Origin of the sequence: Pleomorphomonas sp. PLEO, from assembly GCF_041320595.1 — a bacterium.
Taxonomy (GTDB): Bacteria; Pseudomonadota; Alphaproteobacteria; order Rhizobiales; family Pleomorphomonadaceae; genus Pleomorphomonas.
In genome coordinates this window covers 1,526,147-1,582,203 of sequence record NZ_CP166625.1, presented here as the reverse complement: position 1 = coordinate 1,582,203, position 56,057 = coordinate 1,526,147, and the positions used below count along the sequence as shown (strand labels likewise).

The window sequence follows — 56,057 nt, the reverse complement described above, 5'->3', positions numbered from 1 at the left end:
CGCAGGCGAGCAATTTCAAGACACATCGTTTGGCATTGCACTTGCGACACTGGCGAAGGTGAAGGCTAGATGGAATGAACTCGGCCGTTCCTTGAAAATGTCGGCCTACCTTGTAGAGAAAGATCCCACCGCATACGCGAAGTTACAAGGAGTCAGCGCTCTCTTTCCTGACGTCCAAATCAAGACATATCAAGGATCGTTTATCGAACTAGCGCAGACTATTCTCAGGGATATACCCCGTCGCGCATTTTCTTTTTTGCTAATCGATCCAAAGGGCTGGCGAATTGAGATGGATCGCATTGCGCCGCTGGTAAAGCGGCCAAACAGCGAAGTCGTCTTCAATTTCATGTTCGATTTCATCAATCGCTTCGTTAACGTTTCAAGTCCTGGAGTCGCTGCCAGCCTTGACGCACTATTCTTGGAACCAGGCTGGCGCCAATGCCTCAGAGAACCCACCCCGCAAGGGAGAGCCGAGTCCGAACATCGGAAAATAGTTCTTATAGAAGCCTTTTCGGGCACATTAGCGCGAATTGGCAACTATCCATTTGTTGCGGAGACCACTGTCCTGAGACCCACCGTAGACCGACCGCTCTATAGTCTGATCTATGGAACCCGCAGCCCGGCTGGGCTAGAAGTATTTCGGGAATGTCAGATCAAGGCACTGCGCAAGCAGGACAAAGCACGTGGAGTCGCCAAGTTACAAGCATCCGTAGCAGCTAGCGAGCAGGCAGAGTTATTCGAATCTTTTGCTCAAATGGCGCCCGACCCAGCCGAAGCCTATCTGGCGCAAGAACTGATCAACGCTAAAGCATCGCTGCTGGATCTGGTACCAGCGGGACCATCGATTGCGATCTGGGGTGACATTTGGCCCAGAGTACTCGGGCGCCATATCGTAAGCCGTTCACAACTCAACGCCGTCGCTAGCGATCTACGGAAATCGGGCCACCTGAACTTCCTGGACTGGGCTCCCCGCAAACGATCACCGGACGATCACTATCGGGTCCAGCGCGCCGAACAAACATGAAGCTTCCAAACTTCGCGGAACATTCCGCGCGACACAGAACAGCGGCGACAATCCATCTATGTAAATCTTTGCCCGCCAATCTCATTCCTCGGGCGGCTTTGCCTCCATGCCGTCATCTGGTACACGACGACGATGAGCGCCACGAACGCGGTGCCGCTGATCACCAAGCGGTGAACAGTGATGTGGAGAGCCAGAGGCGATAGTTCGCCGACCGCCGCCCCCGACCAAACGCCTGCGCCACTCCCTGTCGACACCGAGCAACGCGTAGTAAAGATCGGTCGGCCATCGGCGTCGCATCCCAAAACGATGGCCAAGCATGAAGCCCCCTGTCAGCCGTGTTCGTCGGGCGCCTGCTTTGGCTGTACCGACCAGGTCGCTGGTTTGTCGGCTTTGTCGGACTCCGCTGCCGCTGCCGTCGCCTGCACCTTGTCGGGTTTGTGGTGGGCGGGGGCGTAGATCGCGTAGACCTGCATGGGCTTCGTGCCCATATTGGTGATGTTGTGCCAGGTGCCGGCGGGAACGAGGACGCACCAACCGTCCGACACATGCTTTTCAAACGTCAGCTTGTTCTTGGCCTCTCCCATCTGCACGCGACCGCTGCCGGAGTCGAGACGCAGGAATTGATCGGTCTCCGGATGCACTTCAAGGCCGATGTCGCCGCCAACGGGGATCGACATCAGCGTCACTTGCAGGTAGCGGCCGCTCCAGGCAACTGAGCGGTAATTGGTGTTTTCCTTCGTCGCGCGCTGAATGTCGAAAGTTTGCGGCTGCGGACCAATGTCCTTGATCCTGCTACCAATGTTGTCCATGGCTGACCTCCCTGAAATGGTGCGATACTTCCCCGCCTCTTATTGCCCTCGGCAATTGAGTATTCATCGCGATGATAGAATCGCGACATCCATCGACCGAGGGTAGGCCCGGAAAATACTCAGAGCCCGCACGAAAAGGACTTAAGTCCGATAGTCGTATGTCAGTCTGTAGGTAGCGCCGACGAGGTTGAGGCGTCGGGATGGCACCGAGCGATCTGCCCGGTTCTCGTCGAGATCGATCGGCCCGTGCCGTTTGACGGCGGCGCTGGCGATACCCTTGAGGATGGCGCCCCTGAGATCGCCCTTCCGACAGGCGAGGCCTTCGGCCCTGAAGGAAGGATAGCCCGGCCCCTCTGGCAACGATGAAAACGCGCCAAACCTTAGTAATCAAACGTATTTGTGAGTAATATCCGAGCCTTCACCGCAAATTCGGCGAGGAATACTGTCTTCATCTAGCCATGGGGTAACCTCAATTTTCAGCGGTTACTTAAAATGGCTACAGGAGAATTTACCCCCAAACCGCTCAGCACTGGCTGCCTCACTGGCCATCGGACTTGCCGCGCTCGGAGTGTCATCGGTTTTGCCCTGACATTGAAGGTGGGGTCCACGGTCGCGATACCGGCCAAAGGTTGGCGCCGATCAACGGCGTTCCCTCGCGGCGGTTGCACACTCCAAGGAGTCCCGACATGTTATGGAATGCCTCCAAGATTAAGGGCTACGCCATCGCCGCCAGCGACGGCGATGTTGGCACCGTCAGCGACCTGCTGTTCGACGATGAAAGCTGGCTCATCCGCTGGCTCGTCGTCGAAACCGGCGACTGGCTCACCCACCGCAGGGTGCTTCTCCCGACGTCAACGCTGGGACACGCCAATGAGCGAAGCCGGGAGTTCTCGGTCAAGCTGACGATGCGGCAGGTCGAAAATAGTCCGGATATCGACACCGAGCGGCCGGTGTCGCGGCAAATGGAAAACAACATCTACGGCTACTATGGCTGGAGCCCCTATTGGGGAAGCGGCCTCTATATGGGTGGCGGTGGCTACGGCAGCGTGATGGGCGCACCCATCCTGGCACCAGAGCCGGATACACTGCGTTTCGAGAACGAGGTGCTCGAGGCGCATCGGCGGCATGATGATCCGCACCTGCGCAGCGTCAAGGCGGTGGACGGCTATCATATCCATGCCACCGATGGCGATATCGGCCATGTCGAGGACATGCTGGTCGAGGAAGCGGACTGGAGCATCCACTACCTCGTGGTCGACACCAAGAACTGGTGGCCGGGGCAGAAGGTGTTGATCTCGCCGCGCCTGGCCAAAGACATCAGTTGGGCGGACAAGACCGTTGCCCTGAGCGTCGACCGGCAGGTGGTCAAGAACAGCCCGGTCTACGATGCCTCAACGATCGTCGATCGCGATTACGAGAACCAGTTCGGCACCTATTACAGCGGGTCCGACGCGGGCCCCTTCCACAGGCGGCCTCCGCTGAATGGTCTGCATCCTTGATTGCCAAGCGCTCGGCGCTCTCGGCGGGTTTGATGCCGCCGGGAGCGGCCACTTTGCCAGACGGATCCTCGGACGCGGCAAGCTGAGGATGGTCGCGCGCTCGCGGGCACGTCTTTCTCGACGCCTCGCCTTTGGGAGTCCATGGGAGTCCACCCGCGCCTATGTGGACTCATGCCTCCTCATGCTCCCTCGCCCACCAGCCCAACCCGCAGGCTCTTGTTGCAAGCCCTCATCTCGTACACCGCGACGATCAACGCCACGAACACCGCGCCGCTGATTGCCGTGCCGAGGTCGATGCTGTGGAGGTCGTGGGCCAGAAGATTGGCGGCGGCGGTGCCGGCGGCGACGATGAACACCACCGCCAGCCAGTAGAAGCCGAGGTCGGTGTAGAGGCCGTTGCGCCCGATGGTGAGCAGGAAGCCCAGGGGAATGGCGAACACCACCATCGCCCCGAAGTTGCCGAAGCCGAGCGGATAGGCGGCCGCGTCGCCCCCCACGCCGCCGAGCACGCCGGCCATGAGCAGGGTGGCCCAGTAAAAGCCGGCCACCGGGATGAAGTCGCGCTCGTCGGCCGACGGTTCGCGGAGGCGCCAGACAATCACCGTGATGGCGAGCAGCAGGCACAGCACCGGCACCGACGCCAGCCTGACGTGGAGATCATGGAGCGCGTTGGCCACGTTGGAGGCGGCGGCGACGCTGAGGATGACCGCCGCCCAGAAGTAGAGCGTGCTGGTGTATTTCAGGAAACGCTCGGCCAGCAAGACGAGCGCCAAGTCGCCGAGCAGATAAGGCAGCCCCTTGAGATGGCCGAGACCGAGCCCATCGGCGAGAAAATCGCCGAGGCTGGCGCCGAACACGCTCGCCACGGCAAGCGACAGCCAGTAGATACCATTGATCTTCGGAAGGCATCTCATGATGTCACCCCTTGGTTTCAGAGTCGGACCGAAACTCTCAGTGGCGCGAGGGAACACCACGAATTGGCAAATTCAATGGTGAGGCTGTGGCGATTTGTCGTAACCCGTCATAATTGAGCGCCCAGCAACACACCGATACATTTACGGCAACCGGCCGTCGCAACGGGTAAGCTAGCTCAGCCTGAGCGACCACCGGTCGCCATGGCGCGTCAGCTCGCAGGCCGACCAGGGCATGGGATCGAGGCGCCAGATCATCGACAGCGGCGCCTCGAGCGCCGCCGTGAGGGCGATCCTGACGATCGTCGCCGGGCACAGCGCTACGATGGCCCCCGATCGTTCCTCCAGCCCGGCCAGCCAACCGCCGACCCGGTCCCGCGCGCTGGAGATGGCTTCGCCGCCATGCGGGGCCGCCGCCATATCCATTCGCCAGACCTCGAAGCCAGCGGGATCAGCGCCGGCGATCTCAGTCATCGTCCGGTTCGCCCAGTTGCCATAATCGAGATTGGAAAGCGCCTCGGCCACCTCGGCCGGCACCCGGACGGTGGCGTTGGGGCCAATGGCGATTTCGGGTGCGTGGATAAGGTGATCGGCTTCGCTAAGGCAGCGGCGCACCGTCTCCGGCAAGCTCTCGAAGGTCAGGTCCAGCCGATCGCGGCCCGGAAAGCGCGGGGCGCGGCGGTCGTTGTCGGTCGGCACTGTGATCAGCGTCAGGCGAGCGGCCATCCCCATTCCTCATCGATCATTTGCGATTGACAGGCATCGGCACTTAGCGGAGGGTGAGCGACGATGTTGAGCGGAAGCCGGTGAAACTCCGGAGCGGTCGCGCCACTGTAATCGGGCTGAAACCCGAGAGCCAGACCTGTTCGCCATCCTTCTGTCATCGGGACGCGCAATCCCAGGAGGCTTTCCATGTCCAGCATTTCACGCACCGCTCCCCTGTCGCCGCCGGCCGCCATTCCGCTGGGCGAGGTTCTGCCATGGGCCGTGTTCGCCGGTCTGCTACTGATGCTGGCGGTGTATTTCGTCGGCGCCGAGGAAGGCGCGACCTCGCTGTTCAACAGCATGTACGTGCATGAATTCGTGCACGACGGCCGCCACCTCCTGGGTTTCCCCTGCCACTGAGGCGTCTTTCATGACTGGAAAGCTTTTGCTGCGCGGCATGATTGCCGGCGTGGTCGGTGGCCTCATGGCCTTCCTGTTCGCCCGCCTCTATGGCGAGCCGCTGGTCGATTTCGCCATCGCCTTCGAGGAGCAGGCCAGCCACGCGGCCGGAGAAGCCGCCGAGCCCGAGCTGGTCAGCCGGGCAACGCAGGCCGGCCTCGGCCTGCTCACCGGCGTCATCGTCTACAGCGCCGCCCTCGGCGGCATCCTGTCGCTGGTGTTCGCGCTGGTGCTCGGCCGCTTCAGCGCCCTCGGCGCCCGCCCGCTCGCCGCGCTGCTGGCACTCGCCGGTTTTGTCGCGGTGATCCTGGTGCCGGCGATCAAATACCCGGCCAACCCGCCAGCCGTCGGCAGCCCGGAGACTATCGTCATCCGCACCCAGCTCTACTTCATCATGCTGATGGTATCGGTCGCGGTGATGATCGTCGCCTTCGCGCTGGCGCGGCAGACTTGGGCGCGCCTCGGCGCCTGGAATGCCGTCCTCCTCGGCGGCCTTGCCTATATCGCCGTCATGGCGGCGGTGATGACGCTGCTGCCCGAGATCAACGAAGTGCCGGAAACCTTCTCCGCCGTCATGCTTTGGCGCTTCCGTCTGGCCTCGCTCGGCCTGCAAGCGATCATCTGGGGCGCGCAAGGCCTGTTGTTCGGCTTCCTCGCCGAGCGGCTGCTGTCCGGCGCGGCTCCCCAGGGCGCGCGCCGCCTCGGCCGCGCGTAAACCGCATGCTCGACATCCATCCGGCTAGGGTCGCCGACCAGGGAAAAATCGTCCAGCTCTGGCACCGGGGATGGCACGAAGCGCATGCCGCCCTCGTGCCGCCCGAGGGGTTGTCCTTTCGCACCGAAGGCCACTTCGCCATCTGGCTGAAAGAGGCGAAAGACGCCTTCTACGTGGCGAGGGACGGCACCGAACTCATCGGGTTTGTCTCCGTCAAAGCAGCGGAAGTCGTCAAACTCTATGTCGGCACATCCGCCCGTGGAACCGGAACGGCGCATGCGTTGTTATCGTTCGCGGAACAGCTTTTGTTCGCCGATGGGGTGTCGGAGGCCGAACTGCTTTGCACGGCCGGCAATAGCCGCGCCGAAAGGTTCTATCAGCGGGAGGGCTGGCACCTCACAGACACCTTTGACGATGCGCTTTGGATGCCGAAGGGCGTCAGCCGGCAATTCATCGTAGCGACCCATCGCTTTCAAAAAACCCTGATACCGGCGACCTGAAGGCTCTCTGTGCCAACGGCGGCGGCGTCAACAATAAACGGGGAGCCTTGTGCCTATGTCAGCTTCGGCCAGCGTGTTTGCGCAATCCTTCTTCCACGGAACCAGGGCCAACCTGCGGCCGGGCGACCATATCGTCGTCGGTCATTCTTCGAACTTTGGCACCCCTCAACCGCTTTCATGGGTCTATTTCTCGGGCACGCTGGACGCGGCGATCTGGGGCGCCGAGCTTGCCGCCGGCCTTGAGCCCGAGCGCATCTATGTCGTGGAACCCACCGGGCCGATCTTCGACGATCCCAATCTGACGGACAAGAAATTTCCCGGAAACCCGACGTTATCCTATCGCTCCCGCGATCCCCTCAGGATCATCGCGGAAGTGACCAAGTGGCAGAGCCATTCGCCCGAACAGGTGCGGCAAATGAAGGAAGGCCTGGCGCGCCTGGCGCGTGAAGGCGGCCAGCCCATCATTGACTGACGGGCAAGCGACCGCCCCTCTGACCAACCCCACGCTTGGACACCGCCTGCCGCCGCGATAAGGGATATCGATGACCCTTCAAACGCCTCCCTCTCGCCACGAGACCGATCGCCTGGTGCTGCGCCCATTCGCCGACGGCGATTGGGGCCAGTACGCCGATTATCACGCCCGCCCCGAGGTCTACGCCTATCTCTATGCGCCGCCGCCAACCGGGGACGCCCTGCGTGAGAAATTCGACCGCGTGCTGGCCGCCCGCTTCGAGGGCGACGGCGATGTTTACCGGCTGGCCGTCACCGTGAAGGCGGGCGGCGCGGTGGTCGGCGAGGTTCTGCTCAAGCTGGCCAGCCGAGACGCACTTCAAGGCGAGGTGGGTTACATCTTCAACCCCGTTCACGCCGGCAAGGGCTACGCCACGGAAGCCGTTGCCGCCCTGCTGCGGATCGGCTTCGAGGCCATCGGCTTCCATCGCATCTTCGCCCGCCTCGATAGTGCGAATGCAAGATCGGTGGCGGTCGTCGAGCGGCTGGGCCTGAGGCGCGAAGCGCACCTCATCCAGAACGACCGGTTCAACGGCAAGTGGGGCGACGAATATATCTACGCCCTGCTCAAATCCGAGTGGATGCAACGTTCCAACCAAGGGGCGGCCTTACGCGGCAGTTAGATCGAAGCCCGCGCGACAAGCTCATCGAATAGGTCGTCGATCGCCCGCTCGTCGGCGGCATCGACGATTCTGAGCCCGCCCTTAAGGGCCGCATCCTTGAACGCGGCATTTTCCCGCAAGGACCGATCGATGAAAGCGTCAATCAGGCCACGTTCGGCGCCGTCGCGCTGCTCATAATCGGCCGCCGACCGCATGCGCCCGCGCAGAAACGCGTCATCGGCATGCAACAGCACGCCAAAGATCTCATCGGAAACAATGGGGGCAATGTACTCGGGCCTGAGCGCCGCGCCCTCCAGCACGAACGGCCGCCCGGCGTCCCGCTCCACCTCGATCCTTTGGCGGATCGCCGGCCACATGTTCTCGTGGTGCACCTTCAAGAACCAGTGGATCGTCTCGGGCGACAGCCGCGCATAGAACTCGGCGACGGGCGCCGGGATCCCCAGCCACGGCCGGCCAGGATGCCGCCCGAGCTTGTCGGTGGACATCCCCGCCCACTTGAGCCGCCCGGCGAGCTTCTCCGCCAGCGTCGACTTGCCGACATGGGAAGTGCCGGAGATGAGGATGGCTTGGAGGGGAGAGGACATGGGAGGAGCTCGCTTTCGAATAGGTCGCGCAACATAGGACGGGTGCAACGCCGCTTTCCTCACAGCCCGCGACCAGCATGATCCATAAACGGATCACGAAGCCTGCTTATGGACTATTCATGGATCAATACGGCACCGACAAGACGGCGGCGTTTTGATCTGCCGTCAGTCGGCAAGGCCGATCATCACCAGCAGCATGTTGTTCAGCACCAGCATGTCGGCGGATGAAAGCCGGCCGATCACCGGGCCGCATTTGGCGCGCGGATAGGCCAGCACCTTGTCCACCATCACCTGCGAGATGGTCTTGAGGCCGTTGCCGGCAGTAGGTTCAAGCGTGAGCCGGTAGAGCGGCGCATCGGCGGTCGTGCTGGTCAACAAGGCGACGAGCACGCTATCGGCCGCGTCGAGCGCATCGGACTGGATGACGACCGACGGGCGCGGCTTGCCAGTGTCGCCCTGGGTCGAGACCTTTACGAGATCGCCCCGTTTCATTCCTGAGGCCACTCAAAAGCGGCGGCAATAAAGCCCGACGCCTCAGCCTCTTCGGCCCGGCCACGCAGAGAAAGTCCCTGCCGCTTGGCCTCGGTGACAAATTCCGGCCGGTTGGGATCGGGCACCCAAATCCGCAATTGCTTCATGCCCTGACGCTGCTGTTGCTGCCGGTAACGCTGAAACTTGGTCAGCCCGTCAACGGTTTGCTTGGGGCGTGGCATGGGTGCCCCCATAAGGTTGCGCATTACCTAATGGGCCGCCCCTTCCAACAGCTTTGCCACCATAGCCAGATTGGAGCCCCCAAGCCCTTTGGCAATTTTGATCCCTAGTGGGCGGATTTCTTTGAGGCATAGTCTACCATCACCGCGACAATTCGGTCGAGCAGAGGATCGAACCTTGAGAAATCGATCTGGCTGGCATTGGGCTTAATCACGGAATTGGCGAGCACTTCCTTGCCATATTGTTTTGTGATGTCGGGCTTGGGATTAAACCTCTTTCCGTTCAGCTCTTTCTCCAGCCACTCCTTGGGTAGCAGGTCCTCGATACAGCTCTTGCCAACAGTCTCCGGGGTCTTAACGACATATAGGTTGTCCGTAATATGGTAGAATGACGCGGTCGAAGTCACGCTGAAGCTTACGCCAAAATTCTCTTTCATGGTGCTCGCGACAGGGCCGAGGCCAGTATCATTGTCCAAGACCAAAATGACAGGATACGCCATTGATTTATGTGCCATCGCGCGGTGTTCGTCTTTTTTCGGAAGAAAGTTGCGTCGATAGTCCAATGGAATAGATTTCAAATTACCAACACCACCTCCCCCAAGGTCAAGCACCTCGTGTGAAAGTCCTCCATAGTTGAAATAGTGAACCGCGTGGATAAACGATCCACCTTTTGCCTCTCCCAAGATTGGATGAAACCGGGTACGGCTTTGAACGGCAGCCCGCAGATAAACTGGATCTGTTTTGCCTTCTGTGACGATCAGCGGAACATCAAGTGCCACGAAATATTTGTAGAACAGGAAACGTCGATAGAGTTTTCTAATGGCTCTTGGCTTTATCCGCTGCTCTCCAACATCCCTTCGGTCTTCTGTTTGCGTGACCGCGTAGATATGCCCCAGTATGCCTTCTAGTGGATTGAGGCTATTGGTCAAATTAGGCTTCGAATCGCCTCCTTCTTTATCCGGTTTTTCCATCGACCGAAAATAAGAACCTGTTGAAAAAAGTGAGTCACACATGGCTCGTGCGCGGCGATAATACTCACTACTAACGTTCACCTTCTTGTTGACCGTCAGGCCAGTTACAGATTGGCGACTACCACGGAACTGCATGCGAGTTTTTTCTGGATTCACCTCAAATCCGCAGCCAGTAATCTTGGTAAGGAGCTCGTCGCTCAATATCCAAAGCGCGGTATCTTGGACATCTCGAAAGGCAACACCCGCAGGAAAATCTTTCTGGCTGGTAGAAAAGGTGATGTCGTCCGCGTAGCGTGTGTATGTCACGCGATATTTCTTCGCGAGCCAAACCAAGCGCATATCCAGGATGCGGGCGATTAACTCCGACACCACAGGGGAACACGGGCTTCCCTGAGGTAACGCAACACCGTCACAGGCGATCTGCGCGATCGTGGTAGCGACTTGGGGCTGGAGTTTGAAAAACTTGTCCTTGAGGAAAAACCCACGGACGCGGCCGAAATTGAAGGATGGGAAAAAATCCTTCAGGTCGAGATTGAGCACCCAACGCCGTCCTTTGTGACAGGCCGCATTGTCAGCGATCCAAAGGTCCCTTCGGAAGCCAAACGACAAAGGCTTCTCGCCGCGCTCTCTTTCGATCTCATCGAGACATTGGTACAACAGATGCGACAGGTGCGTTTGTAGTTTCTTGAGTTTCGGAGTAGGGGCTTTGATTATTCTCTTTCCGCCGGACTTCTTGTCTATTTCAAAGATCGTATAACGATTTTCGAGCGGAGTTTGATAAATAATAGACGTTAGCGCACTGGGCTTGAACCCTAATAGGGCAGCAAGCTCATTTCGATCGCTCGTCTCTTTAAGCTTTTTCAGTTGTGACACGGCCACCCAAAAACAAACGGGCTTACAGGCACTCTTACGCGTTCAGGTAGCATAATACATACGAATAGCAGGCATCATGCAATAAGGGTATCGGGTAGCACAAAAGCCCATCCGACATTGGTACATATGTCTCGAAACCGGACAACAATTCTGCCTGTAAGCCTATGTTGACGCTACCATATCCCCGTTCGCCGTCAAGGGATCAATTACGGACAATTATCACGTAAATCCAATCGCAAATCGGATGAGCAGACATATTGGACTTGAAGCCCTGTACGGCGTAGACAGCACGCTGAAGGAACCGGGCGACTACTTCGTTACCCCCCTACCCCCTCAAAAAATACAGCGTCTTCCTCGGTCCTCCGCCCTCCGTCGCCACGCTCTCCCGCGTAATCGCGCCCGTATCCTCCAGCGTTTCGATCACCTCCCTCAACTCCCGCGCCCGCAGCCGGTTCTTCATCCGCGCCCTGAGCGTCTCCTGAGAAATCTCGCCGCCTTCCTTGTCGATGATGCGCAGCACGCGGTTGGCTTCGGCCTGGAAGTCGGTTTCGGAGATGTAGAGGCGGCCCATGCGGTAGAGGGTGCGGGCCGACCAGAGCGCCACCGCCCGGCCCCATTCGATGTCGTCCACGGTGATCCGTGGTGCCACCGGATCGCGGCCGCCGGCCCGGATGGTGGCCATGCGCACCGCCATTTCGGCGGCGCGGCCGATGAAGTTTTCGGCGTCGGCGTCGCGGTCCTGCCAGGCGAGGATTTCGCGCTGGAACCCCGTGTAGACCGCTTCGGCGCCGGGGCCCCAGGGGATGACGAACGGGTCGATCTCGATGTCGGTCTCGTGCAGTTTCGAGGCGACGACCAGCGGATTGCCGCCGCCGAACAGCCGCCTGAGGCTTTCCGATAGCTTCTCCGGCACGGTGAGCGGCGGCAGCGCCGGCTCGCGGTCCTCGGTGCGGCTGGCTACGGTGAGCAGGGTGAAGCGGTTGAGGAAGCCGTTGGACACGTCGCCGCCGTCCAGCGCCTCGAAGAAATCCTCCGGCGTCGAGGCGCCGTAGATGGACAGCGCCGGCGCCCGGATGGTGCGGGCCGGCGTCGCCGCCCATTCCGGCGTGGTCATCAGGCCGAAGTTGGTGCCCCACACCGAACGCATGATCTTGGAAATGCCGCGCTCGAAGCCGGAGGCACGCTTGGCGTTGATGCGCTTTAAAAAGGCGCCGAACTCGTCCATCGGGCAAAGCGACAGCGGCTCGCGTTCGATGAAATGGATGACGGCCGGCATGGAGATGAACTCGTCCGGCCCGATGGTGCGCGTCATCTTGGCGGCCGCGAGCAGCCGCTTGATCTGCTGCAGCGCGTGGTCCTTGCCGACGCCGGACGGCGCCAGCGCCAGCATGTAGAGCACGGTGGAGCTCAGCGTCGGCCCGGCCCAGAAGCGGCCCATGGCGGTGCCGACCAGCGTCAGCGCCGCGCCGAGCGCCAGCACCCGGTTGGGCCGGCGGGCCGTGTCGCAGATCCAGTTGGTGATGTCGCCGACAAGGCCCGGCACGTGGGTCAACGCATCGGGGAATTCCACGGCGGCGCGGGCGCGCTTGGCCTCATGGACTACCTCGCCGGTGTCGCCATCAACTACCGCGCCGGAGCGCTCCTTGATCAGGCGACGCGGCCCTTTGGGCGGGCGCGGCGGCTCGGGCCGGGCATCGCGCGGCGCCTCGCGTGGCTGCGTTCTGCCCTTCCTGAGGCCGCTGCGGATGGTGGCAAGACAGGCCGGCAAGCCATCGTCGGCGGCAAGGCCGCAGTCTTGCGCCGCCGAGGTCAGCAGCGATGTCGCCGTCGCCTCCGAGAGCCAGCCGGCGCCGACCATCTGCCCCAGCGAAAATGCGCCTCGGTTGAGCTGGTTGTTGCGGCCGCCCTTGCCGGCGGCGCGCAGCGCGTCGATCTCCGCCGCGATAGCCTTGTCGGCGTAGCGGGCAAGGCGGGCATCGGCGATGGGCGAAGGAGCGCCCGGCTCCTGCCTCGGTTCGAACCTCGGCTCGGGTTCCGGGGGGGCGGATCGATCAGCGCGTAAAGCCAGTCCGGTACCAGGGGCGCCGCCCTCAGCGCGCCCGCCGGCAGCGGCTGATAGGCGCCCTCGCCGTCGGCTCTCAACGCGCCGGGTGCCACCACATAGCCGCCCAGCCCACGAATGTTGATGCCGCGCCCCTTCAGCAGCCCCTCGCGGTTGCCATGGGCGCGGCCTTCCGGCTGGCGAAAATAGATGTGGCGGCCGCCCGAGGGCGTATCGACGGCCGGCGCCATCACGCCCCGATTGACGTCGTCCCAAGCCTTGATTCCATCCTCGCCGCCGTCGTGCCGGTCGAGGTCGACAACCAGAAGCCCGGAGCGCCCCAGGTGAATGGCCGGCATGGCATCCGGCCAGCGCCGCCACCAGCCGTCGATCGCCGCGGCGTCACAGGTGGCGTCATCGCCCCAGCGCACCGTGGGGCACGGCTTCTTGGCATCCGGCCCGGCACCGCGCACCGGGAACACGGCAAGACCGGCCCGCGCCAGATCGAGCGCCAGCGCCCGGTTGGGCGCCGGCGGCAGATCGGCGACGGCAAAGGGCGTGGTCAGCCTGGCCATGTCAGGAAACCGCCTTGCCCTCCACCAGCCGGCGGATCTCCTCGACGAAATGCGTCTGGAAGGCCGTCAGGAAGCCCTCGTATTCCTCCCGCGTCAGCACGGCGAGATCGGTCTTGCCGATGGTATCGAGGAACGCGCCGGCCCGTCGCGACGCCCAGGTGAAGGCCCGTCGTTCAACGACGTCAAAATCGCGCATGCGCGCCGCCTGTCTGGCCCGGCCCAAGCCGCAGTCGTTGCACACCCAGACCGCCGGCATGCGTCCATCCGGCGCAAAGCCGATGCCGTCGGCCCGCCGCTGGCAGATGCCGCAGGTAGCGAAGTGATGCGAGGCGGGGTATTTCATCACCCCTGCCCCGCAAAAGCCGAGCAAAAACAACTACCCAAAATTGTGATTTCCTTTTGGGAACAGATAAGACATTGTTAACCAATCAACGGAAAGCCGACGTTTTGCCGGCTTTCCAGCTGCCGTCCCCGCCATTCGCCCAACAGTTACCGCAGTAGGGAGGACGACCACTGATTGCACCGGCCACCCAGAGAGCCAAGGCGCGCCTCGAACTCGAGGGGCGATGCCCCATTCCGCTCGCTTTCCGGACCAACGCCTGGTTCCGAAGCGACGGCAGCCTGATCGTCGAAGGCGAGGCTAGCGCCGAAGAGGATCTGGCGCTGATGATCGGCGCCCACGGGCGCATCGATCTGGCCCATCGGGGCATCAGGCTTGGCGTTCGCGTCGCGGCAACCGACCACGAGCGCGGCATCGTCCGCTTTCTCGTCCAACCACGGATGTTCTTGTGATGGACACCCTTCAGGCAATCACACCGAGGCAGGTGATCGAGCATGTTCAGGAACTGGCGACGGCCGATTACGGCCCGATCGGCATCGTGAACTTCGAGTTCATTCCGCTGGCCAATGGCCCGGGCGTCAAGGCCAACTGGGACTTGGCCTTTCGCGTTGCCCCCGCCGACACCGACACCCTGAACTACAGCCGGATACAGACGATCCAGCGCGCCATCGCCGAGGCGCAGGCCGCTTTTCCAAGGGTTCGCTGGCCTTGAGCCCATGCGTCGCTGGCGGCTGGGGCTGATCACGGCGCGCCGCCGATCCGCGCCATCAGCTGGCGCTTGCTCTCCTCGGGCATGGCATAGCCCTGCCCCCAGATGGTCTCGATCCGCACCTGGAATTTGCTGAGCTTACTCCTGATCTTGCAGACGAACACGTCGATGATCTTCGGCTCCGCCTCCGGCGCCACCACGGCGTGAAGGTGCGGCTTGGTGCAGGCGCGCGCCTGCATCAGGCATTGCAACAGCCGCCCCTCGGCCGGGGTGAGGCCGAACGCCACCTTGCAGCTCATCAGAAAATCCGGCCGCGCTTCCAGGCGGATCGGCTTAGTGGTCGGCTGGCGCAGCCGCGAACCGGCCGGCCAGTCGGCCGCCGGCATATCGACGATCACGCCATCCTCCAGCGCCTGCCGCACGATGCCGTGGGCGCTGTCATAAGGGATCTTGAAGGTGCGGCTCAGCGCGCCGATCGGCACGCCCTCATCGGCCAGCCGAACGATGGAATTGCCGACGAAGGTGCCGCGCAACGGGTGGTTCATCGCCGCGCCTCCTTCTCGGCAAGCGCCGCCTCGGCGAGATCGAGCGCCTCGTCGATGGTGAAGGCGCCGAGGCGGTGGCCGTCGTGCGACACGCTGTATTTGGTCGAAAGTTCCAGAAGGCAATAAGGCCGGATGGCTTCGAGCACGCCGGCCGCGGCCTTCAGCGCGGTCATGATGTTGTCGTCGGGCATAGAAGGAGCGGTCATCGTCACGCCTCCGCGCGATGTGGGGTGGGTCTTAACGGTGAAGGTTTGCGTTAGCTGGCCTGGGTCACTGGTCCCACGGCCGGCGGGCGCTGGTCATCTGTCGCGGCGGGGACTTCGGAGCGGCGAGCGCGCGATAGTCCTTGATGATGTTCTGCTCGCCATAGTCGCCGCTGCCTGGCCGGATATCGACGCGGATCGTCACGGGAATGCCGTGCAATTCCTCGCTGTCGGCGATGCCGGACAGGCCGGCGGCGGCGCATAGGCGCGCCAGCATCTCCTGGGCGATGCGCTGCGCCGCGGCATGGGCGTTGACGATGTTGAGCCGCTCGACGACGCGCCGCCGCCGGAAGTCGCCGGCCAGCACCTCGAAGGTGAGCTTCAACATCTCGCCGCTGCCCGAGGCGGTGGACACGACGGCGCTGTCCACCACCTGGGCCTGATAATCCCCCTTGGGCAACAGGCCGAGGGCGACACTCGGTTGCCGGGTGAGCGTTGCCATCGCGATCTCCTTTTCGGCTGACGAACGCGGGAATATGGGGGAGGCATCGCCGGAAAGGTCAGCCTCCCCCGCCCCACGACGAGCCCGTCGGCCGTCGAATTCATGTGTGTTGTGTCGGTCCGCTCAGCCGGGCCAAACTTTCCCCGGCGGGCCGGGAGGAAGCCCGCCGGGGTCGGGCGCGAGGGCCACCTCGAGGCGTTCAAGGGTCTTGAGCGTCATCGAGCCGCCGGCCCTCAGCCGCGCCACGAACTTGCCGTCGTTGACGACGTATCTGCCAAAGGTGCTCTCGGTGATGCCCCGCGCCGCGCAGCGCAGCTCAATGCGGGAGAGTAAATCGGTCATCGGGTTCATGCAGGGATTGTAATGGTCAAAATCCCATCATGTCAATGGGCAGATACCCGTTGACGGGACGGTAAACAATGGGCATAATCCCACTTATGGAACAGACCTGGAAATCACGCCTCGAACTTCTGATGCGCCAGAAGGGCTTCAACATGAAGTCGCTGTCGCTCAAGGCCGAGCTCGGCGAAACCTATGTGCGGGATATCCTGAAGCGCAGCCGCGATCCGGGCGTCGAGAAGATGCGCGCGCTGGCCGACGTTCTGGGCGTCCGGCTCAATGAGATCATGAACGAGCCCTACGCCATCCCGCGCGACGGTGAGGATACGCCCGAACACATCCCGCTCGACGAGGACAACGACAACGGCTGGCAGGAAGGTTGGCAGGCCCGCCTTCCCGGCGGCTCGGCCGAGGTCGACGCGCGGGCCGGCGCCGGCGACGGCTCCTCCGGCCAGGTGCTGACGCTGAGGTCGGGCGGCATCCAGTCGGGCCATCTGGTCACCGGCGAATGGGTGGTGCCGCGCGCCCATCTGGGCGCCAATCCGGCCCGCGTCATCTTCATTCCGGTGATCGGCACGTCCATGCAGCCGATCCTCAACCCGTCCGACGTGGTGGCGGTCGACACCGCCGTCAGCGACGTCAAGGACGCCGAGATCTATGTCATCGACGAGGGCGACGGCCCCTCGGTGAAGCGCCTGCGCCTCAACCACGACGACAACCCGCGCACCGTCGACATCATCTCCGAAAACGCCGCCGTGCCGCCCAAGCGCCGCCCGGCCGAACTGGTGCGCGTCATCGGGCTGGTCATCGGCAAGTGGTCGCGGATGTAGGAGGCGTTTCGGGGGCGCGAGGTCGAGCGACGCACGGCTTTGATACCCTATATGCGCCGCCCGCCCCATCCTGCCGGAGATCCTCTGCCTCACGCAGAGGAAGACAACCTATAAATTTGTTTTTATTATTTAATTTGTCATTCTCCGCGCAGGCAGAGAACCTCAGGCCGAAGGAGGCGGGGCGCTTTTATCACGCGCCCCATTATTGCCCGTGTCAGGCCTTCTTGCCCAGCATCATCGAGCGCAGCGTCGAGTCCTTGTCGATGAAGTGATGCTTCAGCGCGAACAGCATATGCCCGACGACCGTCACCCCCAGCGCCCAGGACAGGAACCAGTGCGTCCACACGAGATAGGGCGTCAATTCCGGGGTCTTCGACACCAGACCAGGGATCGTGAACAGCCCGGCAACCGGGATGGGATAGCCGGCCGAAGAGCTGTTGGCCCAGCCGGACAGGGGAACGGCGACCATCAGGAAATACAGCGCCCCATGCCCGAGATGCGTCAGATGCTCCATGATCTTGGGCATGTCGGCGAGCGCCGGCGGGCGATGGCTGGCCCGCCACAGGAGGCGGGCGACGATCAGGAACAGCGTCGTCGTGGCAATCGACTTGTGCAGGGTGATCGCCCAGATCTTCTGCGCGGTTTCGCCGTCGCTCACCCCATAATGCAGCATGGCACCGCCATAATAGCCGACACCCCAGGCAACAATGATGACAAGCGCCATCAGCCAGTGAAGCAGCTTGGAAAGCGGATTGTAATCTCGGTTGGTGAGCGGGGCTTGCATGGTGTTCCTGTCTGTATGCGGCGGGTTCACTTGGCGCCCGACCAGGGCGCGAAGGTCCCGACGACCTTTTCTGGAGTCTTGCGGACAACGATATGGGTCAGTCCCGTGCTCGCATTGATCCTTGTCAATTATGGCTAGGCCGAAAGTCGGATTCCAGACTAAGGTTGGCAGAGAAATTCGATCCGGCATGCCTGGAACAACCGACCACGGGCGTCGATCAGCTGGCGCTTCGATTGCCCATCAGCCCATCGCGGCGCTAGGGGATGGGCTTTCCACCGCCGAAGCCCACTTAAGATAATGGTCTTTATCCCACTGTATTTGCGCTAGCCCGCGCTCCCGAGTCATTCGGTAGCAACGGGCGGGATGGAGGCACCATTGCTCGACACCGACGCCATCTGGTCCAACCGCCTCGCCGCCTATCCCGATCGCCTGGAAGGGCCGAACCTCCAGAGCGAGAGCGTGGATGTGACAACCCACGTCGAGCTGATCGGCCGGGCCGGCGTGCTGCTGGGCGGCATCGACTGCGTCGTCACCCTTGAGCATGACGGCGACGACTGGGAGATCGCCGCCGTCGCCTACCGCTCGGAATTCGGCGGCCCCGGCCATGATTTCGATGTGCCGCGCCTGCGGTCACGCGCGCCGGACGGCACGCTGGCCGATCTCGCCGAGCGGGAAATCCTCCGCCTCGTCGATGGCCAGTACAACACCCTCGCCGATGCCGCGAGCGCCGAGGCACACAGGCCCTGAGAAGCCAAACAGGCGCAGGCAGGCCGAATGGGCTGCGTCATCTGCGGATCGCCACCGATGCGGCGGGCTCTAAGGGAAGCGGCCGCGTCCGTTCACCTGTCATCGCCGAGGACGCCCTCACTGAGATGCCGGCACAGAAGCCGGAGCGCCGGCGACAGCAGACGTCCCTTGGGAAAATAGACATACCAACCCGGATATGGCTGCGACCAATCCTCCAGCACCATCACCAACTGTCCGGACCGCAGATAAGCCTCAACGGTGCCCTCCGTCACGCAGGCGATGCCACACCCTTCAAGAGCGGCGGCGATCAGCAGATCGGCATCATTGGTGGAAAGCACCCCGGTCTTGCTGAGCACCGTGCTTGCATTGCCGCGCCGAAAATCCCAGGGAAGCACCCTTCCCGACCCCAAGCGAAAATTGAGCCATTGATGGCCATGCAGATCCGCCGGCTCCCGTGGCCGCTCGTGGCGAGAAAGATAACCGGGCGAGGCGACGAGCAGACCGCGAAGAGGCGGAGAGATAGGCAGGCTCTCCATGTCACTACGCAAAGCCTCTCCCAGTCGGATTCCCGCATCGAAACCTTCTGCCACGCTGTCGATGAGCTGATCGTTGATGTCCACTTCGACGCAGATTTCCGGATAGCGCCGCAGAAACGACGGCAGGTGAGGCGCCAGGATCATCTGCGACGCCACGCGCGGAACCGTCAGTCGCACCGTGCCCGACAATGTGCCTGCCTCTTTTGCCACCTCCGCCATCGAAAAGGCGATGGTTGCGAATGCGGGAGCGATCCGGTCGCGCAACTTGGCCCCATCATCCGTCATCGACAGACTTCGCGTCGTGCGGTGAAACAGGCGGGTGCCAAGCCGTTCCTCGAGCGCCCGGATGGTATGGCTGATGGCCGAAGGAGATATGGTCAACTCCTCGGCTGCCCGTCGAAAGCTTCCTAGCCGAGCAACGGCAAGGAATGCCTCAAGTTCTGCATATTCGACACCTCGCATTGATGCACCCTGTTCATCAGACAGCTGAGATATCGGCGCATTGTATATGCCGCGCGATCAATGATCTACCTGTTGGCAGCAGAAAGGATGGGACCATGACGCAAGGTCACGGACGGCTAAGTGGAAAAGTCGCGCTGATAACCGGTGCTGGCAGCGGCATCGGTAAAGCAACGGCCCTCAAGTTCGCCAGCGAGGGAGCCGCGCTGGCACTGATAGGCCGCACCGCCGCCAAACTGGACGGTGTGGCGGAAGAGATCCGGCGGGCCGGCGGCAAAGCGATATCAATTGCGGTGGATGTCTCCGATGAGAGCGCGGTCGAAGCGGCGGTTGATGAGGCCATCGCCACCTTGGGCAGGCTCGATATCGCCTTCAACAATGCCGGTATGCTGGGATCCATGGCGCCGCTGGCGGAGATGCAGTCTTCAGAGTTCGACGCGGTGATCGGCACCAATCTGCGCGGCGTATGGTTGATGGCGCGCGCGGAAGTCAGGGCGATGTTGGCCTCTTCCACTCGTGGTTCCATCATCAATACATCGTCCTTCGTAGCTCGCGCCTCCAGCGCCGGAACGACCGCTTATGCGGCCAGCAAGGCGGGGGTCGATGCCATGATGCGTGCGCTGGCGCTGGAAGTGGGCGGCAATGGCATCCGCGTCAACAACATTGCGCCGGGCGTCATCGAAACCGAGATGTTCAACGGATCGGGCGTGCCGGAGGCGTTCCGGCAGGCGCTCGCCAACCATGCCGCCCTGAAGCGGCTGGGGCGGCCGGACGACATTGCCGAAGCCGCGCTGTGGCTCGCTTCCGATCAAGCCGCTTTCGTCACCGGACAGAGCATTCTGGTCGACGGCGGATTTGCGATACCAGGGCTGCGATGACAACAAAATCGAAAAGCAGCTCCCCGCTGCACATCGAGCGGGGCCACCCCATCGCCCAGCCGGAAATCCTCCGTCTGATCGACGGCCGATAAGCAGGCTTGCCGACGCCGCGGCGCCGCACGCCCCGACCGGTCTCAGACTTTCGGCTGCCGGTACGCCCCACGAAACCGCCCCAATGTCGGGCGATGGTCGGCGCCGAAATCTCTCGGGGCTTCGCCCCGGAAGAAACCGCCCTCGGGGCTTGGCCCCGAAAGACACCGACGGAGACCGACGATGATCGCCATTGCCCGCCCGCTTCTTGTTGCCGCCGGCTTGATACTGCTGCCCGCCGCCGCCTTCGCCGCCGAGCCCGCCCCCTCCACGCTGACACTGTCGGCCGATGGCATCGTTAGCGCCGCCCCCGATACGGCCATCGTCTCGCTCGGCGCGGTTCAGGAAGCCGACACCGCCGACGCGGCGCTCACCGCCAACAACGCGGCGATGAACAAGATGCTGGCCGCCCTGAAGGAAGCCGGCGTCGCCGACAAGGATATCGCCACCTCCGGCTTCACCATCGATCCGGTGATCGTCTATCCGCCGCAGAAGTCCGATGGCACCCAGGAATCGCCGAAGATCACCGGCTACCGCGTGTCCAACGCCGTCACCGTCAAGCTGCGCGACATCGCCAAGGCGGGAGGCCTGCTCGACAAGGTGATCCGCGTCGGCGCCAACGACGTGCGCGGCGTCGGCTTCACCGTCGACAACCAGGATACCCTGATGGACGAAGCGCGCGTCGCTGCCCTGAAGGCGGTGGAAACCCGCGCCGCGCTTTATGCCCAGACCGCCGGCTTCACGCTGAAGCGCATCCTCTCCGTCTCCGAGGGCACCCAGGATCGTCCGCCGATGCCGATGATGATGGCCAAGGCGGCGCCGCAGAGCGACAGCGTCCCGCTGGCCGCCGGTGAGCAGGAGATCCGCGCCACGGTCAACGTCACCTGGGAAATCGAGCCGACCGCGAAGTAAATTCCGCTCCACTGGTGGAGAAAATTTGGCATTTGAGTCCCGGCGGACATAACGCGTCAGCTCAAATGTAATACTCAAAAGCTCATGCCGCTGACGAGAGGCTATTATCCTCTCTCAGCGGTTCTTTTTTGCGTCATCGGCACAGATATTTATAACACAAGGATGATGCAGCCTAAACAAGACCTCAAGATCGCTCCACTCCGGCTCTCGACTCCATCGCCATCTGCTTAGCCACCGGCGAGTTTCAGGCCAGGCTCAGTGAGCCGATCTCATTCAATCAGATCACGCCGCGCTCTAGCGACCCAAGCTACGCCGTCTCGGGACCACTCACGCGATCCTAAAAGCGCCTCACCACTCAGAGTGGGCAAACGGCTCAAATATCAAATCATCCGCTGACGAATGACAAAATCATGATATTGTCATTCGTCAGCGGATGACTATGTTAGGGTGGTTCAGTCCATCAGGAGTTGGCAATGGCTATTGAAACACGTTCGCTCGGAAAGGACGGCCCCGCCGTCTCGGCGCTGGGGCTCGGCTGCATGGGTATGTCCGAGTTCTACGGGCACGCCGATCGCAAGGCATCGCTCGCCACGATCGCCGCGGCGCTCGAATCGGGCATCACCTTGTTTGATACCGGCGACTTCTACGGCATGGGCCACAACGAGATGCTGCTGGCCGAAGGGCTGCGCGGCCAGCGCGATAAGGCGTTCGTTCAGGTCAAATTCGGCCCGCAACGCGGTCCGGATGGCGCGTTCATCGGCATGGACGCTCGACCCGTAGCGGTGAAAACCTCTTTAGCCTACTCCCTCAAGCGCCTGGGAACCGACTACGTCGATCTCTATCAGACTGGCTTGGACCCTGCTGTGCCGATCGAAGACACGATCGGGGCGATCGGAGAGCTGGTCCAGCAAGGTTATGTCCGACACGTGGGCATCACCAACGCCGATGTCGACACCATCCGCCGCGCGCATGACACGCATCCGATCACCGCGCTGCAATTCGAATACAGCGTTATGTCCCGCGATATGGAACAAGAGGTCCTGCCGCTTTGCCGCGCGCTTGGTATCGGGATTACCGCCTACGGTGTCCTAGGCCGAGGTTTGCTGACGGGCAGCAAGGGAAGCGGCGAAGGCGATCTCCGCAAGACCTATTATCCGCGCTTCAAGGACGAGAACCTGTCGCACAACCAGAGGCTTGCCAATGCGCTTGCAACAGTGGCCGAGGGCGAAGGGATCACGGCGGCCCAGGCAGCGATCGGATGGGTCGCAAGTCAGGGACCGGATATCATCCCGCTGGTCGGCGCACGCACGGTCGAACGGCTGATGGAAGCCGTGCGAGCGCCTTTGCGCCTTTCACCGGCGGCCTTGGCGGCGATTGAGAAAGCTGTTCCTGAAGACGCGGTTCAGGGCGATCGCTTCATGGCGCACTGATGACAGCACTCGACACCATGCGGTCGTCTGCGTCATAGCAGAGTGATGGAACAGACCAGCTTGAATGCTGTCGAGATGCGCGCCCGCATCCTCGACACCGCCGAGGCGTTACTACGACGGCACGGGCTTGAAAAGCTCACCGTCGTGGACGTCGCGCGTGTTCTGAATATGAGCCACGGCAACGTCTATCGGCATGTTCCGAGCAAGTCGGCGCTGCGGAGCGAGGTCATTCAGCGCTGGCTTCATCGCGTCGCTGATCAGACCGACGCAATCGCGACAAAGAACGGTCCGGCGGACGCCCGTTTCAGAGAATGGTTGACCGAGCTTGCCGTCATCAAACAGCGCAAGGTCGCCGAAGACGTTGAGATGCTGGCCGCCGCGGTCAAGGTCGTGGAGGAATCGCCTGATGTCCTGGACGACCATTCAGCGCAGTTGACAGCGCAACTCGCGAAGATCCTTGCCGATGGACTGGCGGACCAGACATTGCCCGGTGTTGGCGAACCAACCGCGACAGCCACAGCCGTCCTCAATGCGACGTTTCGCTTTCACCACCCCAATCTGGTCGCGACTGGAGGCGAAGCTCATGAGCAGCTGGCCGCTTTAGGCGAAGTTATCGATCTTATACTTCCAGCGCTAAAGGGACCGAAGCGAATTTAGAGTGCAGTGACAACGACGCATTCATTCACGACGGACAATCCGAGCGTGAATCCAATGATGGCGTCAGGGCATGGCGGAACAAATATAAGCCGCCCTATTCAACCTTCACCGGATCGACCGGTCGGGGGCGACCGCTTTCGTCGATCGCCACATAGGTGAATTCGCCCTCGGTCACCTTCTCGTGCTGGCCTGTGACGAAGCGGCGCACCCAGGCCTCGATGCGGATGTGCATGGAGGTGCGGCCGACGCGGACGATATCGGTGTAGGCGCAGAGGATGTCGCCCACCTTCACCGGCCGGTGGAACACCATGGCGTTGACGGCCACCGTCACCACCCGGCCGCCGCAGCGCTGCACCGCCGCCATGCCGCCGGCCGAATCCATCTGGCTCATCAGCCAGCCACCGAAAATATCGCCGTTGGCGTTGGTGTCGGCCGGCATGGCGATGGTGCGGATGGTGAGTTCGCCGTGCGGCTCTTCCGACATGATGCGGTGGATCCCGACCTGTGACAGTTGGCAAGTGCCAAGGTCTTAAGCCAAAGCGCCTGTGCTATGCAACCAGCGCTCACGCCGGCTCATTGCGCCTCGCCGCTCTCCGATAGAAGCCGCGCCGCGCCCCACAGCGCCGTCCGGAAGGCATCGTCGAAGCTGACGCCGCGCACCGACCAGCGGTGCACCGCCCCGCCCTGTTCCAGCGCCCAGTTCGCGATCCAGCCGTGATCGGCATCGCTCCAGATGAGCCGGCCGACCAGCGGCAGATCGCCGCCCGCCGCCTCGGCCGCCACCTTCAGCTCAGGCGAGGCCGGATCGAGATCGGTCGCGCCGAGGTTGAGCGCCGCCGTCTCCGGCGGGAACACCGCGTCGAGGGCGATCAGGTTGGACGCGTTGCCGAACGATTGGCGCATGGCGAGATCGCGCTGGTTGTTGGCCGCCACCGTGTAGCGGGCAGCCGGCTTCTCGACATCCAGGAACACGGCGATCACCGGCCGGCGCATCAGCCAGGGATGGCCGCCGAGGTCGCCGATCAGCTTGTCGAGCGGCGCCGTCTTGAAGCGGCAGGTGAGATTGTGCGGCCGGTCGTAGGTGCCCTGTTCGTCGTGAACGGGCCGCCCTTCCAGCCGGTCGCGGTAGGAATAGGCGGCCACATAATCCGCCGCCCTGGCCATCGCCGCCTTGGCGTCCGGCTTGCCGGCAAGCTCGACATCGCCGGTGACGCGCGTCAGTACCCGTTCGAGGCAGATGCCGAAACCGGTCAGGCGGTTGGCGTCGCCCTGGCCGCTCACCACCACCTGGGAGGTATAGATATCGCTCGGCTCGAAGGCGGCGGCGGGGCTGGCAACCACACCCCAAAGCGCCAGAGCCATTGGCGGGAAATGAATGCGTCGCATGGTTCCCCTCGTTATGGTCGGCCTATGCAGTGCAAAAACACGGCTGGGGTATTAAGTAACCCCATAAGAGGTTACACAATGCAGCAACGACGATCAATGGACGAGGTACCGGCCTATTTCTCCGAGCTGGGGCGACTCAGGATGCTGGGGGACGACGCCGCGCTGGATTTTGCCAACACCCGCCACTGGCGCGACGGCCGCGAGATCGACTTCCTCACCGGATATCCGGCGCTGCTCGGGTGGGCCGTTGTCGCCCGGCTGCTGTCTCAAGACGAGCACGACCGCCTGAAGGCAGCGGAAGGCGACATGCCGCTGCGGGCGGCCGACGTGTTCTCGGCCGCCATCCGTCTCCGGGACATCTGGAAGATCTATCTCGCCGAGGCAACGCGCACGGAACTGCCGAGCGCGCCGCTCGATCAGCCGCTCGAAGCCTTGCGCCGGATGGTGACCAAGGCGCTCGGCAGCCCGGGGCTGGCGATCGCCGGCTTGCCGACGGATGCGCTGAGCGGCGCCGAAATGGCCCTGCCGCTCGCGCGGGCCGCGCTGGCCATCGGCGCCTTCCTGGCCCTGCCGCACGCTGGCACGCTACGCATGTGCGAAGCCGATCCCTGCGGCGGTGTCTTCCTCGACACTAGCCGGTCGCAGAAACGGCGCTGGTGCGCCATGGATTCCTGCGGCAACCGCGTCAAGGCGCAGCGCCATCGCCTCCGCATGAAGGCGGAAGCGGTCGAGCCTCCGAAGAGCAAAGGCTAGGGACTGCTCGGAATTCGTATCCAGGAGCGGCTGGCACGGCTTTCGAGAACCGGAGCAGAGCGGACACTAAAGTCCGTGAGCACCGGAAGCGCAGAAAGTCGAGCCCGTAGCATTCGCCGGCCAGTTTCTGGCCGTCGAATGCTCCAGAGTTTTTAGCTGGGGCAGCCGCTTATCGATCAGGCTGAATCAACCTGATCGGCGGATGCCCGACGGCCACCGGAGTAGAATTCCCAGGCAGTCTCTCAGTCGAAGATGGACTTGCCCAACTGATCGACGATCAGCCGGCCTTTTTCGAAGGCCACGTCCTTGGCCTGGTCGGCGTCGGAGAACTTGTCGGCACGAATGAAGCGATGCTCGCGCGTGACGCCGTTCTCTTCCAGGCTTACCACACCGCACAGCTGCCACTGTCCATCAGCCTTGAACGGCGTCGCGGCGATCTTGAAGCCCTTGTAGTCCTGTGTCTCGGCCGGCTTTTCCGCCGCCGGCGCGCTATCACCGAGGCCGAACAGCTTTTTCAGGAACGACATGGACTTACCTCCTTGTTGACATGCCCCAGCATTAAAGCCGGCAAGGAGCGAGGGCAAGGCAAACGGCGCCACTCACCTTTCAGAGCCTGACTCGAAATTCGCTGGGCTGAGGCAGATGGCGATGGTTTCGAGAACCGAAGCGGAGCGGGCTTAAGGCCCGTGAGCATCGGAAGCGCAGAAATCGAAGCTCAGGCATCCGCCCGAAAAGTTGCAGACTTTTCGGGCCAAGCGGATGCCCAGGATGCCCGGCCCAGTAGAGTTTCGGGTCAGGCTCTCAGCGGTTAAGGTATTCGCACGCCGGACATATTCGGCAGTTGCCGAGGCCGGGCAGCGCGCGGACAGTCCAGACGCCCCACCTACACCTAAAAGGTGCATTCCACCGGAGCCTTCTCGCCCTGTGATCTGGAGTTCCGAACGCCGGAAGGCCGCCCCCTCTCATTCGATGGATCGGTCCCGATCCGCAGGAAAGCCGGCCCTGCCAGGCGCAGCGGTCGGACATTCGCGCCGGGCTGGCTGGCTAAGGCCAGATATTGTCTAAAGTTTTCGGCAAGTTTGATCGATGATCAGACCTGTGAATTTACACCAGCAATTGCACACATCCGATTGAGAAGGGATTCTTAAATAATTCTCTTTAAACAACAAAGTACAGTGAGGAACACGCGCCATGAATACACTGTATGTCACCAGGGGGTCGGGAAACTGCCAAAAGCCGTTTCTTGCCTTCAGCCAGATGAAGACACCGGTCCGCCTCATCGAAGTCGATGTTCTGAGTGGCGCGACGAAAAGCGAAGCCTTTCGGGCTCTCAATCCGCTTGGCGTCGTCCCTTATCTGGTCTCCGACGATGGCGGCGGTGTCCGAGAATCCAACGCCATGCTCTGGCTGATCTGCGACGGATCGGCGCTGATGCCAGAGACGGCGCTGGAGCGTGCCCTCAGCCTGCAATGGATGTTCTTCGAGCAAGCGCGGCTCGAGCCCTTCATCTCGCCCGCCCGTTTTCTGACCTTCATCGCCCCGGATCGTGGCGTTGGGCGTGAAGCCGATATCGAGGGCTGGCGCCGCAAAGCGCGCGAAGGCCTCGCCATCCTGAACGGGCATCTGGCGGACCGCGACTTCATGCTGGGTCCGCGCTACGGCATCACCGACATCGCCCTGTTCGGCTACGTCCATATCGCCCACGAGGCGGGCATCGACATGGCGGCGTTTCCCGCCATCTCGGCCTGGATCGAGCGGGTCGGGACGACGCCGAACTTCGCGCCGCTTTCCGCCTTGCACCTCAAGGCCGCGCCGTTTTCGGCTGGCTTGCCCCTCTCGACCCCAGGAGAGTGAGCTGGACTCCGACGCCCTAGATCCCAACGTATGGACGCTCGCTGTCTCCGGTATCGTCGACCGGCTGCAGGCGGCCGTGTGGATTTTCGATTTTGATTCCTGCCGGGTTGTCTGGGCCAACCCGCCGGCCCTGCAGGTCTGGTCGGCGGAGACGGTCGAGGAACTGCGCGCCCGCGATCTCAAGACCGACATGTCACCGGCCGTTGCCCGGCGGCTTCGCCAATACCGGACCGACTTTGTCGAGCGCGATGTGGTGTTCACCGAGATGTGGACGCTCTATCCCAAGGGCGTGCCGCGCCCCATGCACGTGCGGTTTCGCCGGGTAACCCTTGGCGATGGCCGCATCGGCATGTTGTGCGAGGGCAATGAGGAAACGGCTCGGCAGCCGGAAGCCGTTCGCAGTGCCGATGCGCTCCTGCATACGCAGCTGATGATTTCGCTGCATGCCAGCAACGGGCAGACGCTCTACAGCAATCCGGCCGCCCGCACGGCGTTCGAAACCAATCACCGCAACCTTCGAGCGCGCTTTGTCGACGCCGACGATTTCAATCGGCTGGTGGCGGCGGTGGAGCGCGATGGCGAGACCAGCCTGATCACCGAAGTCCATACGACCCGGGGTATCCGCTGGCACGAGCTGACGGCCCGGTCCTGTCACGACCCGGCATCCGGCCTGCCGTCCCTGCTGGTCAGCGAGACGGATGTCAGCGGCCTCAAGGAAGCGGAAGCGCTGGCCCGCATGCGCGCCGATCACGACTCGCTGACCTTGCTGCCAAACCGCATGGCGCTGCCGGGGCGGTTCGAGCGCTTGGTCCGCAAGGCGCGGCGGCTGGGGGCAAGGATCGGCGTGCTGTTCATCGATCTCGACCAGTTCAAGGAGGTCAACGACACGCTGGGGCATGAGCAGGGCGACGCCATTCTGACGGAAGTGGCGCGGCGGCTGTCCTCGCTTTGCGATCCCGACGATTGCGCTTTCCGCCTGGGGGGCGACGAGTTCCTCGTGATCGCGCTCGCCAAGGATGACGAGCCGGATCGCATAGCGCGGCTTGCCGATGATATCCTCCGGCAACTGTCGGTCCCGGCCCATCTTGAGCGGAGAAGACTGACCGTTACGCCGAGCATCGGCATCGCCTATTTCCCCGAGCATGGCCAGGACGCGCAAACGCTGATGCAGCGAGCAGACCTCGCCATGTATGCCGCCAAGGCGGCCGGCCGGAACCAATATTGCCTGTTCGACGAAAGCATCCAGACGACGCGCGACGAAGAACTGAACCTTCTCGGCGATATCCGTGGCGGTCTGGAACGAGACGAATTCGAAGCCTTCTTCCAGCCGCGCGTCTGCGCGCAAAGCCACAAGATCGTCTGCGTGGAGGCCCTGGCCCGCTGGAGGCATCCCGAGCGTGGCCTCCTGATGCCCGCGCAGTTCATTCCGCTCGCCGAGACAGCCGGCTTGATCGGAGCGCTGGGCCTGTCGATCCTCAAGCAATCCCTGTCGTGCCAGCGCGCGTGGGCCAAGGCCGGCCTTCCTATCAACGTATCGGTCAACGTGTCGCTGCGTCAGCTGGGCGAAGCGGAGTTCGGCACGATTCTGGCGCAGCTCGTTGAAGACTATGGCTGTTCCCAAGGGCAGCTCGAACTTGAGATTACCGAGACACTGCTGCTCGAACATAACCCCCAGGTCGCCGCCAATCTCGCCATCGCCCGATCGCTCGGCGTGCGCATTGCGATCGACGATTTTGGCACCGGCTATTCCAACCTCGCCCGGCTCGCCGAAATCCGGGTCGATTGCATCAAGATCGACCGCAGTCTGATTTCAGGCCTGCCGAAAAACGAGCCGCTGGTCAAAATGGTCATCGCCATGTGCCGCCTGATGCAGGTGACCATTGTCGCCGAAGGTCTGGAGACCGAAGAGGCCGCCGACTGGGCCTCCCGCAACGGCTGCCATGAATTGCAGGGCTACCTGTTCGGCAAGCCTATGCCCACCGATCAGATCGAGGCGGCCCTGCGCGCGGTGACGGACGCCAGGCCCGTCCTAAGCCTTCGCGCATAACCGCTCTCCTCCCTATCTTGCGACCGTTTCAAGGGCGGCACACGGTGCCCATCGCCAACGCGGGCAGTGCGCGCCGCCGGCCTAGCTGGACCGACAAGCGAAGTCTTCGCCTGCCATATCGCGCCATCGGCACGGATGGATCGCATAGTCGAAAGCTTTTATGGCCAACCGGCCAGCAAAATGAGTAAGCAGCCCAGCGATCTATACGCATTTTCCCAGAGATCACTCGACGACATACGACGGTAATCCGACCAACATTCGATTTATTCTAATGTAAAACTTTGTATCTACAAGAACGATTGAATTAAAACGCTTCTAAAATGCAGTTTTATCGTTGACTGGATCCCCCATTCCGGCAAAAGTTGACTCTTGGTATCCGGATTAACCCGGATGTCCGAAAATCACAATGTCTGGATTTTAATGGGGGGCTCCGTGCCTAGAGCCATGAGAAACAACAAGCCACGATCAGTTGGGCCTGACCGTGGCCTCGCCATCCTGCTTTCCGGAGCGAGTCTCGTCGTGATCGCCACGTTGGCCGCGACGCCGGCGATCGCCCAGTCTTCCGGTAATCAGTCTTCGACCGACCTGGAACCGATCGTTGTGCAAACGGGAACGGGAGACAATCCGGCAACGTCAATCGTCTCCAACTCGTCCCAGAGCACGACCAAGAGCGACACGCCTATCCTGAAGAGCTCCAACTCGGTGTCCGTCGTCACGCAAAAGGAGATCGAGACGCGCAAGGCGCAGTCGGTGCAGGCGATCGTCTCCTATACGTCGGGCGTGTCGGTCGACGAATTCGGCTCCGACGATCGCTACGACTACTACCGCATTCGCGGCTTCGACCAGACCTCGCTCGGCACCTACCGCGACGGTCTGGCGGCGCGCGTTCCCGCCTGGTTCACCGCCGCGCGGCTCGAACCTTACGGGCTTGAGAAGGTCGAAGTGCTGAAAGGCTCGACCTCGACGCTGTTTGGCTTGAACGGCCCCGGCGGCCTGATCAACGCCGTCACCAAGAAGCCGACCAAGACGCCGTTCGGCGAGGTCTACACCACCATCGGAACCGACGGCCACTATGAAACCGGCGTCGATTTCGGCGGAGCGCTTTCGCCCGACAGTCCCTGGGCCTACCGCATCACCGCCAAGGGCCAGAAGGCCGACGGCAGCTACGATTACTCCAAGGACGATCGCCTCTATATCGCGCCGGCCCTGACCTACAGCCCGGATGCCACCACTAGCCTCACCCTCCTCACCAATTATTCCAAGCGCGACGGCTCACCGGCACGCGGCATTCCCCATGGCGCCAACATCGACATCGACACTTTCCTGGGCGAGCCTGATTACAACAAGTTCGACACCACCCAGGCCGATGTCGGCTACGAGTTCATGCACCGCTTCGACAATGGCCTGACCTTCCGCCAGAACGCCCGCTATTCGCACATCGGTCTGGACTACAAGGAGGTCTACGGCGCATCCGCCACCGACCCCACCGCCGACCGCACGTCCTTCGGCGTCGACGGCAATTCCAACCGCTTCGCCATCGACAACCAGCTACAATACGACCACACCATCGGCAGCGCCCAGAACAAGCTGCTCGTCGGCACCGATTTCACTTATGACAACACCAGGGAAAACGTCGTCTACGGCACGGCCGGCCCGATCGATATCTACAACCCGACCTATTGCGGCCTCTCCTGCGTCAACCCGGCCCCTTACGTGAACTGGCACGTCAAGCAGAGCGCGGCCGGCGTTTATCTCCAGGACGAGCTGACGCTGTTCGACAAGCTGACGCTGACCGGCGGCCTGCGCTACGACTATGTCGACAGCACTGCCGACTATCTCGACAAGGGCACCAGCGACCACAGCACCGAAAATGCCCTGACCAAGCGGCTCGGCGCCAGCTACCTGCTCACGCCTGAACTGTCGGCCTACGCCAACTATTCGGAATCTTTCCAGCCGCTCGTCGCCCCAAGCGCCAACGGCTACGCAGTGGGCGGATCGCTGAAGGCCCAGGAAGGCACCCAGTACGAGGTTGGCCTGAAGTTCAAGCCGGAGGATTTCAAGGGCCTGTTCACGCTGGCCTACTTCGACCTCACCCAGACCAATGTGCCCTCATGGAACGGCGACCGCACGGTGCAGAAGCAGATCGGCGAGGTCCGCGTGCGCGGTGTCGAGCTGGAAGGCAAGTTCGAGCTTCTCGATCGGCTCAACGCCACGTTGGCCTATTCCTATTGGGATGGCGAGATCACCGGCGACGGCGACGGCAGCCTGATCGGCAACACGCCCGAGCGCGTGCCGCATCACATCGCCTCGGCCTGGCTCGACTATACGATCCCCGGCAACGGCACCTTCGGCGATCTGACGCTCGGCGCCGGCGCTCGCTATGTCGGATCGACCTATGGCGACGCCGCCAACACGGTGAAGGTGGCCTCGCATATCGTCTTCGATGCCATGGCCGCCTACAAGGTGACCGACAACGTCACGCTCCAGGTCAACGCCACCAACATCTTCGACGAGCAGTACGTGTCCACCAGCTACTACGGTACCGACTATTACGGCGATGGACGCGCCGTTTTCGGCACCCTGAAATACACCTGGTGAGATGACGGCCGCGTTGAATGGAAACTCATCCGGCGCGGATCCCTCGGATCCGCGCCGGATGGATGACCTGTTGGCCCGCGCCGAACCGGCGCTGGCCGGCTACCTCACGGGCAAGCTGCGCCTTGACGCCCCACCGGGCGACGAGGTGATGGACTGCCGGGACCTCTTCACCACCAGCGGCTTTGACAGCACCATCGCCCGTCTGGCCGCCCGATATCCCGACACCGATCGCCGTGCCGTGGTGTCGCTATGGTCGCTCTATTATTTCTCTACCCTCACCATCGCCCCCGTAGTCCTGTGGCGGCGGCTCGGTCTTGTCCTGCCGCTGGCGCTTGAGGAGACGTCGCTGGTCGCCACCCCGGAGTCGGGGATGGCCAAGGCCTTTGTCCTTGCCGGCACCGGCAACATCGTCCCGGGGCTTCCGATCACCGCGGCGCTCGCCCCGATGATCGAGGGTCACCTCCGACCGGCCATCGACTTCCTGAGCGGACACTGCCGCCTGTCGCCGCGCCTCCTATGGTGCAACGCCGCCGGCTACCTCAATTGGATCGTCCGCGAACTCGACCCCGGCAACGACGAGGCCGAGGGCCTGGCGCTGTTTGCCAAAACGCTTCCCGACGGTTCGGACAATCCCTTGCACGGGCTGATCAAGCCCCTGCCGAACGCCGACGGCAACGCCGTGCTGACGCAGCGCAAGGTCTGCTGCCTGCGTTACATGGTGCCGGGCGTCGGCGGCTGTGGCGAGGCCTGCCCGCTACCGCTGGGCCGGCAATAGCTCAAAGGCGATTTTGAGGTCGCCAGAACACTGGCCCCATCAGCGCCGTGAGGACTACGGCGCCAAAGGCAACTCGAAACTGCGCTTCAGCGTTTCCATGGGAACATCCGTCTTGACGTTCAGCACGCTCGGAATCCGCGTCAGGTGGTCGGCCTGAAAGCGCCAATAGCTATGAAGATCGGCGGTGACGATGCGCAGCACGGCATCACACTCTCCTGTCGTCAGGTAGCACTCCATGACTTCCGGGAACCGCCTGATGGCTTCGGCGAATTGCAGAGTAACCTCGGCATCCTGCGTCTTGAACCAGACGCGGGCAAATACCGTCAGCCCCGCGCCCACCTTTGTCGGATCGAGAACGGCAACGTAGCGGTCAATGATACCCGCCTCTTCCAGCAGCCGGACACGGCGTAGGCACGGTGAAGCAGAGAGCCCCACTTCTTTCGCCAAATCGATATTGGAAATGCGCCCTTCCCGCTGAAGGACCCTCAGGATATGTCGATCAATCCCATCCAAAATCACAGACACAATATAGCTCCATAATGCCGTAGCTTGGCATAATATTCCAATTTAACTCACATTATTGAATTCTTTGCAAGCTCATTGCGCATAGGTTGGCCTATCGTTTCAGGCATTCAATCCGGAGACGAAGGTCGATGCCCCAAAAGATAGAGAAAATCGTGCTGTCCTATTCGGGAGGTCTGGACACCTCCATCATCCTCAAATGGTTGCAGCAAACCTATCAATGCGAGGTCGTGACCTTCACGGCCGATCTCGGACAGAGCGATGAGTTGGAACAAGCGCGTCAAAAGGCCGAGACGCTTGGCGTTAAAGACATTCGCATCGTCGATGTCCGTGAAGAGTTCGTCCGGGACTTTGTCTTCCCGATGTTCCGGGCGAACGCGCTCTATGAGGGGCAATATCTGCTTGGCTCGTCCATCGCTCGCCCGCTGATCGCCAAACATCTCGTCGGCATAGCCAGAGAGGTTGGCGCCGATGCCATCGCCCATGGCGCCACCGGCAAGGGCAACGACCAGGTTCGCTTTGAATTGGCGACCAATGCGCTCGATCCGTCGCTCAGGATCATTGCCCCCTGGCGCGAGTGGAGCATCCAGTCGCGCACGGAACTCATCGAATACGCCCGGATGCATCAGATTCCGGTGCCCAAGGATAAGCGGGGAGAGGCTCCGTTCTCCATCGACGCCAATCTCCTGCATACGTCGACGGAGGGCAAGGTTCTGGAAAATCCGGCCGAGATCGCGCCCGCCTATATCTATCAGCGCACGGTCGATCCCGTGGATGCGCCCAATGAGCCGGAAATCGTGGTCGTCGGCTTTGAGAAGGGAGATGCGATCTCCCTGAACGGCGAGGCGATGACACCCGCCGCCCTCCTCACAGCGCTCAATAAGTTGGGCGGCAAGCACGGCATTGGACGGGTCGACCTCGTTGAAAACCGCTTTGTCGGCATCAAGTCGCGCGGGGTCTACGAGACGCCGGGCGGCACGATCCTGCTGGCCGCTCATCGCGGCATCGAATCCATAACCCTGGATCGGGCCGCCGCTCACTTGAAGGACGAGATCATGCCGCGTTACGCCGCGTTGATCTACAACGGCTTCTGGTACTCCCCCGAGCGGGAAATGCTGCAGGCCCTGATCGATCACAGCCAGACTTACGTCAGCGGCGAGGTCACGGTGAAGCTCTACAAGGGATCGGCCAATGTGATCGCCCGCGTCTCAGCCCATTCGCTCTATTCGCTGGACCTTGTCACGTTCGAAGAGGGTTCGGGCACATACGACCATCACGACGCCGAAGGCTTCATCAAACTCAACGGGCTGCGCCTCAAAAACTGGGCGGCCCGCAATGGCAAAAGCCAGAGCCTGCTTGGATCGGAGCTTATGTCGACGTTCTGATCCGATAGCTTTTCACCCTCGCCCCCGGATCAGCGCCAGCAGCAGCGGCGTGCCGATCAGCGCCGCCACCAGACCGGCCGGCATTTCATAGGGAAAAGCGAGGGTACGCCCGGCCCAGTCGGCGAGCACCAGGATGCCGGCGCCGGCCAGCGCTCCGCCGACGATCTGCCCGCCGGCCCGCTTGAAGCCGAGTTCCCTGGCGATATGCGGCCCCATCAATCCGGCAAAGCTGAGCGGACCGGCGGCTAGCGTCGCCGCGCCGCTCAGGATGCCGGCCACCAGGAACAGCAGGAAGCGGGCGCGGCCGAGATCGATGCCGACACCCGAGGCCGTCTCGGCTCCGAGCGGCAGGATATCGAGCCAGCGCCGCATGGCCAGAGCGGCGACGGTGAGAAGAGCGCCGACCGCCAGCACGGTGATGGAAAGCTCTAGGCTGGCCGAATAGGTCGAGCCGCTCATCCAGCGCAACAGCACCATGGCCCGTGGATCGCCATTGACGGCGATGACGCCGCACACCGCGTCGACCAGCGCGCTCAGCGCCACGCCGGCCATCAGCAGGCGCTCCGGCTCGAAACGCGTGCCGAGGCCGAGCGCGAAGATGGCGGCGAGAACGGCGAGCGAGCCGACCGAGGCAAAGACGAGTTGCAAGGGCAGCGTCGGCACGGCGGCGACGAACAGCAACAGGGTGACGCCGACGGTCGCGCCGGCGCTGATGCCCAGGACTTCCGGGCTGGCGAGCTCGTTACCCGTCAGCCGCTGCAGAATGACGCCGGCCACCGCCAGCATGGCGCCGGCCGCCAGGGCGGCGAGGACGCGTGGCAGGCGCAGCGCGACAATATCGCTGAGGACGGTTGCCGGCGGCAAGCTCCATCCGCCGGTGAGAGGCGCGCGGCCGATGAAAATCGCCAGCGCCAGCAGCAGGACAAAGCCCAGGGCAAGGACGACCCAGCGCCCGCTGCCACGCCGTTCGATGCTCCGCGCCGCCTGATGGCCGCCGGCCGCCGGCAGCGGCCGGTGACGCGCCTTCAGCCCGCCGAGCAGCGCCAGCAACAGCGGCGCGCCGATGACGGCGGTCACCGCGCCGGTCGGCACGAAGTCCTTCATCGCCCCGGTCATCCATTGCACTAGACCGTCGGTGGCGGACAAAAGGCCCGCTCCGAACACGCTCGACCAGAGGAGGACGGCGGCCGGCCGGCGCGCACCGGTCAGCCGGGCAAGGGCCGGCGCCACCAGACCGACGAAGCTGATCACCCCGACCGTGCTGGTCACGAAGGCGGCGAGCGCCACGGCAATGGCAATGGCCAGGAAGCGCAAGCGTGGCACGCGGGCGCCCAGCGCCGCCGCCGTCACGTCGCCGGCTTCGAGCAGCGACAACGGCCGGATCATCAAGCCGGCCAGAACGGCGGCGATCAGCAGCTTCGGGGCGAGCGACAGCGCCGGTTGCCAGCTCTGCTGCGACAGCGATCCGGCGCCCCATATGAACAGGCCGGCGAGATAGCGGTCGTTCATCAGGATCAGGATAGCGGCCAGCGCGCCGCACCACAGCGACACGATGAGGCCGGCGAGGATCAGCACGAAGGGCGAGAAATCCCGCCGGGCGCCGAGGCGCAGCACGACGCCGGCCGCCACGCCGCTGCCGACCAGCGCGACCACATCGCGGCCAAAGCCCATCAGGGCGGGCGCGAACAGCATGCTCACCACCAGCGCCAGATTGGCGCCGGCCGAAACGCCGAGCGTGGCCGGCGAGGCCAGCGGATTTTTCAGGACGAACTGGAACAGGGCGCCGGACAGCCCCAGCGCGATGCCGCAGAGAAGCGCGACCGCCAGCCGGGGCAAGGTCGAGTTCATCAGCATCAGGCCCGATATGGGCGATTGGCCGTCCTGCCAGACGGTGAGAAGCGGACCGATCTCCAGCCAGGAGAACCATCCCGCCAGCGCCAGAAGAGCCACCGCGAACGGCGCGGGATGCCGGAACCAACGCGATGGCGACATCGGAACTGAATCCCTCATCACACCCGCCCCACATAATCGGCCATCTGGCCGGCAAAGCGCATCGCCTCGTTGACCATGCCGAACATCAGCGTCTCCGGCAGCACGGCGAAGCGGCCGTCGCGCACGAAGGACAGGCTGGTCCAGATCGGGCTTTGCCGCAAAGTCGGCAGCACCTCGCGCGGCAACGGCTCGAACGCGATCAGATGCGCGTCCGGCGCGTCGATCTCGGCAAGCGCCTCGATACTGATCGTCTCAAAGCCCCAGTATTGACCGGGGCGAGGCCAGGCATTGCGCATGCCGATGCGGGCGAGCGTGTCGTCGAACAAGCCGGGCGCCGTGTAGACGCGGGCGTGCCGCGCATCGAGAAAGCTGATCAGCGCCACCGACGGCGCACCAGCCGCCCGCACCGTATCGCGGCATCGCTGGAAATGCCTGTCGGCGCCAAGAAGAAAGGCATCGGCCTCGGCGCGCCGCCCGAGGTGATCGCCCAGCACGCGGGTGGCTTCCTCGGCCTTGGGTAGAACGGCGCCGCCGCTGGCGTCATAGACGGACAGCCGCAAGACCGGCGCGATTTTCTCCAGCACCGGCGTGAGGCCGTCGAGATAGGGCGTCGACAGGATGAGCGTCGGCGACAGCGCCGTCAGCGCTTCCAGATTGACCATCACCGCGTCGCCGACATCGGCGACCTCGGGCGGCAGCGGTGGCTCGACCACCCACTTGCCCCAATCGGCGACGCCAGCGATACCGACCGGCGTCAGCCCCAGCGACAACAGCGTGGACGCCAGGCCGTAATCGAGACTGACGACGCGCGGCTGCCGTTCGGCGCCGGCGCGGGCCGGCAGCGACCATAGGCCGATGCCGGCCGCCGCCAGAAAGGCCCGTCTGGAAAGAAGCGATATATGTTCCACCATGATCGGACCACTCAACTGACGTAGGCGAGCGGCAGGCCGAGCTCGGGATGGCGGGTGATGCCCATGTTCAAACCGTAGATCTCGCCCAGCAGCCGGCTGTCCATGATGGCCTCCGACGGTGCGTCGATCAGCAGCCGACCGCCCTTCAGCGCCAGGATCCGGTCGCAGAAGCGAGCGGCCATGTTGACGTCGTGCAGCACGATGACCACGCCGAGGCCATTGTCGTGGGCGAGCCCTCGGATCAGCGAGAGCACCTCGACCTGATGGGCGATGTCGAGCGCCGAGGTCGGCTCGTCGAGCAGCAGGAAGCCGCTGTTCTGCGCCACCAGCATGGCCAGCCAGGCGCGCTGGCGCTCGCCGCCCGACATGGTCGCCACCACCCGGTCGGCGAGCCTGTCGATGTGGGTTCGGACCATGGCTTCCTCCACCTTGCCGGCGTCCTCCTCGCCGAAGCGGCCGAGAGCGCCATGCCAGGGATAGCGGCCGCAAGCCACCAGCTCGCGCACCGTCATCTGGCCGGTGTCGCCGTTGTGCTGCGGTAGATAGGCGATCTGCCGCGCGAAGGCGCGCGGCTCGATGGCGGCGATCGGCTTGCCGTCGTAGGTCACCGATCCCACGTATCGCTCGATCTGGCGGGCGAGCACCTTGAGCAGCGTCGACTTGCCCGACCCGTTGTGACCGATCAGCCCGACCATCTCGCCCGGCGTGAACGCGGCGGAAATGGATTTGAGAAGCGGGGTTTCCCCAATGGAGACGCCGAGATTGGAGATGGAGAACACGCTGGGCTTACCCCTCGATGAACAGGTCGTGGCGCTATCCATGATCAAGGCCGAAGGGGCCCCATCAATGCCGGAACTCGATCGCCCCGACGCGGCGGGCCGATCCTTCGCAAATCTCAAAGTTGAGATTATAAGTCAAGTTTAAAAGCCTGTGAGGGTCGCCACGGCCTTCACCCGCGCTTGGCACGGCACATAGATCTTGGACCGGCGCTGACGCCCCCCCGTGCGAGGAACGACACCAAGCAATCGGATGGATGTTTGCTGGGCTCGCCGTGACCGCTGGCGCATCATCCGACCGGAGTGAAACGAGGATCGACAAGATGATGCTTTCAAAACAAGAACCTAGAGAGCCGATCTGATTCAATCAGATCGAATAGCGCTCTAGGTCCTGTAGGGCAGCATAGTCATTTTTGCAAATGCATCGCATTCGCATAGGTATTCGTTCGGATCATCGGTGGTGGGCGGCGCGCCGGAATGGCGAAGACAAATAGAGACCGATTCTCGTCAAACCTCGAATTCGACGTCGATACCCCCCCCCCGGAGACGGATGGTCGGCAGCCGATATCGGGCATACACAAAGGCCGAAGCCATCATCCGCACTTAAGACAATGATATTTTTTGCAATTCGCAACATGGCGGCCCGGGGCGTGCTACCGAGCACATCTGCCGTTTAGCATTGCGAGTGCGCAAGTAAATGGCAGATCCTCCTTTTTGCGCATCGGCTTGAAGGCACTCCCGCCAACAAAAAGGAAGTAAAGATATCTGATTAGATGTGGCCATTTCGATAGATAACGCGTTAATATTAATTTTTAGCGGCAATAAATCGCAAATTAACAATGTTGCCTCGCCAAAAGCGGAGGCTATATATATTGTAAATTTTAGAAACGCATATTTTATTACATATCTATAATTTTGCAATGTCAACGAAAGACATAGGTACTATCTGGATAAGTTTATTTTTCACTTGAAATGCAATTTTCAGCGTAATAATAAGACTTATCGCCGAGATATATCATATATCTAGACGGTTGGTGGGTAGTTTTTGCCTACTAGACTCGCAAAATGGGAATTGGACTTTCCGCATCGAGAATATCGATTCGGAAGCGTCATAGAATGCTATAGGTGTATTAAATCTGATGTTGCAAGATTTTTTCAGCGCCGAAACGCCCCCATTTTGCCTTGACGTCGGCGCCCCCTGGTGTGGCGGCTCGGCTTTGGCCGCGTCGCCGCACCCTCTCACCAACATGCCTCGTTGATACGCAACAGGGACAGCCAATCCAACAGGCGACACAGTTAGACCTGAGAGGAATACTTTCTTTAGGTACTGTACTCAGAAATATTAGCGTATATTACACAGAATATATATCTGAGATATATTCTGAAATTTTCATAATACTACCAATTCAATTAATAATAAACATATTTTGACGTAAGAAATAAAATAGATGGAGACGTCAGATTGCATCCAAAAATTCAGGAACGTCGAGTATCAATCATACTTGAGCAATGCACAAAAATCGACAAAGAAATACGAATTGTTTCGTCATTAATATTGAAAAATATAGTAATATACAGCTCTCTCATTATGAGTGAAGCCGAATCGAAAGACATTGAAAGTAAAATAGAATTTGAAATAGAAAAAGTCATGTCAGTTCCGGCAGCCTCCACTCCCGGAATCGTCATGAGGAAATATTTGCTTCAGAGATTAAATAGAATAAATATGTATGCGGAATATATACCAACCACAGAGACAACAAATGAAAATTACGAAAGGAGCACAAATAGACATCGAAGATCATCTCATACTTATTCATAAGACAAATATTCGATACGTTTTATGAAAAAACTCATTCCACCTGCTTCCTGAAAATTTCTTAATGGTTAGATGATATGGCCACATGCCCCTATTGCCTCTCTGCGGTTGAGAAAAACTCCAATATCTGCCTCAATTGTGGAGCAGAAAAAGGATATATATCTATATTTTCTAGAGTCCGGGGAGCGTTATATCTCGTTGCTTGGGGCATTTTGGCGCCGATTATTTTGGAGGTAATTTTCATTTTTCTGGTCAACAGCATAGTTACATTTTTATTTGTGTCGTTTGCCTTATTCGCAATCATCCTTTTTTCTGTTTACAAACTGACGTCTGGCACCGCCTGGTATCGCTAGGGATAGCAAAATGCCTTCAATGCGCGTCGAGCTGGTCGAGGCCGACACCCACCATCTCAGCGATGTTTTGCATTAGGCAGTGACCAGAGCCGGAAAGACTAGGGCTTTACTTGCGTGGGCCGCCCCAGGTGTCGAACACGGCCAATTGGGCAGCGAAGACCCGCCGTTCAGGCCGACGAACCGCCGCCCCAGCACCGTGAATTCCACGGTCAGTTCAACGCCGCCCTTGTCACCGGGGAAGTCACCAGGCGCGGCCGACATGACTGTCGGGAAAGGTTGCGGCGTAAAACTCCGCCGCTTTCCTGGCTTCGCATGGTCCAACCAAAGGCATGTCACGAGATCCGGCACGTCACCTCCTCGCAATAACACACACCAACCCGTCGGTGCGCAATCAAGCCGGTTTCTTCACCGGGCTTCCATCGCCTGAATATGGCCCATAGCCTATGCAGCCACTAGCCCACGTGATTTATTGGCGATGAGCTTGGTCCTGTCCGACCAGAGATAGGAGACCCGCCCATGGTCGCATCTCAGATTGACTCACTGCTTCTTCCGAATGAGAAAACTCTGTGGTCGGCCAGACCAGATCCCGGACTTCGCGTCAGTTCGCAGGACTGGTTTCTCATCCCCTTCGGATCGTGTCCCTTGGCGTGGTGTAGCTGGCGCTGCTGGTCACCGTTAAGTTCGGCTCGGGCCTGCTTGATCAGTTTGTCACTGCCGGCAAGCTGACGAAGGGATCATTGCCCATCTGCGCGATGGTTTCCAGCGTCATGTATCTAGCGCGTAGGACGGCCCATTCGTCGTTTTGTTCCAGCAGCAAGGCCCCGACGAGACGAACGATCGCTTCGTCATTTGGGAAGATGCCAACCACTTCGGTGCGTCGCTTGATCTCGCCGTTTAGCCGCTCGATCGGGTTGGTGCTATGCAGCTTCGCCCGGTGTTCTTTCGGAAAGGTCATGTAGGCCAGCACATCCTCTTCGGCGTCATCCATGATCGTGGCCAGTTTCGGGACTTTGGGACGGATCTGGTCGGCAACGGCACGCCATTGGGTACTGGCGGCCTCGGCGGTCTCCTGAGCAAAGGCCGTGGCGATGAAGGCAGAGACGACGCGGCGACCGCTCCTGCCGGCATGGGCCAGCACGTTGCGCATGAAGTGGACTCGGCAGCGTTGCCAGGTGGCGCTGAGCACCTTGGAGACGGCCGCCTTGATGCCTTCGTGGGCGTCGGAGATGACCAGCTTGACGCCCCGCAATCCACGTCGGGTCAGCTTGCGCAGGAACTCGGTCCAGATCGGTTCTGCCTCGGAAGTGCCGATCTCCAGCCCCAGAACCTCGCGCCGGCCATCGGTGTTAACGCCGATGGCGATGATGACGGCCACCGAGACGATACGCCCACCTCGGCGAACCTTGAGGTAGGTGGCGTCGATCCACAGGTAAGGCCAGTCGCCTTCAATCGGTCGATCGAGGAAGGCCTTCACCTTGTCGTCGATCTCTTCGCACAATCTCGACACCTGGCTCTTGGAGATGCCGGACATGCCCATGGCCTTGACCAGATCATCGACCGAGCGTGTAGAGATCCCCTGAATGTAGGCTTCCTGGATGACGGCCGTCAGCGCCTTCTCAGCCATGCGGCGAGGTTCGAGAAAGCCTGGGAAATAGCTGCCTTTGCGCAGCTTGGGGATACGGAGCTCGACCGTGCCAGCCCTCGTCTCCCAATCACGCTCGCGGTAGCCGTTGCGCTGGACGCGGCGTGACGGATCCTTCTCTCCATAGCCGGCGCCCGTCACGGTGCCGACCTCCAACTCCATCAGCCGTTCGGCGGCAAAGCCTATCATCTCGCGCAGAATGTCGGCGTCAGGGGCTTGTTCCACGAGGTCGCGGAAGTTCATCATGTCCTTGGTCATCGGTGGTCTCTTCGGTCTGGAGTTGGAGTTAGCAACCAGACCCTACCGAACATTGCCGGTGACCACCTCACTCAGGACCTACACAACGACTATGGACGGCATCTCCCCTTCGGGCTTGTCTGGGGTGGCTTTGCCATTTTCTGGGAAGTGTCCGTCCTGACGACGTCCTCGCCGGTCCTCTTGAAACTGTGGGGAATACCGTTCGTCGTCATCGGCCTCTATCTCATCGCCGGCCGCTTTTTTGCCGATGCTTGGGCGCGCAGGAATACCGTCTATGCGATCACCAATAAACGCGTACTCGTTGCAAGAACGCGCCCGTTCCCAAAGGTCACGGCGGTGCCGCTCAACGAGCTCGGCGTGGTCAACCTCATTGAGGGAGCCAATGGGAGCGGAACCATCCGCTTTGAAGGGGCGCGGTCCACCTTCGGTCGTAGAGGTTTTTCGACATCTTGGTCGCCAGCCTTCGATCCGATACCTCAATTGATCGGTATCGATCAGGTGCGAACCGTGTTCGCTCTGCTTCAGCAAGCTCAGCAGCCGGCAGCCCTGTGAGCGTCCTCAAAGCGCGCCACCTCCGTATCTGGGCCCTGCTTACGCATCGGATCACATCGGCCATCGCCGACAAAAGTGCATCAATCTGTATCAGCGGCTTGGATTTCCAGGATTTGCCACAGTTGTTCTCACATTCGCAACATGAAGCCGCTTAGGCTGGCATCACCTCCCAAGATGCCTCGGCGGCGGGCAGGACGGATACGCAAACGCTTTTGGCCTCCCAACGAGGGCGCGCGCGGACCGTTCAGAGAACGAAACGGACTATCGGCGATGAAGAAGACGCTCGGAATCATTCTGGTCGCCGCGATTGCGGCCGGCCTTTACTGGCGCGATGACATTGTGTCCGTCACCGCGCCCTATGTTTCCCAGGCGTTCGCCGCCGTATCGCCGAGCGCGGCACCGACCGCGCCACCCGATATCAAAGATCCGAGCACCACCGGCGGCGGTCACCGCCAGCATGCCGCTGGAGATGGCGCCGGACAGACCGCGGGCAAGGCATCGGGCCAGGGCGGCGGCGGTCGCCGCGGCTCCGGCGGCCCGACGCGCGTTTCCACCGTGGCGGCCAGCGCCGAGGACATGCCGATCGAGCGCCGCACCATCGGCACCATCACCTCGCCGGCCAATCTGACGGTGACCACCGAGACCTCCGGCCTCGTCACGGAAATCCTGGTGGCCGACGGTGCCGACGTGCACGAGGGCGACGTGCTGATCCGCCTCGACAGCCGCATCGCCGAGGCCACCGTCGAGAAGGACCAGGCAGCGCTCGCCCGTGATCAGGCGACGTTCGACCACGCCAAGGAGACGGCCGCCCGCCAGCAGAGGCTCCTCAGCAACGAAGCGGTATCGCAACAGTCGCTGGAAGACGCCAACGCCACCGTCAAGACCGCCGAGGCGACGGTCGCCGTCGACCAGGCGACGCTGAAATCGGACCTCGTGACGCTCGATCAGAAGACCATCCGCGCCCCCTTCGACGGTCGCCTCGGCGCCGTCGAAGTGGTGATCGGCAGCTTTGTGCAGCCGGCGACGGCCATCGTCCGCCTGACCCGCACCGACCCGCTCTATGCCAGCTTTGCCCTGTCCGAAAGCGACACCTCGCTGGTGCGGGCGGCGCGCGCCGCCGGCAAGCCGATCAAGGTCGACGTCTCGCCGCTCGGCACCACCGACACCTTTACCGGTACCGTCGATTTCATCGATGCCGCCGTCGACACCACCTCGGGCACCTTCACCGCCCGGGCAACCTTGCATGGTGTCGCCGACAAACTGGTACCCGGTCAGTCGATCGCCGTTATGGCCGCCATTGGGTCGACGCCGGTGGTGGCGGTGCCCACCGTCGCCTTGCAGGCAACGCAGCAGGGCAATGTCGTCTATGTCGTCGGCGACGACAACACGGTGACCGTCCGCCCGGTGACCGTCGCGCTGTCGGCCGGCGACCGGTCCGGCCTCACCGCCGGCATCACGGCCGGCGAGCGGGTGGTGGTCGAAGGACAGGTGCGCCTTGCCGAGGGCATGAAGGTGATCGACGCTTCGGCTCAGGCGGCTAGCAATCCCGACGCAGGCAATCCCGACGCGACCAAGCCGGACGCGACCAACCCAGGCACTGGCCAGCCGGCTACCGGCAAACACAAGACGCATGGCGACAAGGCCGGCAAGCCGACGAGCACGGCGGAGGCGCAGCCATGAACCTTCCCGCCCTGTTCATCCGGCGGCCGGTCGCCGCCATTCTCCTGGCGATCGGCCTGTCGCTCGCCGGCTTCTTCGCCTATCGCCTGTTGCCGGTGGCTGCCCTGCCGCGCGTCGACTTCCCCACCATCACCGTGTCGGCCCAACTGTCCGGCGCCTCGCCCGAGACCATGGCCACGGCGGTGGCGACGCCGCTGATCAAGCAATTCCAGACCATCGGCGGCATCGACACCATCTCGGCCCGCTCCTCGCTCGGCTCCACATCCATCACTTTGCAATTCGAGCTCTCCCGCAGCATCGACAGCGCCGCCGCCGACGTACAGTCGGCCATCGACGTCGCCCGCCGCAAGCTGCCCGACAACATGACCTCCGACCCGAGCTACCGGAAGGTCAACGCGGCCGATACGCCGATCCTGCTGCTCTCGGTCACCTCGCCGACGGTGCCACTCACCGAGCTCGACTCGCTGGCTCAGAACGTACTGTCGCCGGCCATCTCCACCATCAACGGCGTCGCCCAGGCGCAGATCTTCGGCTCGCAGAAATACGCCGTCCGCGTCGAGGCCGACCCCGACCGCCTCGCCGCCCGCGGCATCGGCCTCGACCAGCTCTCCACCGCCATCGCCAATGCCAACAACCAGTCGCCGGTCGGCAGCATGGACAATGCGGCCCAGACCATCACACTCGACGCGCCAACCCAATTCACTTCGGCCGCCGGCTTCCGTCCGCTGATCGTCTCCACCACCAAGGCCGGTCCTGTCCGCCTGGGCGACGTCGCCAACGTGATCGACAGCGTCGAGAACCGCGATCAGGCAAGCTGGTATGACGGCACGCGCGCCATCACACTGGCCGTTCAACGCCAGCCGGACGCCAACACCGTCGAGGTGGTGGACGCCATCAAGGCGGCGCTGCCAGCCATCACCAGCCAGTTGCCGGCCGGGGTGAACGTGTCGCTGATGAACGACAACTCGGTGGCGATCCGCGCCGCCGTCGCCGACGTCAAATTCACGCTGTTTCTCACCATCGGCCTCGTCATCCTCGTCATCTACCTGTTCCTCGGCAAACTCTACACCACCGCCATTCCGGCCATCGCCGTGCCCTTGTCGATCCTGATCGCCTTCGGGGCGATGTATGTGCTCGGCTATTCCATCGACAACATGTCGCTCCTGGCGCTGACGCTATCGGTCGGCCTCGTCGTCGACGACGCCATCGTCATGCTGGAGAACATCGTCCACCACATCGAACAGGGCGAGAGCCCGATGGAGGCCGCCTTCAAGGGCTCGGGCGAGGTCACCTCCACCATCATCTCGATGTCGCTGTCGCTGATCGCCGTTTTCATGCCCATCCTGTTGATGGGCGGCGTGGTCGGCCGGCTGTTCACCGAGTTCGGCATGGTGGTGTCGCTGGCCATCACCGCCTCGGCGCTGGTGTCGCTCACCGTGACGCCGATGTTGGCCGCCCGCCTGCCCGCCAACATCGGCACGCCGCCGTCCCGTTACAGCCCCGCCGGCCTGTTCGATATCGGCTTCTCCAAGGTGCTCAAGGGCTATTCGAAAAGCGTCGGTTGGACGCTGCGCCATCCGCTGCCCATGGTGCTGGTGTTCCTGGGTACCTTCGCCGGCTCCGCTTGGCTGTTCGCCGACCTGCCCAAGAGCTTCCTGCCGCAGGAGGACATCGGCCAGCTCTCCATCTCCACCCAGGCGCGCCAGGACATTTCCTACGACGCCATGGCGCTCCTCCAGAAGCAGGCCGCCGACGTGGTCGGCCGCGATCCGGCCGTCGACCACGTCAATGCTCGGGTCGATAGCTCGCAGATTAATTCGGCCAGTATGAACGTGCAGCTGAAACCAGCGGCTCAGCGTGAGTCGCTCGACGTGGTGGTCGGCCGGCTGCGCCAGTCGCTCGGCCACATCGTCGGCCTACAGAGCTTCGTCACCCCGGTTCAGAGCCTGCGCCTCGGCGGTCGCTCCAGCCAGAGCCAGTATCAGCTCGTCGTGCAATCGCTCGACGCCAGCCAGCTCACCGACTGGGCCGAACGGCTGCGCCTGGCCATGGCCCAGGACACCGCCACCTTCACCGACGTCGCCACCGACCTTCAGAACAACGCTTTGCAGGCCCGCATCATCATCGACCGCGACCGGGCCGAAAGCTTCGGCATCAACGCCGCCACCCTGCGCAAGACGCTGGGCGACGGCTTCGGCGAGCAATCGGTCGCCGACATCCAATCGACCGGCGACAGTTATTCGGTGATCCTCGAATACGCCTCGACGCTCGACTGGAGCAACGACCGGCTGTCCGAGCTGCGCGTCCGCTCCAGCACCACCGGAACGCTGGTGCCGCTGACCGCGTTTGCCACCGTCGAGCGGCAGTCCGGCCCGGTCACCGTCAACCAGACGGGACAGCTCACCTCGATCACCGTCTCCTTCAACCTGCCGCAAGGCGTGTCGCTCGGTGCCGCCACCAGCCGCATCGACGCCATCAAGCAGGACATCGGCCTGCCGACCACCGTGTTCACCGCCTTCGCCGGTACGGCGCAGGTGTTCGCCCAGTCGACGTCCAACACGCCGCTTTTGATCATCGCCGCCATCCTCACCATCTACGTGGTGCTCGGCGTGCTCTACGAGAGCTTCATCCATCCGCTGACCATCCTGTCGGGCCTGCCCTCGGCGGCGCTTGGCGCGCTGCTCGCCCTGAAGCTCACCGGCATGGACCTGTCCATCATCGCCCTGATCGGCATCCTGATGCTGATCGGCATCGTCAAGAAGAACGCCATCATGATGGTCGACGTCGCCCTGCAGCTGATGCGTGAGGACGGCGCCAAACCGATGGAGGCCATCCACGAGGCGGCGACGCGCCGCTTCCGGCCGATCATGATGACCACCTTCTGCGCCCTGCTCGGCACTCTGCCGATCGCCATGGGCCACGGTGCCAGCGCCGAGCTGCGCCAGCCGCTCGGCGTGGCGGTGGTCGGCGGCCTCCTGGTCAGCCAGTTGCTGACGCTCTACATCACGCCGGTGATCTTCGTCGGCTGCGAGAAGCTCCGTTCGTTGTTCGCCAAAAAGCAAGCCCCGGCGGCGGAAGCGTCACCGGCGGAGTGATTGCAAGGATGCCCCGACCCGAAGTGCGCGCTTTCGGAGCATGGTTCGAGGCGACTCTCGCGTTCATGTCCTGAACGATTTCGACCGCCCGTGACCGGCCCCTATGTTGGTGCATACGGCCACGGGCGGTCGACTTGCTTCATGCCTCGTTCTGGTTAGACGAGGTTGCTGGCTCAACGTTGTGGGCGTCTAGCGCTTTGCGGGAAACTGCAAAGCGACGGTGATGACGCCGAGCAAGATGCCGAAGGCGGCCATCGCGGTCGCCCAGATGGCGGCGGTGATCGGCATCAGGGCCGCCGGCCCCAATTGCGGGTAGGAACTGGTGAAATAGACGGCCAGCCCCATCGAGATGCCGTTGAAGAACGGCAGGCTGCCATCGATGAAGTGATGCGACCATTTCATCGAATAGACCATGAAGGCCACGACGACGAACAGCGAAGCCGCCGTGGGAATATCGCCCGGCGTCACCATGTTCGGCAGGAAGCCGAACACCGGGATGATGGCCAGCGAAAGACCGGTCAGCACCGCCGCGTAGCCGAAGCTGATGAGGATCGTCGGGATGGCCCTCGGCTTGGCGCCGAGCGCGAAATACTCCGCCCAGGCGATGAACGCGCACCAGAGCGTGAAGTTGTATTTTCCAAACCACAGGCCGAATGGCAGCGATATGACGACCGTGAGGGCCACGGCCAGCCAGAGCGGAACCCGGTTGATCACCACCGGCCCAGGTGTCTCGACGGCTGCTGCGTTGTTGCTCATGATGTTTCCTCCCGTTTTTAACGTGTGCTGAAGACCTCCTGTCGCGGGCACGCCGCCTGCTTCCACCGGCCATGCGACCGGCTCCTCCCGTCCGGCCTAAACGGCCAGACGGAAGCAGGTAGATCCCGCGGCGGACGATCCGGCGTCAGCTGCGACGGATCGTCTTGAAGCGCTTGGTCTGTTCGGTAAGCGCCCGTTCGGTCGGCAGGCGCTCCATGCTGGAAGCGCCATAGAAGCCGTGGCAGTTCGGGCAGTTCTTCAGGATGTAGTTGGCGTCATCCGGCTCGGAAATCGGCCCGCCATGGCAGAGGACGATCACGTCCTTACGGACCTTGAGCGCCGCTTCCGCCCACTCGTTGATCAGCTTGGGGCAGTCCTCGAGCTTGCGCGACGTCTGGGAGCCGATGGCGCCACCGGTCGTCAGGCCCATATGGCAGACGATGATGTCGGCACCGGCCTTGGCCATCGCCTGAGCCTGATCGGGATCGAACACATACGGCGTGGTCAGCATGTCGAGTTCGTGCGCCTTGGCGATCATGTCGACCTCAAGGCCGTATCCCATGCCGGTCTCTTCGAGATTGGCCCGGAAGATGCCGTCGATCAGGCCGACCGTCGGGAAGTTCTGCACGCCCGAGAAGCCGAGGGCGTCGAGCTTGCGCAGGAAGGGCTCCAGCAGCATGAAGGGATCAGTGCCGTTGACACCGGCCAGCACCGGCGTGTGCTTGACCACCGGCAACACTTCGGACGCCATCTCGACGACGATGTCGTTGGCGTTGCCATAGGCCATCAAGCCGGCCAGCGATCCCCGCCCGGCCATGCGATAGCGGCCGGAATTGTAGATGACGATCAGATCGATGCCGCCGGCCTCCTCGCATTTGGCCGACAACCCCGTTCCCGCGCCACCGCCGACGATCGGATCGCGAGCGGCGATCATCTTGCGGTACTTTTCGAGCAGGGCCGCACGGGTGAATTTAGGCATGATAAACGCTCCTTGATCAGACTATTTCGAGGAAGTTGGCGACCAGCGCCTGAATGAAACCGGCATCGTTGATGTGCTCGGGCCGGCGGATGAGGCGGCGCTTCGCCGTCTGGACGACGGTCCGCTCCAGCGCATCGAACAGCGCCTTGTCCGCCTCGGGGTCGTAGAAGGGCTGTCCGGGCTGGTCGATCATCGAGACTCCACCCTCCGGGATCAGCAGACGCACCGGACCTTCCATCCGGTTCAGCCGCTCGCCGATCCAGACACCCATGCGGGCGTTTTCCTCGGCCGTCGTGCGCATCAGCGTCACTTGCGGGTTGTGCGGGTAGAAGCGGCGGCTTTTGTAGTAGGCGGGGATCGTTTCCGGCGCGCCGAAGTTCACCATGTCCAAGGCGCCGCACGACACCACGTAGGGCAGCTTGGTGCGAATGATCGAGCCGAAGCGATCCTCGGTGCAGGCGAGAACGCCGCCCATCAACAGGTCGCAGACCTCAGTGGTCGAAATGTCGATCACGCCGGCGAACATCCTGGAGTCGGCCAGCTTTTCCATCGATTGACCGCCGGTGCCGGTGGCGTGGAACACCAGACAATCGTAGCGGTCGGCCAAGGCGGCGGTAACGCCCTGGACACAGGGCGTGGTGACGCCGAACATCGTCAGGCCGATGGCCGGCTTGCCGGCGGCGCTCGGCCGACGATGGTGAACGATCATGCCGGCAAGCGCGTTGGCGGCGTTGGAAAGAACCTGCTCGGAGATGCGGTTGATGCCGGAAACGTCGGTCACCGAATACATCATGCAGATGTCGGACGGGCCGACATACGGACGGACATCGCCCGACGCCATGGTGGATACCATCACCTTGGGAACGCCGACGGCGAGATCGCGCATGGCCGGCGTCACCAGCGCCGTGCCACCGGACCCGCCGGCCGAGATCAGACCGCCGAGGTCGGTGCGCGAGGTGACGAAGCGACGAAACGCCAGCGTCATCGCCGCGATGGCCGATCCACGATCGCCGGTGAAGACGGCTCCGGCCCCCTCGGGATGATGTCCGGCAACGGTCGCCGCCGAAATGTCCGCCGAAGACGCGGTATCCGTGGTGCCGAGATCCACGGTGACGGCGCGAACGCCGGCCGCCCGCAAGCAATCGGCGATGAAAGTGAGCTCCGGCCCCTTGGTGTCAAAGGTCCCCGCGACGTAAGCTACGCCCGGGCCAGCATCGGATGACGATGGCATCTAGATTTCCTCCCGAAAAGAGGCGGACTTTCCTCACCGCCCTGATTAAAAAGAACGCAAGTGCCGTGCCATGAGGCAAACCAGCAAAAATCAGGCGTTTCAGCCACGGCCGATGGGTAAAGAGGAGAAAGCTACTCAAATGTACCCGTTTTTACCCATTCGTTAATGCGCGCGCCACGAGCCGACCGAGCGCTGGCAAACCGGAAACCATGAGGGAGAGGCATGTTGAAAAGCGGGGAAATCGTCGATCGGGTCACCCGGCGTTCCAGCGGATTTCAGATCGTCTGCCCTCACTTCGCCGGCCTCAGCGCCGAAGAGGCCGACCTGGTCGGCTGCCTGCCGATCGGCGATGCCAATGGCGCCATGCTGGCGGCGGCCGGCTCGCTCGGCGATGACGACGAGGTCTATGCCGGCATCCTTGCCGCCGACCCATTTCGACCGGCCCCGATGCTCATCGGCCTGCTTCGGGAGGCGGGCGTCCGCGCGGTGATCAACCTTCCGACGGTGGCCGGGATCACCCACGGCATCGCCCAGGCCCTGAGCCATGCCGGCGCCGGCTATGCGGCGGAGTTGGCAACCCTGGCGCAGGCGGCCGAGCAGGGCCTGAACGTCATGGCCGTGGTGGTGACGGCCGAGCAGGCTCGCCTGGCGGCGGCGACGGGCATCCGTCAGATGCTCGTCTATCCGGCCGTGATCGACGGTGCTTCGTCGAACAGGAGCGACGCCGCCGCTATGGCAGAGGACGTGGTCCGGACCATCCGCCAAACCGCGCCGGGCGCCACCGTTCTGGCGTTCCGCCATCCGGACTATGGCCCCATCCTGGCCCCACTGATCGCCGCCAGCGACGGCGCCGTCGAGTGGGCGGTCAGCGGGCGCGAGGCGAAGAAGCCCACCGGCTGAAATCGCTCACTCGATCCCGTATTGGCGGATCTTGTTGTAAAGGGTCTTGCGCGACAGGCCGAGATCTTGCGCCGCGGCGCCACGCCGGAAGCGATTGCGGCGGAGCGCTTCCAGGATCCAGTCCCGCTCGTTTTCGGCAGTGACGGGGGAGGATTTGTCCTTTCCCAGCCCCTCGTTGGCGAACGCCGGGGCATGAAGCCGGGCCACCACGAGACCATCGGCCTTTTTGCCGAGCAAAGGCACCAGGTCGGAGGCGCCGATTACTTCGCCGTCCGTAAGGATCGCCGCCTGTTGCACCACATTGCGCAGCTCGCGGACATTGCCGGGCCAGGAATGACCGATCAGCAACTGATAGGCGATGTTGTCGATGACCTTGGGATTTGCGTCATGGCGAGAGGCGAAGTCCGACAGGAATTTCTGGGCCAACAGCGGAATGTCATCGATCCGCTCGGCGAGGGCGGGAACGCGGACGTCCAGCTGGCTCAGGCGAAAGAACAGATCCTCGCGGAAGCGACCGTCGGCGCTCATGGCCCTGAGGTCGCGATGCGTGGCGCACAGCACCCGGACGTTCAGGCGATGCGGCTGGTTGCTGCCGAGCCGTTCGATGACGCCGCTTTCGAGAACGCGCAACAGCTTGCCCTGCAGCGACAGATCGAGATCGCCGATCTCATCGAGGAACAACGTTCCGTCATTGGCTTCCTCGAAGCGTCCGATGCGCGACCGGTTGGCGCCGGTAAAGGCGCCGCGCTCGAACCCGAACAACTCGCTTTCCATGAGATCGCGGGGGATGGCGGCGCAGTTGACGGCGACGAACGGGCAGTCGCGCCGACGACTGCCCCGGTGAAGCGCCTGCGCCACCAGTTCCTTGCCGGTGCCGCTGGCCCCTTGGATCATCACCGTCAGATCGCTGTCGGCGAGGCGTTCGATCATGCGCACCAGTTGGGTCATCGCCGCCGATCGCCCGAACAGGCCGAACCGGCGGCCATCGCCCAGCATCTCGTTTTTCAGCGCCTCGACCTTGCGCGTCAGGCCGGCGACCGCCTTGAATGCCACGGCGGCATCGAAGACCGCCGTTTCCAGCGGAATGCGATCGAGCGTGGAGCTGGCGATATAGCCGTCGGCGTTGCTGGCCTGGCAAACCTCCGCCGCCGCCTGTGGCGTGACGATCGGCCCCCCTTCAACAAAACACAGCGTCTTGGGATTGAGCTTTCGGACCTGCCGGAACACCGCCTTCGCCTCGGCGGCCGCGCCGGCCGTGTCCTGCTTCGCCGGCTCTCCGGCAAAACCGCCGGCCGTCCAGCCGAAATTGACGCAAACGAGCCGACTGCCGGCGGCCGCCATCTCGGTCGCCTGCTGGGCCGTGCGAACGTAGGCGGCGGCGATGAGACCGGCGTCCTTCGCCGCTGAGATCAACTCGATCTCGCGCTGCCAGCCAAGGCCGGCCCGGGCCATCCGGGCCCGCGCTTCATCGTCGAGCAGAATGACGCTGGGGAAGTTGATGACCCCATCGAACCCCCATGACGCGACTTGTCGGACGAGGGCCGGAATATCGGTGCGCGGATCGATGGTCGACGCGCCAAACAGCACCGGGACGTCGACGCGCCCCAGTATCTCGGCCCTAGCGAAGTCCGCCACGAAGGCATTGCTTTCGTGGATGGGAAGCATCGAGATGACCGACGGCGCGCCCATGACCCGAACCCGCCCGGCACTCAGCGCCAGGATGAAATCGGCGCCACCGCGCACGGCCGAGCGCGCCACCAGTCCCGCTCCGATCGCCGCCCCCATGGCAAACCGTCCGGAGGAACCGATCAGCGGACGCTCCTGAGCCAGCCGCTTCGGCAAGGAGGCAATGACCTCCTCGCGTGCCACGCCGACATCGCTCGAGCGCTTCACCATGACCAACCCCACCCTTGGCGGCAGCACAAACGACACGGCAATCGAAAATGCCGGTCACGGCCGCCGCTTCCGTCCCTCCCAGGACGGCGGCCTCCGTCCATCGCAACCTCATTCTTCCGTCATGGCGTTTTGTTTGTCCAGCCGAAGCCATCGTTCTTGCGATGGCCTAAGTCCGGCTTGGCGGCCGATCCGATAGACGCCGCGCGCTCTTGGAGCATCGCCCGGCTGCCCCGGGGGCGCTTTCAAATCCCGGACAAGCTGGGCTTGCTCTCGGCCCGAGCTGGAGCCTTCTCTTGAAGGCATCCGACCCCGGCCAAGGTCGCCCTCACGGCCTCGTCGAGCGGCGTGCGCGGTTCGCCACCGAGGGTCGCCACCAGTTTGGCGTTGTCTAGCCGGACCGGCTGTTCCCAGAGGTACTTCATCTCCATCAGCTCCCTCAGGGTCGTCACGAAGGGCGAAGCAAGGCGCAACAGCCACCAGGGCATGGGCTTGACGGCCATGAACGGGTCATCGAGCGCGCGACGGATCGCCTCGGTCATCGCCGTGCCCGTGGCATCCCAATGCCCTTCCATGTGGAAGGTGGCGAAAGCGTCGAGGCCGTCGTGCTCGGCGAGGCGAACCATGATGTCCGCCACGTCCGGCAGATAGGCCCATTGATGACCGGTGCCGCGCTTGCCGGGATAGCTGATCGACCGGGGGCGGCTGCCGGGCTTCACCAGACCCTGGCTGAACCAGTTGTTGGCCGCCTTGGGGCCGAAGAAATCGCCGGCCCGGACGATCAGCACCTTGGCCTCGCCGCTCTCTGTGGCCTGTCTCAGCCGCCGCTCCATTTCGACGCGGATCTTGCCCTTGCGGGTCAGGGCGTTCTGCGGCGCGGTCTCAGCAATCACCGGAAAGGCGTCGGGGCCGTAGTTGTAGACGGTGCCGGGCAGGATGATGCGGGCGCCATTGGCCTTGGCGGCGGCAATGGTGTTGTCCAGCATCGGCAGCACCAGCTTGTCCCAGTCGCGATAGCCGGGCGGGTTGACGGCGTGGACGATCAGCGACACGCCCTCGGCCGCTGCCATGACGTCGGCCGCCGCCATCGCGTCGCCCTTGATCCAGGTGACGCGGCCGTCCTTGCCGGCACGCTCCGGGTTGCGGTTGAGCGCCCGCACCTGCCAGCCACTTGAGACCAGCCGGGAAGCAACCTCGCCACCGATACCGCCGGTAGCGCCGAGAACCAGTGCGATCTTGCTATTCATGTCCGTCTCCATCGGTTGATGACGTGAAGATGGGCTTTCCTAGATATAAACGAAATTGCCTATAAAAGTTCATATGCTATACGGAAATAGATGAAGCAAGAACCGAGCTGGGATCTCTACCGCACCTTCAACGCCGTGCTCAGCGAGGGATCGCTGTCCGGCGCGGCGCGGGCGCTTGGCCTGACGCAGCCGAGCATTGCCCGCCACATCGACGCGCTGGAAGAAGCGGTCGGCACCCCGCTGTTCCTGCGCACCGCGCGCGGCCTCTCCCCCACCGACGCGGCGATGGAGCTAAAACCCTTCGCCGACCTGATGGCCTCCACCAGCGCCGCGCTGCGGCGCACCGCCGAGGGCCGGATCGGCCAGGTGGACGGCACGGTGAGGATCAGCGCCAGCGAGGTGGTCGGCATCGTTCACCTACCGGCCATCCTGACGAGGCTGCGCCGGCGCTATCGGGCGTTGACCATCGAACTCACGCTGTCCAACGCCGTCGACGACCTTCTGAAGCGCAAGGCCGATATCGCCATCCGCATGGTCCGCCCCGAGCAACAGGCGCTCTTGGCCAAGCGCGTCGGCGTCTTTCCGGTGGGCTTGCACGCCCACCAGGACTATCTCACCCAGCGTGGCGTGCCGACGAGCCTCGACGATCTCGGACGCCACGACCTGATCGGCTATGACACGGAAACGCCGGCGATCCGGGCCGTTGCCCAGCGCTATCCGGCGCTCGGCCGCGGCAACTTTGCCCTGCGCGTCGACAGCGACGTCGCCCAGCTCGCCGCCATCCGCGCCGGCTTCGGCATCGGCATCTGCCAGACCACCATCGCCGAGGCCGACCCCAACCTTCGGCGCGTGCTGCCCGACGCCTTCAGCCTCGATCTGGAGACCTGGGTGGTGATGCACGAAGACCTCAGCGGCAGCCTCCGCTGCCGGGCGGTGTTCGATGTTCTGGTGACTGAGCTGACAGTGCTGGCGCGGCGCTGAAGCCTAGAGCCACTCCAGCAAAAGTGGGAACCGGTTTTGCGTTCGGAGTTGCGTAAAAACAAAAGGCTAGAGCATGTTGGCGAACCAAAGTTCGCCGGACATACTCTAGTGGAGCGAATTTGACATTTGAGTCCCGCCTGACATAACGCTCGCGGTCAAATGTAAAATTCAAAAATTCAACTAGAAACAATAACTTGCTAGTGGT

The 56,057-nt window shown here is 62.6% G+C and carries 56 protein-coding genes, 1 pseudogene and 1 riboswitch (1 of these 58 cut by a window edge); of the genes and pseudogenes, 25 read left to right on the top strand and 32 right to left on the bottom strand.

Translation table 11 applies throughout. The features are described 5' to 3' along the window. Positions 1–1,024, top strand: partial view of a three-Cys-motif partner protein TcmP gene (gene tcmP / locus AB6N07_RS07055; protein ID WP_370677096.1) — the 3' portion only. It extends 152 nt beyond the left edge of the window; only the last 1,024 of its 1,176 coding nucleotides appear in the window; its start codon lies off the left edge, out of view; it ends in the stop codon at positions 1,022–1,024. 329 nt (positions 1,025–1,353) lie between these two features. Here the strand turns inward: tcmP and AB6N07_RS07050 are convergent, their stop codons facing one another. After that, complete coding sequence (locus AB6N07_RS07050) at positions 1,354–1,833, bottom strand: cupin domain-containing protein (RefSeq protein ID WP_370677095.1); 480 nt, start codon at positions 1,831–1,833, stop codon at positions 1,354–1,356. Positions 1,834–1,974: 141 nt separating this feature from the next. Further along, the gene (locus AB6N07_RS07045) at positions 1,975–2,193 is read right to left on the bottom strand and encodes a hypothetical protein (protein WP_370677094.1); all 219 of its coding nucleotides are present in this window, start codon (positions 2,191–2,193) and stop codon (positions 1,975–1,977) included. 326 nt (positions 2,194–2,519) lie between these two features. Here AB6N07_RS07045 and AB6N07_RS07040 point away from each other — a divergent pair, with 326 nt between their 5' ends. After that, a complete protein-coding gene (locus tag AB6N07_RS07040) occupies positions 2,520–3,332 on the top strand; it encodes a PRC-barrel domain-containing protein (protein WP_370677093.1) in 813 nt (270 codons plus the stop codon). Positions 3,333–3,511: 179 nt separating this feature from the next. Here AB6N07_RS07040 and AB6N07_RS07035 read toward each other — a convergent pair whose 3' ends face one another. Further along, entirely contained in the window at positions 3,512–4,246 is a 735-nt protein-coding gene (locus tag AB6N07_RS07035; protein WP_370677092.1) for a hypothetical protein, read from the bottom strand. Between the two features lie 171 nt (positions 4,247–4,417). After that, the gene (locus AB6N07_RS07030) at positions 4,418–4,969 is read right to left on the bottom strand and encodes a histidine phosphatase family protein (protein ID WP_370677091.1); all 552 of its coding nucleotides are present in this window, start codon (positions 4,967–4,969) and stop codon (positions 4,418–4,420) included. 38 nt (positions 4,970–5,007) lie between these two features. After that, positions 5,008–5,128, top strand: a riboswitch (cobalamin riboswitch). 27 nt (positions 5,129–5,155) lie between these two features. Here AB6N07_RS07030 and AB6N07_RS07025 point away from each other — a divergent pair. From AB6N07_RS07025 to AB6N07_RS07005, 5 genes are all read left to right on the top strand, one after another. Further along, entirely contained in the window at positions 5,156–5,368 is a 213-nt protein-coding gene (locus AB6N07_RS07025; RefSeq protein WP_370677090.1) for a CbtB-domain containing protein, read from the top strand. A 10-nt stretch (positions 5,369–5,378) separates the two neighbouring features. Then, complete coding sequence (locus AB6N07_RS07020; RefSeq protein ID WP_370677089.1) at positions 5,379–6,122, top strand: CbtA family protein; 744 nt, start codon at positions 5,379–5,381, stop codon at positions 6,120–6,122. 5 nt (positions 6,123–6,127) lie between these two features. Continuing rightward, positions 6,128–6,622: an N-acetyltransferase family protein gene (locus AB6N07_RS07015; protein ID WP_370677088.1), complete on the top strand. Its 495-nt coding sequence runs from the start codon at positions 6,128–6,130 to the stop codon at positions 6,620–6,622. Between the two features lie 55 nt (positions 6,623–6,677). Then, positions 6,678–7,094 carry an NAD(+)--rifampin ADP-ribosyltransferase gene (arr, locus tag AB6N07_RS07010; RefSeq protein ID WP_370677087.1) on the top strand — a complete coding sequence of 139 codons (417 nt, stop codon included), beginning with the start codon at positions 6,678–6,680 and terminating at the stop codon, positions 7,092–7,094. Positions 7,095–7,164: 70 nt separating this feature from the next. Continuing rightward, entirely contained in the window at positions 7,165–7,755 is a 591-nt protein-coding gene (locus AB6N07_RS07005) for a GNAT family N-acetyltransferase (protein WP_370677086.1), read from the top strand. On the opposite strand, the gene AB6N07_RS07000 is transcribed toward AB6N07_RS07005, so the two are convergent. The 8 genes from AB6N07_RS07000 to AB6N07_RS06965 form a co-directional block, all read right to left on the bottom strand. After that, a complete protein-coding gene (locus AB6N07_RS07000; RefSeq protein WP_370677085.1) occupies positions 7,752–8,339 on the bottom strand; it encodes a hypothetical protein in 588 nt (195 codons plus the stop codon). The genes AB6N07_RS07005 and AB6N07_RS07000 overlap by 4 nt on opposite strands. Before the next feature lie 165 nt (positions 8,340–8,504). Then, on the bottom strand, positions 8,505–8,831 hold the full coding sequence (locus AB6N07_RS06995; protein WP_370677084.1) for a type II toxin-antitoxin system PemK/MazF family toxin: 327 nt from the start codon (positions 8,829–8,831) through the stop codon (positions 8,505–8,507). Then, entirely contained in the window at positions 8,828–9,052 is a 225-nt protein-coding gene (locus tag AB6N07_RS06990; protein WP_370677083.1) for an antitoxin MazE-like protein, read from the bottom strand. Before AB6N07_RS06990 ends, AB6N07_RS06995 begins: the two co-directional genes overlap by 4 nt. A 104-nt stretch (positions 9,053–9,156) precedes the next feature. After that, complete coding sequence (locus tag AB6N07_RS06985; RefSeq protein WP_370677082.1) at positions 9,157–10,893, bottom strand: retron Ec67 family RNA-directed DNA polymerase/endonuclease; 1,737 nt, start codon at positions 10,891–10,893, stop codon at positions 9,157–9,159. A gap of 325 nt (positions 10,894–11,218) precedes the next feature. Beyond that, positions 11,219–12,751: a DUF3987 domain-containing protein gene (locus AB6N07_RS06980; RefSeq protein ID WP_370677081.1), complete on the bottom strand. Its 1,533-nt coding sequence runs from the start codon at positions 12,749–12,751 to the stop codon at positions 11,219–11,221. Beyond that, positions 12,703–13,509, bottom strand: a complete 807-nt coding sequence (locus AB6N07_RS06975) for a bifunctional DNA primase/polymerase (protein WP_370677080.1) — start codon at positions 13,507–13,509, stop codon at positions 12,703–12,705. The genes AB6N07_RS06980 and AB6N07_RS06975 overlap by 49 nt, the downstream gene beginning before the upstream one ends. A 1-nt stretch (position 13,510) precedes the next feature. Continuing rightward, positions 13,511–13,852: a DUF6511 domain-containing protein gene (locus AB6N07_RS06970; protein WP_370677079.1), complete on the bottom strand. Its 342-nt coding sequence runs from the start codon at positions 13,850–13,852 to the stop codon at positions 13,511–13,513. 146 nt (positions 13,853–13,998) lie between these two features. Beyond that, positions 13,999–14,283 carry a hypothetical protein gene (locus AB6N07_RS06965; protein ID WP_370677078.1) on the bottom strand — a complete coding sequence of 95 codons (285 nt, stop codon included), beginning with the start codon at positions 14,281–14,283 and terminating at the stop codon, positions 13,999–14,001. Between the two features lie 17 nt (positions 14,284–14,300). Between AB6N07_RS06965 and AB6N07_RS06960 the strand changes: the two genes are divergently transcribed. Further along, positions 14,301–14,561 carry a hypothetical protein gene (locus tag AB6N07_RS06960; protein ID WP_370677077.1) on the top strand — a complete coding sequence of 87 codons (261 nt, stop codon included), beginning with the start codon at positions 14,301–14,303 and terminating at the stop codon, positions 14,559–14,561. Positions 14,562–14,590: 29 nt separating this feature from the next. On the opposite strand, the gene AB6N07_RS06955 is transcribed toward AB6N07_RS06960, so the two are convergent. From AB6N07_RS06955 to AB6N07_RS06940, 4 genes are all read right to left on the bottom strand, one after another. After that, on the bottom strand, positions 14,591–15,103 hold the full coding sequence (locus tag AB6N07_RS06955; RefSeq protein ID WP_370677076.1) for a helix-turn-helix domain-containing protein: 513 nt from the start codon (positions 15,101–15,103) through the stop codon (positions 14,591–14,593). Further along, entirely contained in the window at positions 15,100–15,309 is a 210-nt protein-coding gene (locus AB6N07_RS06950; RefSeq protein WP_370677075.1) for a hypothetical protein, read from the bottom strand. The genes AB6N07_RS06955 and AB6N07_RS06950 overlap by 4 nt, the downstream gene beginning before the upstream one ends. A gap of 64 nt (positions 15,310–15,373) precedes the next feature. Next, entirely contained in the window at positions 15,374–15,808 is a 435-nt protein-coding gene (locus AB6N07_RS06945) for a DUF669 domain-containing protein (RefSeq protein ID WP_370677074.1), read from the bottom strand. Between the two features lie 123 nt (positions 15,809–15,931). Next, complete coding sequence (locus AB6N07_RS06940) at positions 15,932–16,150, bottom strand: hypothetical protein (protein ID WP_370677073.1); 219 nt, start codon at positions 16,148–16,150, stop codon at positions 15,932–15,934. A gap of 77 nt (positions 16,151–16,227) precedes the next feature. On the opposite strand from AB6N07_RS06940, the gene AB6N07_RS06935 reads away from it, so the two are divergent. Then, complete coding sequence (locus AB6N07_RS06935) at positions 16,228–16,977, top strand: S24 family peptidase (protein WP_370677072.1); 750 nt, start codon at positions 16,228–16,230, stop codon at positions 16,975–16,977. Positions 16,978–17,191: 214 nt separating this feature from the next. Here the strand turns inward: AB6N07_RS06935 and AB6N07_RS06930 are convergent, their stop codons facing one another. After that, on the bottom strand, positions 17,192–17,761 hold the full coding sequence (locus tag AB6N07_RS06930; protein ID WP_370677071.1) for a cytochrome b: 570 nt from the start codon (positions 17,759–17,761) through the stop codon (positions 17,192–17,194). 375 nt (positions 17,762–18,136) lie between these two features. Between AB6N07_RS06930 and AB6N07_RS06925 the strand changes: the two genes are divergently transcribed. After that, a complete protein-coding gene (locus tag AB6N07_RS06925; RefSeq protein WP_370677070.1) occupies positions 18,137–18,508 on the top strand; it encodes a hypothetical protein in 372 nt (123 codons plus the stop codon). 92 nt (positions 18,509–18,600) lie between these two features. Here the strand turns inward: AB6N07_RS06925 and AB6N07_RS06920 are convergent, their stop codons facing one another. After that, positions 18,601–19,425, bottom strand: coding sequence for a LysR family transcriptional regulator (locus AB6N07_RS06920; protein ID WP_370677069.1), 825 nt, complete (start codon positions 19,423–19,425; stop codon positions 18,601–18,603). A 47-nt stretch (positions 19,426–19,472) separates the two neighbouring features. Here AB6N07_RS06920 and AB6N07_RS06915 point away from each other — a divergent pair, with 47 nt between their 5' ends. From AB6N07_RS06915 to AB6N07_RS06900, 4 genes are all read left to right on the top strand, one after another. Next, positions 19,473–20,381, top strand: coding sequence for an SDR family NAD(P)-dependent oxidoreductase (locus AB6N07_RS06915; protein ID WP_370677068.1), 909 nt, complete (start codon positions 19,473–19,475; stop codon positions 20,379–20,381). Positions 20,382–20,654: 273 nt separating this feature from the next. Beyond that, the gene (locus AB6N07_RS06910) at positions 20,655–21,383 is read left to right on the top strand and encodes an SIMPL domain-containing protein (RefSeq protein WP_370677067.1); all 729 of its coding nucleotides are present in this window, start codon (positions 20,655–20,657) and stop codon (positions 21,381–21,383) included. Between the two features lie 479 nt (positions 21,384–21,862). Beyond that, positions 21,863–22,813: an aldo/keto reductase gene (locus AB6N07_RS06905; protein WP_370678201.1), complete on the top strand. Its 951-nt coding sequence runs from the start codon at positions 21,863–21,865 to the stop codon at positions 22,811–22,813. Between the two features lie 45 nt (positions 22,814–22,858). After that, positions 22,859–23,470, top strand: a complete 612-nt coding sequence (locus AB6N07_RS06900) for a TetR/AcrR family transcriptional regulator (RefSeq protein ID WP_370677066.1) — start codon at positions 22,859–22,861, stop codon at positions 23,468–23,470. Between the two features lie 94 nt (positions 23,471–23,564). Here AB6N07_RS06900 and AB6N07_RS06895 read toward each other — a convergent pair whose 3' ends face one another. Beyond that, complete coding sequence (locus AB6N07_RS06895) at positions 23,565–23,954, bottom strand: acyl-CoA thioesterase (protein WP_370677065.1); 390 nt, start codon at positions 23,952–23,954, stop codon at positions 23,565–23,567. A gap of 89 nt (positions 23,955–24,043) precedes the next feature. Beyond that, on the bottom strand, positions 24,044–24,856 hold the full coding sequence (locus AB6N07_RS06890) for a DUF2066 domain-containing protein (RefSeq protein ID WP_370677064.1): 813 nt from the start codon (positions 24,854–24,856) through the stop codon (positions 24,044–24,046). Positions 24,857–24,934: 78 nt separating this feature from the next. Here AB6N07_RS06890 and AB6N07_RS06885 point away from each other — a divergent pair, with 78 nt between their 5' ends. Next, complete coding sequence (locus AB6N07_RS06885) at positions 24,935–25,609, top strand: CGNR zinc finger domain-containing protein (RefSeq protein WP_370677063.1); 675 nt, start codon at positions 24,935–24,937, stop codon at positions 25,607–25,609. A 242-nt stretch (positions 25,610–25,851) separates the two neighbouring features. Here the strand turns inward: AB6N07_RS06885 and AB6N07_RS06880 are convergent, their stop codons facing one another. Continuing rightward, positions 25,852–26,136 carry an HlyU family transcriptional regulator gene (locus tag AB6N07_RS06880; RefSeq protein WP_370677062.1) on the bottom strand — a complete coding sequence of 95 codons (285 nt, stop codon included), beginning with the start codon at positions 26,134–26,136 and terminating at the stop codon, positions 25,852–25,854. Positions 26,137–26,800: 664 nt separating this feature from the next. Here AB6N07_RS06880 and AB6N07_RS06875 point away from each other — a divergent pair. The 4 genes from AB6N07_RS06875 (at position 26,801) to fhuF (ending at position 32,883) form a co-directional block, all read left to right on the top strand. Continuing rightward, the gene (locus tag AB6N07_RS06875; protein ID WP_370677061.1) at positions 26,801–27,463 is read left to right on the top strand and encodes a glutathione S-transferase family protein; all 663 of its coding nucleotides are present in this window, start codon (positions 26,801–26,803) and stop codon (positions 27,461–27,463) included. Between the two features lie 76 nt (positions 27,464–27,539). Beyond that, on the top strand, positions 27,540–29,510 hold the full coding sequence (locus tag AB6N07_RS06870; protein WP_370677060.1) for a putative bifunctional diguanylate cyclase/phosphodiesterase: 1,971 nt from the start codon (positions 27,540–27,542) through the stop codon (positions 29,508–29,510). A gap of 444 nt (positions 29,511–29,954) precedes the next feature. Next, positions 29,955–32,108, top strand: a complete 2,154-nt coding sequence (locus AB6N07_RS06865) for a TonB-dependent siderophore receptor (RefSeq protein ID WP_370677059.1) — start codon at positions 29,955–29,957, stop codon at positions 32,106–32,108. Between the two features lie 58 nt (positions 32,109–32,166). After that, complete coding sequence (gene fhuF, locus AB6N07_RS06860; protein WP_370677058.1) at positions 32,167–32,883, top strand: siderophore-iron reductase FhuF; 717 nt, start codon at positions 32,167–32,169, stop codon at positions 32,881–32,883. Positions 32,884–32,937: 54 nt separating this feature from the next. On the opposite strand, the gene AB6N07_RS06855 is transcribed toward fhuF, so the two are convergent. Continuing rightward, the gene (locus AB6N07_RS06855) at positions 32,938–33,408 is read right to left on the bottom strand and encodes an Lrp/AsnC family transcriptional regulator (protein WP_370677057.1); all 471 of its coding nucleotides are present in this window, start codon (positions 33,406–33,408) and stop codon (positions 32,938–32,940) included. Between the two features lie 128 nt (positions 33,409–33,536). Here AB6N07_RS06855 and AB6N07_RS06850 point away from each other — a divergent pair, with 128 nt between their 5' ends. Then, complete coding sequence (locus tag AB6N07_RS06850) at positions 33,537–34,790, top strand: argininosuccinate synthase (protein ID WP_370677056.1); 1,254 nt, start codon at positions 33,537–33,539, stop codon at positions 34,788–34,790. Positions 34,791–34,802: 12 nt separating this feature from the next. Here AB6N07_RS06850 and fhuB read toward each other — a convergent pair whose 3' ends face one another. The 5 genes and pseudogenes from fhuB to AB6N07_RS06825 form a co-directional block, all read right to left on the bottom strand. Next, entirely contained in the window at positions 34,803–36,782 is a 1,980-nt protein-coding gene (gene fhuB, locus AB6N07_RS06845) for a Fe(3+)-hydroxamate ABC transporter permease FhuB (protein ID WP_370677055.1), read from the bottom strand. A gap of 17 nt (positions 36,783–36,799) precedes the next feature. After that, positions 36,800–37,693, bottom strand: a complete 894-nt coding sequence (locus AB6N07_RS06840) for an iron-siderophore ABC transporter substrate-binding protein (RefSeq protein ID WP_370677054.1) — start codon at positions 37,691–37,693, stop codon at positions 36,800–36,802. 11 nt (positions 37,694–37,704) lie between these two features. Beyond that, entirely contained in the window at positions 37,705–38,514 is an 810-nt protein-coding gene (locus tag AB6N07_RS06835; RefSeq protein WP_370677053.1) for an ABC transporter ATP-binding protein, read from the bottom strand. A gap of 2,283 nt (positions 38,515–40,797) precedes the next feature. After that, positions 40,798–40,986 (bottom strand): annotated as a pseudogene (locus AB6N07_RS06830) (VOC family protein); the annotation flags it as partial. Between the two features lie 352 nt (positions 40,987–41,338). After that, the gene (locus tag AB6N07_RS06825; RefSeq protein WP_370675511.1) at positions 41,339–42,538 is read right to left on the bottom strand and encodes an IS256 family transposase; all 1,200 of its coding nucleotides are present in this window, start codon (positions 42,536–42,538) and stop codon (positions 41,339–41,341) included. A gap of 147 nt (positions 42,539–42,685) precedes the next feature. Between AB6N07_RS06825 and AB6N07_RS06820 the strand changes: the two genes are divergently transcribed. From AB6N07_RS06820 to AB6N07_RS06810, 3 genes are all read left to right on the top strand, one after another. Further along, the gene (locus AB6N07_RS06820; RefSeq protein WP_370677052.1) at positions 42,686–43,090 is read left to right on the top strand and encodes a PH domain-containing protein; all 405 of its coding nucleotides are present in this window, start codon (positions 42,686–42,688) and stop codon (positions 43,088–43,090) included. Positions 43,091–43,360: 270 nt separating this feature from the next. Further along, positions 43,361–44,770: an efflux RND transporter periplasmic adaptor subunit gene (locus AB6N07_RS06815; protein ID WP_370677051.1), complete on the top strand. Its 1,410-nt coding sequence runs from the start codon at positions 43,361–43,363 to the stop codon at positions 44,768–44,770. Continuing rightward, positions 44,767–47,865, top strand: coding sequence for an efflux RND transporter permease subunit (locus AB6N07_RS06810; RefSeq protein WP_370677050.1), 3,099 nt, complete (start codon positions 44,767–44,769; stop codon positions 47,863–47,865). Before AB6N07_RS06815 ends, AB6N07_RS06810 begins: the two co-directional genes overlap by 4 nt. A 189-nt stretch (positions 47,866–48,054) precedes the next feature. Here AB6N07_RS06810 and AB6N07_RS06805 read toward each other — a convergent pair whose 3' ends face one another. The 3 genes from AB6N07_RS06805 to AB6N07_RS06795 all read right to left on the bottom strand — a co-directional run bounded on the left by AB6N07_RS06805 (position 48,055) and on the right by AB6N07_RS06795 (position 50,831). Continuing rightward, positions 48,055–48,621 carry a DUF1097 family protein gene (locus AB6N07_RS06805; RefSeq protein ID WP_370677049.1) on the bottom strand — a complete coding sequence of 189 codons (567 nt, stop codon included), beginning with the start codon at positions 48,619–48,621 and terminating at the stop codon, positions 48,055–48,057. A gap of 145 nt (positions 48,622–48,766) precedes the next feature. Next, on the bottom strand, positions 48,767–49,600 hold the full coding sequence (locus AB6N07_RS06800; RefSeq protein ID WP_370677048.1) for a phosphoenolpyruvate hydrolase family protein: 834 nt from the start codon (positions 49,598–49,600) through the stop codon (positions 48,767–48,769). A 16-nt stretch (positions 49,601–49,616) separates the two neighbouring features. Continuing rightward, positions 49,617–50,831 (bottom strand): Tm-1-like ATP-binding domain-containing protein, encoded by a 1,215-nt coding sequence (locus tag AB6N07_RS06795; RefSeq protein WP_370677047.1) that lies wholly within the window; start codon positions 50,829–50,831, stop codon positions 49,617–49,619. Positions 50,832–51,053: 222 nt separating this feature from the next. Between AB6N07_RS06795 and AB6N07_RS06790 the strand changes: the two genes are divergently transcribed. Beyond that, on the top strand, positions 51,054–51,731 hold the full coding sequence (locus tag AB6N07_RS06790) for a phosphoenolpyruvate hydrolase family protein (RefSeq protein ID WP_370677046.1): 678 nt from the start codon (positions 51,054–51,056) through the stop codon (positions 51,729–51,731). Between the two features lie 6 nt (positions 51,732–51,737). Here AB6N07_RS06790 and AB6N07_RS06785 read toward each other — a convergent pair whose 3' ends face one another. Both AB6N07_RS06785 and AB6N07_RS06780 read right to left on the bottom strand, forming a co-directional pair. Continuing rightward, the gene (locus tag AB6N07_RS06785) at positions 51,738–53,627 is read right to left on the bottom strand and encodes a phosphoenolpyruvate hydrolase family protein (RefSeq protein ID WP_370677045.1); all 1,890 of its coding nucleotides are present in this window, start codon (positions 53,625–53,627) and stop codon (positions 51,738–51,740) included. A 242-nt stretch (positions 53,628–53,869) separates the two neighbouring features. Further along, positions 53,870–54,871: an NAD(P)H-binding protein gene (locus AB6N07_RS06780; protein WP_370677044.1), complete on the bottom strand. Its 1,002-nt coding sequence runs from the start codon at positions 54,869–54,871 to the stop codon at positions 53,870–53,872. Positions 54,872–54,961: 90 nt separating this feature from the next. On the opposite strand from AB6N07_RS06780, the gene AB6N07_RS06775 reads away from it, so the two are divergent. Continuing rightward, positions 54,962–55,852 (top strand): LysR family transcriptional regulator, encoded by an 891-nt coding sequence (locus tag AB6N07_RS06775; protein WP_370677043.1) that lies wholly within the window; start codon positions 54,962–54,964, stop codon positions 55,850–55,852. The last annotated feature ends 205 nt before the right edge of the window (positions 55,853–56,057 follow it).

Excerpts from the sequence above, each read along its gene's own strand:
- AB6N07_RS06815 (WP_370677051.1), top strand. The coding sequence starts at position 43,361 with ATGAAGAAGACGCTCGGAATCATTCTGGTCGCCGCGATTGCGGCCGGC.
- AB6N07_RS06955 (WP_370677076.1), bottom strand. The coding sequence starts at position 15,103 with ATGAACCACCCGTTGCGCGGCACCTTCGTCGGCAATTCCATCGTTCGG.
- AB6N07_RS06785 (WP_370677045.1), bottom strand. The coding sequence starts at position 53,627 with ATGGTGAAGCGCTCGAGCGATGTCGGCGTGGCACGCGAGGAGGTCATT.
- AB6N07_RS06875 (WP_370677061.1), top strand. The coding sequence starts at position 26,801 with ATGAATACACTGTATGTCACCAGGGGGTCGGGAAACTGCCAAAAGCCG.
- AB6N07_RS06890 (WP_370677064.1), bottom strand. The coding sequence starts at position 24,856 with ATGCGACGCATTCATTTCCCGCCAATGGCTCTGGCGCTTTGGGGTGTG.
- AB6N07_RS06840 (WP_370677054.1), bottom strand. The coding sequence starts at position 37,693 with ATGGTGGAACATATATCGCTTCTTTCCAGACGGGCCTTTCTGGCGGCG.
- AB6N07_RS07035 (WP_370677092.1), bottom strand. The coding sequence starts at position 4,246 with ATGAGATGCCTTCCGAAGATCAATGGTATCTACTGGCTGTCGCTTGCC.
- AB6N07_RS06885 (WP_370677063.1), top strand. The coding sequence starts at position 24,935 with ATGCAGCAACGACGATCAATGGACGAGGTACCGGCCTATTTCTCCGAG.
- AB6N07_RS06780 (WP_370677044.1), bottom strand. The coding sequence starts at position 54,871 with ATGAATAGCAAGATCGCACTGGTTCTCGGCGCTACCGGCGGTATCGGT.
- AB6N07_RS07050 (WP_370677095.1), bottom strand. The coding sequence starts at position 1,833 with ATGGACAACATTGGTAGCAGGATCAAGGACATTGGTCCGCAGCCGCAA.
- fhuB (WP_370677055.1), bottom strand. The coding sequence starts at position 36,782 with ATGTCGCCATCGCGTTGGTTCCGGCATCCCGCGCCGTTCGCGGTGGCT.
- AB6N07_RS07025 (WP_370677090.1), top strand. The coding sequence starts at position 5,156 with ATGTCCAGCATTTCACGCACCGCTCCCCTGTCGCCGCCGGCCGCCATT.
- AB6N07_RS06800 (WP_370677048.1), bottom strand. The coding sequence starts at position 49,600 with ATGCCTAAATTCACCCGTGCGGCCCTGCTCGAAAAGTACCGCAAGATG.
- AB6N07_RS06805 (WP_370677049.1), bottom strand. The coding sequence starts at position 48,621 with ATGAGCAACAACGCAGCAGCCGTCGAGACACCTGGGCCGGTGGTGATC.
- AB6N07_RS07015 (WP_370677088.1), top strand. The coding sequence starts at position 6,128 with ATGCTCGACATCCATCCGGCTAGGGTCGCCGACCAGGGAAAAATCGTC.
- fhuF (WP_370677058.1), top strand. The coding sequence starts at position 32,167 with ATGGATGACCTGTTGGCCCGCGCCGAACCGGCGCTGGCCGGCTACCTC.
- AB6N07_RS06995 (WP_370677084.1), bottom strand. The coding sequence starts at position 8,831 with ATGAAACGGGGCGATCTCGTAAAGGTCTCGACCCAGGGCGACACTGGC.
- AB6N07_RS06865 (WP_370677059.1), top strand. The coding sequence starts at position 29,955 with ATGAGAAACAACAAGCCACGATCAGTTGGGCCTGACCGTGGCCTCGCC.
- AB6N07_RS06835 (WP_370677053.1), bottom strand. The coding sequence starts at position 38,514 with ATGGATAGCGCCACGACCTGTTCATCGAGGGGTAAGCCCAGCGTGTTC.
- AB6N07_RS07005 (WP_370677086.1), top strand. The coding sequence starts at position 7,165 with ATGACCCTTCAAACGCCTCCCTCTCGCCACGAGACCGATCGCCTGGTG.
- AB6N07_RS06825 (WP_370675511.1), bottom strand. The coding sequence starts at position 42,538 with ATGACCAAGGACATGATGAACTTCCGCGACCTCGTGGAACAAGCCCCT.
- AB6N07_RS06960 (WP_370677077.1), top strand. The coding sequence starts at position 14,301 with ATGGACACCCTTCAGGCAATCACACCGAGGCAGGTGATCGAGCATGTT.
- AB6N07_RS06950 (WP_370677075.1), bottom strand. The coding sequence starts at position 15,309 with ATGACCGCTCCTTCTATGCCCGACGACAACATCATGACCGCGCTGAAG.
- AB6N07_RS06810 (WP_370677050.1), top strand. The coding sequence starts at position 44,767 with ATGAACCTTCCCGCCCTGTTCATCCGGCGGCCGGTCGCCGCCATTCTC.
- AB6N07_RS06980 (WP_370677081.1), bottom strand. The coding sequence starts at position 12,751 with ATGGTCGGCGCCGGCTGGCTCTCGGAGGCGACGGCGACATCGCTGCTG.
- AB6N07_RS06990 (WP_370677083.1), bottom strand. The coding sequence starts at position 9,052 with ATGCCACGCCCCAAGCAAACCGTTGACGGGCTGACCAAGTTTCAGCGT.
- AB6N07_RS06790 (WP_370677046.1), top strand. The coding sequence starts at position 51,054 with ATGTTGAAAAGCGGGGAAATCGTCGATCGGGTCACCCGGCGTTCCAGC.
- AB6N07_RS06945 (WP_370677074.1), bottom strand. The coding sequence starts at position 15,808 with ATGGCAACGCTCACCCGGCAACCGAGTGTCGCCCTCGGCCTGTTGCCC.
- AB6N07_RS07000 (WP_370677085.1), bottom strand. The coding sequence starts at position 8,339 with ATGTCCTCTCCCCTCCAAGCCATCCTCATCTCCGGCACTTCCCATGTC.
- AB6N07_RS07020 (WP_370677089.1), top strand. The coding sequence starts at position 5,379 with ATGACTGGAAAGCTTTTGCTGCGCGGCATGATTGCCGGCGTGGTCGGT.
- AB6N07_RS07040 (WP_370677093.1), top strand. The coding sequence starts at position 2,520 with ATGTTATGGAATGCCTCCAAGATTAAGGGCTACGCCATCGCCGCCAGC.
- AB6N07_RS06975 (WP_370677080.1), bottom strand. The coding sequence starts at position 13,509 with ATGGCCAGGCTGACCACGCCCTTTGCCGTCGCCGATCTGCCGCCGGCG.
- AB6N07_RS06775 (WP_370677043.1), top strand. The coding sequence starts at position 54,962 with ATGAAGCAAGAACCGAGCTGGGATCTCTACCGCACCTTCAACGCCGTG.
- arr (WP_370677087.1), top strand. The coding sequence starts at position 6,678 with ATGTCAGCTTCGGCCAGCGTGTTTGCGCAATCCTTCTTCCACGGAACC.
- AB6N07_RS06850 (WP_370677056.1), top strand. The coding sequence starts at position 33,537 with ATGCCCCAAAAGATAGAGAAAATCGTGCTGTCCTATTCGGGAGGTCTG.
- AB6N07_RS06915 (WP_370677068.1), top strand. The coding sequence starts at position 19,473 with ATGCCTCAAGTTCTGCATATTCGACACCTCGCATTGATGCACCCTGTT.
- AB6N07_RS06970 (WP_370677079.1), bottom strand. The coding sequence starts at position 13,852 with ATGAAATACCCCGCCTCGCATCACTTCGCTACCTGCGGCATCTGCCAG.
- AB6N07_RS06930 (WP_370677071.1), bottom strand. The coding sequence starts at position 17,761 with ATGCAAGCCCCGCTCACCAACCGAGATTACAATCCGCTTTCCAAGCTG.
- AB6N07_RS06895 (WP_370677065.1), bottom strand. The coding sequence starts at position 23,954 with ATGTCGGAAGAGCCGCACGGCGAACTCACCATCCGCACCATCGCCATG.
- AB6N07_RS06940 (WP_370677073.1), bottom strand. The coding sequence starts at position 16,150 with ATGACCGATTTACTCTCCCGCATTGAGCTGCGCTGCGCGGCGCGGGGC.
- AB6N07_RS06935 (WP_370677072.1), top strand. The coding sequence starts at position 16,228 with ATGGGCATAATCCCACTTATGGAACAGACCTGGAAATCACGCCTCGAA.
- AB6N07_RS06900 (WP_370677066.1), top strand. The coding sequence starts at position 22,859 with ATGGAACAGACCAGCTTGAATGCTGTCGAGATGCGCGCCCGCATCCTC.
- AB6N07_RS07030 (WP_370677091.1), bottom strand. The coding sequence starts at position 4,969 with ATGGCCGCTCGCCTGACGCTGATCACAGTGCCGACCGACAACGACCGC.
- AB6N07_RS06795 (WP_370677047.1), bottom strand. The coding sequence starts at position 50,831 with ATGCCATCGTCATCCGATGCTGGCCCGGGCGTAGCTTACGTCGCGGGG.
- AB6N07_RS06910 (WP_370677067.1), top strand. The coding sequence starts at position 20,655 with ATGATCGCCATTGCCCGCCCGCTTCTTGTTGCCGCCGGCTTGATACTG.
- AB6N07_RS06880 (WP_370677062.1), bottom strand. The coding sequence starts at position 26,136 with ATGTCGTTCCTGAAAAAGCTGTTCGGCCTCGGTGATAGCGCGCCGGCG.